Consider the following 55,046-nt stretch of genomic DNA (forward strand, 5'->3'; position numbering starts at 1 on the left):
CAGGCTGCGATGGAAGGCTACAAGGTCGTGACCATGGAGTACGCCGCCGACAAGGCCGACATCTTCGTGACCACCACCGGCAACCGCGACGTGATCACCTTCGACCATATGGCCGCCATGAAGGACCAGGCCATCGTCTGCAACATCGGCCACTTCGACAACGAGATCCAGGTCGCCCAGCTGGAAGAGAAGTGCCAGTGGGAAGAGATCAAGCCCCAGGTGGACCACGTGATCTTCCCGGACGGCAAGAAGATCATCCTGCTGGCCAAGGGCCGCCTGGTGAACCTGGGCTGCGGCACCGGCCACCCGAGCTTCGTGATGTCGTCTTCGTTTGCCAACCAGACGATTGCGCAGATCGAGCTGTTCACGCACAGCGACTTCTACGAAAACGGCAAGGTCTACGTGCTGCCCAAGCACCTGGACGAGAAGGTCGCCCGTCTGCACCTGAAGAAGGTCGGCGCGATGCTGAGCGAGCTGAGCGACGAGCAGGCGGCGTACATCGGTGTGCCGAAGCAAGGTCCGTACAAGCCGGACTCTTACCGCTATTGATCGCCGATGCGCGCTGACCAGTTGCTCGTCGAGCGAGGGTTGGCCGCTTCGCGCTCGCAGGCCCAGCGGCTGATCGCTGCCGGGGTGCGCTGGCGGGTGCCCGGTGGCGACTGGAAGGCCGTGAGCAAAAACGGTGACGAACTGCGCGAGACGGTGGAGCTGGAGCTGCTGGACACGGCGGAGTCGCGCTTCGTGTCGCGCGGCGGGCTCAAGCTGGACGGCGCGCTCCTGCACTGCGGCATCAATGCGACGGGGTTGCGTTGTCTGGACGTGGGGCAGAGCAGCGGTGGTTTCACCGACTGCCTGCTGCAGCGCGGTGCCGCCCAGGTGGTGGGCCTGGACGTGGGGCAGGGTCAGTTGCACCCGAAGCTGCGCAGCGATGCGCGGGTGGTCTGCATCGAAAAGTGCAACGCGCGCGAACTCACGGCCGAGCAGTTGGTGGCGTCTGGTGGTGCACAGGCGGCAGCGCCCTTCGACCTGATCGTGGGCGACCTGTCGTTCATCTCGCAGACGCTGGTCTGGCCGGCCATCGTGCCGCTGCTCAAACCACAAGGCAGCCTGCTGATGCTGGTCAAGCCGCAGTTCGAACTGCAACCGGGCCAGATCGGCAAGGGTGGCCTGGTGAAGGACGCGGCGAGCTATGTGCTGGTGCGCGAGCGCATCGCGCTGGCCTGCGTGGACAACGGCCTGACGCTGTTGGACTATTTTGAAAGTGCCATCACCGGCGGTGACGGCAACCGCGAATTTTTCGTCTGGGCGAAGCGGGCGGCCTGAAGCCGTCCCGTGGACCCGACGCTCGACAAGGAATCACCATGGCGTTGCCAGTGAGTTTTGAATTCTTCCCGCCCAAGACGCCCGAAGGCGCCGAGAAACTGCGCGCCGTGCGCCAGCAGCTGTATGGGCAGAAGCCCGAATTCTGCTCGGTCACCTACGGCGCCGGCGGCTCCACGCAGCAGGGCACCTTCGACACCGTGGGCGCCATCCTGGCCGAGGGGGTGGCCGCCGCCTCGCACTTCTCCTGCATCGGTGCCACCCAGGCCAGCGTGCGCGAGCAGCTGGTTACGCTCAAGGCCATGGGTGTCAAGCGCCTGGTGGCGCTGCGCGGTGATCTGCCCAGCGGTTATGGCATCGGCGGCGAGTTCCACTATGCGAGCGACCTCGTGGCGTTCATCCGCGCCGAGACCGGGCGCGACTTTCACATCGAGGTGGCTGCCTACCCCGAAGTGCACCCGCAGGCGAAGTCGCCCGAGTCCGACCTGCAGGCCTTCGTCACCAAGGTGCGCGCCGGCGCCGACTCGGCCATCACGCAATACTTCTACAACAGCGACGCCTACTTCCGCTTCGTGGACGAGGCGCACAAGCTCGGGGTCGACGTGCCGGTGGTGCCGGGCATCATGCCGATCACCAGCTCCACCCAGCTGATGCGCTTCTCCGACGCCTGCGGCGCCGAGATCCCGCGCTGGATCCGTCTGCGCCTGCAGGCTTACGGCGACGACACCGCTTCCATCAAGGCCTTTGGCCTGGACGTGGTCACCGACCTGTGTGACCAGCTGCGCAACGCCGGTGTGCCCGCACTGCACTTCTACACCATGAACCAGAGCGTGGCGACGCTGGAGATCGTGAAGCGTCTTGAGCTGGGTTAAGGTCGGGGGCTGGCCCGGAATGCAGAGAGGAAACACCATGCCCCACACCTGGAAACACCCCGCAGTTCGCCGGCATCTGGCGCCTGTCCTGCTGGCCGCGCTGCTGACCGCTTGCGCCGTGCCTGCGCCCGTGCAGCGGGATGCTCCAGTTGGTCAGCAGGCGGATACCGCATTCAGCGCCGAACCCGCGCAAGCTGTGGGTCGGGCGGGAATCCCACTGACGCCCTCGGCGGCACTTGAAATGCCCCCGCCTGGCGTCAGTGAGAGCCCTTCGTCGGACGGTCCGCTCGCGGCACCATCGGTTCCGGACAAGCTGATCGACAAAGGGATGGCGTCCTGGTACGGGAAACGTTTCCACGGCCGGCGCACGGCCAGCGGTGAACGCTACGACATGCACACTTTCACGGCGGCGCACAAGACCCTGCCGTTCGGCACCAAGGTGCGGGTGCGCAGCATGCACACCGGCAAGGAAGTGGTGGTGCGCATCAACGACCGGGGGCCCTACACACACAAGCGCATCATCGATCTCAGCCAGGCCGCGATCACCGCCCTGGGTGTGCGCCACCGCGGGGTGAGCGTGGTGGAGCTGCTGAGAGAATGAGCGCGAGCGATCGCAACAACCCATCCAGGAGACCCGCCACATGAAAATCGAAACCATCGCCGTGCACGGCGGTTACACCCCCGACCCCACCACCAAGGCGGTGGCGGTGCCGATCTACCAGACCGTGGCCTACGCGTTCGACGACACGCAGCACGGCGCCGATCTGTTCGACCTCAAGGTCGCCGGCAACATCTACAGCCGCATCATGAACCCCACCAATGGCGTGCTCGAAGCGCGCCTGGCCGCGCTCGAAGGCGGCGTGGGGGCGCTGGCCATGGCCTCGGGCATGGCGGCCATCACGGCCGCGATCCAGACCATTGCCGAAACCGGCGACAACATCGTCTCGGCCTCCACGCTCTACGGTGGCACCTACAACCTGTTCGCCCACACCTTCCCGCAGCAGGGCATCACCGTGCGTTTCGCCGACCCGCGCGACCCGGCCGCGTTCGCCGCGCTGATCGACGAGCGCACCAAGGCGATCTACTGCGAATCGGTGGGCAACCCGCTGGGCAACGTGACCGACATCGGCGCGCTGGCCGCCGTGGCCCACGCCGCCGGCGTGCCGCTGATCGTGGACAACACCGTGACCAGCCCTTACCTGTGCCGCCCGTTCGAGCACGGCGCCGACATCGTGGTGCACTCGCTGACCAAATACCTGGGCGGCCACGGCACCACCATCGGCGGCGCCATCGTCGACAGTGGCAAGTTCCCCTGGGCGGAACACAAAGCCCGCTTCAAACGCCTGAACGAGCCCGACGTGAGCTACCACGGCGTGGTCTACACCGAAGCGCTGGGCGCTGCCGCCTACATCGGGCGCGCCCGCGTGGTGCCCCTGCGCAACATGGGCGCAGCGCTCTCGCCCATGAACGCGTTCCAGATCCTGCAGGGCATCGAGACCCTGGCGTTGCGCATGGACCGCATCTGCGACAACGCGGTCAAGGTGGCGACGCACCTGCAGAACCACCCCAAGGTGGACTGGGTGAACTACGCTGGCCTGCCCGACCACAAGGACCACGCGCTGGTGCAGAAATACATGGACGGCAAGGCGTCCGGCATCATCAGCTTCGGCCTGAAGTCCAGCGATGCGATCGCAGCCGGCGCGCGTTTCCAGGACGCACTGATGCTGTTCACGCGCCTGGTGAACATCGGCGACGCCAAGTCGCTCGCCTGCCACCCGGCCACCACCACGCACCGCCAGCTCAACCCCGACGAAATGAAGAAAGCCGGCGTGAGCCCGGAGATGGTTCGCCTGTCCATCGGCATCGAACACATCGACGACCTGATCGCCGATCTGGAGCAGGCGCTAGAAAAGGTGTGAAGGTCCAGGCGTGATGAACACGCTGCGCAAGACCTTGCTCTGGCCGCTCTGGGGGCTGACCTTGTTGTACCTGGCGGGCTGCGCCGCCATGTTCACCTGGCAACGTGCGCTGCTGTACCACCCGCAGCCGGCTCGGCTGGCGGTGGCATCGCTCACGCTGCAGGTGGACGGCGCAGCGTTGCAGGTCAGCGTGCAGGCCCGGCCCGGTGCGCCGGCGGTCCTGTACTTCGGCGGCAATGCCGAAGATGTGTCCGGCACTCTGCCGCATCTCGCGCGCCTGTTCCCGGACCATGCGCTGTATTTGATGCACTACCGGGGCTACGGGCAGAGCACGGGAAATCCCAGCGAGACCGTTTTGCACGCCGATGCCCGCGCGCTCTACCAACACGTGCGGCGGGAACACGCCGAGATCAAGCTGATCGGGCGCAGCCTGGGCAGCGGCGTGGCCGTGCGCCTGGCCAGTGAACAGCCCGTGACCCGCCTGGCTCTGGTCACGCCCTACGACAGCATCGAGAACGTGGCGGTCGAACACTACCCGTGGTGGCCCGTGCGCTGGCTGATCCGGGACCGTTTTGACTCGGCGGCCGTGGCCGGGCGCATCAACGCACCCACCACGCTCATCGCCGCCGAACACGACACGTTGATACGGCCCGAGCGCACGGCGCAACTCGCCATGCATTTCAAGCCGGGTGCGGCGCGTTCGGTCGTGGTGCCGGGCGCCGACCACAACGGCATCGGCGCCCAACCGGTCTACGAGCAGGCGCTGGTGGAGGCGCTTGCTGCGGATTGATCTGAATCAATTCGTATGCATTTCCGGGGTCGCGCCGCGTCTGTGCACGGTGCCGCTTGATCTTCCGCAAGTGGGTGCCCTGCGGGGTCTTCTGTAATGCCTGCCGGGAATGTTCCCGTGTCAAGGACTGAAGGAAGACCATGAAGAAGCACATCGTTGCCGTTGCCGCACTCTGTTTGCTGGGCTCGGGCGCCGCACTGGCGCAGGATTTCAAGGCGGGTGACCTGCTGGTCCGTGCCCGCGCCGTCCACCTGGACAGCGCCAACAAGGACAGCACGGGCCTGGATCTCGCGGTCAACGACAAGTGGCTGCCCGAAGTGGATTTCACCTATTTCCTGAGCTCGAACCTGGCTGCCGAACTGATTCTCACCGTGCCCCAGAAACACACGCTGACCGCCGGCGGCGTCCCCATCGGCAGCCTGAAGCACCTGCCACCCACCTTGACGGTGCAGTACCACTTCACGGACTTCGGGGCCTTCAAGCCGTATGTGGGCGCGGGTCTGAACTACACCCGCTTCAGCTCGGTGAACCTGCCCGCTGGCGTGGACATCAAGCGCAACAGCTTCGGTCTGGCGCTGCAGGCGGGCATGGACTTTCGCCTGACGGACACGATGTACCTGAACGTCGATGTGAAGAAGGTCCAGATCGCCACCAAGGTGAGCGCGGGCGGCACCGAGATCGGCAAGCTGAAGGTGGACCCGCTGTTGCTGGGTGTCGGTGTGGGCTGGAAGTTCTGATCTCTGCCCGGTTCACCTGGGTTCGGGCCCGGCGCGTCCAGCGACCGGGCTTTTTTTTGCCCGGCGAGTTTCAGCGTTCGTCGTAGCTCACCACCAGCCGGTCTGTTGTCGGCCGCGCCTGGCAGCTCAGCACAAAGCCTTTGTCGGTTTCCCAGGGTTCGAGCGTGAAGTTCTTGTCCATGGTGACAGCGCCTTCCACCACCTTGGCGCGGCAGGTGCAGCACACCCCACCGCGGCACGACCAGGGCAGGTCCAGGCCGGCGTTGAGCGCCACGTCCAGCACGTGTTCGTCCTTGCCCATGCGCAACTGGTGCGGCTTGCCGTCGAGCACCACGGTCAGCGCCACTTCGCCATCGGTGCGGACCGCCGGGTGGCCCAGCACCGCGGCCTGGCGCTGATCGGCGGGCAGGGCTTCCAGCGTCGGTGAGGTGAAACGTTCGGTGTGCACGCGGTCGGGCCGCACGCCGGCTTCCAGCAGCGCCTGCTGCGTGGCTTCGATCATGGCGTCAGGACCGCAGATGAACACCTCGTCCATGCTGCCCACCGGCAGCAGCGCGGCGATGATGGCGCGCACCTTGTCGCCGTCGATGCGACCTTCGAGCAGCGGCACTTCCTGCGCCTGGCGCGAGAGCACGTGTATCAGCGTCAGGCGGCCGGGGTAGCGGTCCTTCAGGTCCTGCAAAGCTTCGTTGAACATCACGCTGGCCATGCGCCGGTTGCCGAAGACCAGGGTGAATTTGCTGTCGGCCGATTCCTCCAGCGTGCTGGCCATGATGGACAGGATGGGCGTGATGCCCGAACCGGCCGCGAAGCCCACGCGGTGCAAGGCGCGCGGCTTGTGGATGGTGAAGCGGCCGTCGGGTGGCATCACTCGCAGCGCGTCTCCGGCCTTCAACTCGGTGGCGGCCCAGTTGGAGAACACACCGCCTTCGACCGGGCGGATGCCCAGCGTGAGTTCGCCTTGCTGCGTGAGCAGGCTGCGCGGGCTGCTGATGGAGTAGCTGCGCCGCACGTCCTGCCCGCCGATGGTGGTGCGCAAGGTGAGGAACTGGCCCGGCTCGAAGGCAAAAGTGTCGCGCAGCTCCGGCGGAATGCGCAGTGAAACCGCCACCGATCCGGCGGCCTCGGGGTGGATGCGCGAGACGGTGAGGTCGTGGAAGCGGGGGACGGCGTGGCTCATGGTGTCAGTACGGCTTGAAGTAGTCGAAGGGTTCCAGGCAGTCCAGGCAGCGGTACAAAGCTTTGCACGCGGTGGAGCCGAACGGCGAGGTTTCTGTGGTGTTGTGCGAGCCGCACTGGGGGCAGGGCACCGCGGTGTGCCGGACCGCGTGGCGGCTGAACTTCACCACGCCGGCGGGCGTGTCGGCATGGCTGCCGCATTGCGGTGGCGCGATGCCATAGGCGCGCAGCTTCTCGCGCGCGACCTCGCTCATCCAGTCGGTGGTCCAGGCGGGCGACAACTGCGTGATGACGCGCCCGGGCAGCCCTGCAGCGCTCAGGGCCGCGTGGATGTCGTCCTCGATCTGGCCCATGGCCGGGCAGCCGCTGTAGGTGGGCGTGATGACCACTTCCGGCACGCCGTCGGCCCCCTCGCGCACGTCGCGCAGGATGCCCAGCTCGCGCAAGCTGATGACCGGAATCTCCGGGTCGGCCAGGTGCGTCAGCGCCTCGGTGATGGCCTGCAGCGAAGCGTGGGTGGCCGCATCCATGGTGTTCACCAGACTGCGGTCGGGTGCGCCCGGGCCAGGCTCTGCATCTCGGCCAGCAGGAAGCCCAGGTGCTCCGAGTGCACGCCCACATGGCCCTGGGCCACGTAGCCCGCGTGCGGCTGGTCACGGCGCGTGAGCGTGGTTTCGGCCAGGGTGTCGTTCACCAGTGCGTTCCAGTGATCGCGCAGCGTTCGCACGTCCACGCCACTGCCGTCGGCTGCGGCGGCCTGTTCGGCGGGGGAAGGCTGCCAGAAGGCTTCGCAATACGGCAGCAGGTGGTCCAGCGCGGCCTGCGCGCGGCGTTTCGATTCGTCGGTGCCGTCGCCCAAACGCACCAGCCAGTCGCCCGCGTGGCGCAGGTGGTAGCTCACCTCCTTGAGCGACTTGGCGGCGATGGCGGCGAGCTGCGGGTCTTTTGATGCCTGCAACCGGTCCCACACCAGCACCATGAGCGCGCTGACGAGGAAGTTGCGCGCGATGGTCACGGCGTAGTCGCGCTCGCTCACCGCATAGCCCACCAGCGGGCCGTGGTGCGGCAGCTCCATCAGCGTGTGATTGCGGAACTCGGCGGTGTCGCGGAAGTAGGCCAGCGTGTCTTCGGCGATCTGGCCGTTCTGGCGCGCGCCCTGCAGGTGCGCGAAGCGCTGCGCCTCGGCCGGGTCGGCGTTGATGAGGCTGGCCGCGTGCTGGTACAGCAGTCGCGCCTGGCCGATCAGGTCCAGGCTGTTGTTGGCCAAGGCCAGGTCTTCTTCCAGGACGGGGCCGTGGCCACACCATTCGGCATTGCGTTGTCCCAGCACCAGGGCGTTGTCGGCCAGGTGCAGCAGATAGTCAACTGGTGCAGCCATCACATGTGCCCCACTTTTTCGGGGATTTCGTAAAAGGTTGGGTGGCGGTAGATCTTGTCGGCCGCCGGGTCGAAGAAGCTGTCCTTGCTGTCGGGTTCGCTGGCGGTGATGGCGTTGGACGGCAGCACCCAGATGCTCACGCCTTCCTGGCGGCGGGTGTAGACGTCGCGCGCCATCTGCAGCGCGTGCTGTGCGTCGCTGGCGTGCAGGCTGCCGCAATGTTTGTGTTCCAGGCCCTGCTTGCTGCGGACGAACACTTCCCAGAGCGGCCATTCTTTCAGTGCGGGTGTCGATGCGGGCGCGTTCATGCGGCCTCCTTCAGGTTGCGGGCTTGCTGTCTGGCGGCGTGGGCCATGGCGGCTTCGCGCACCCAGGCGCCTTGCTCGTGGGCTTTCACGCGGGTGGCCAGGCGTTCCTTGTTGCAGGGGCCGTTGCCGTTGACCACGGCCCAGAATTCGTCCCAGTCGATCTGTCCATAGTCCCAGTGGCCGCGCGCTTCGTTCCACTTCAGGCCGGGGTCGGGCAGGGCGACGCCCAGCACCTCGGCCTGCGGCACGGTAGCGTCCACGAACTTCTGGCGCAGGTCGTCGTTGCTGATGCGCTTGATGCCCCAGCGCATGCCCTGCACGCTGTTCGGGCTGTCGGCGTCGGGCGGGCCGAACATGGCGAGGCACTTCCACCAGTAGCGGTTGACGGCGTCCTGCACCATGGCCTTCTGCTCGGCCGTGCCCTGCATCATCACCAGCAGGGCCTCGTAGCCCTGGCGCTGGTGGAAGCTCTCTTCCTTGCAGACGCGGATCATGGCGCGGGCGTAAGGGCCGTAGCTGCAGCGGCACAGCGGGATCTGGTTCATGATCGCCGCGCCGTCCACCAGCCAGCCGATCACGCCCACGTCGGCCCAGTTGAGCGTCGGGTAGTTGAAGATGGAGCTGTACTTGGCTTTGCCGCTGTGCAGGCCGTCGAGCATCTGTTCGCGGCTGGTGCCGAGCGTCTCGGCGGCGCTGTAGAGGTAGAGGCCGTGGCCGCCTTCGTCCTGCACCTTGGCGATCAGGATGGCCTTGCGTTTCAGGCTGGGCGCGCGGCTGATCCAGTTGCCTTCGGGCAGCATGCCCACGATCTCGCTGTGGGCGTGCTGGCTGATCTGGCGCACGAGGGTCTTGCGGTAGCCGTCGGGCATCCAGTCGCGCGGTTCGATCTTGCCGTCGGCGTCGATCACGGCATCGAAATGGGTTTGCAATGCGGCGTCTTCGGCGCTGGCCGGTGCCGCCACGGCCTTCAGGCCGGGCTTGGCCTCGCCGTCGGCGACCGAAAAAGATTGGGTGTACATGCGCGTCTCCTGACCCCGAAACCGGGTGTCGAGTGGGGGTGAGACGGCAGTATATGCAATTAACCGACCGATCGGTTGGTTAATTGCCCGGTGTGGACTCAGGGTTTATCCGGGGAGGGACTTTGCGCGAGGGGCAGGGTGCACAAGGCGTTCCTTTCCGTACAGTCGGATCCATGTCCCCCACTGACAGGCTTTTCCCTTTTTGCGCCGGCTCCTGGTCGCAACGCTGCGCCAGGTTCACGGTCGCGTTGCTGGCGGGGCTGACGGCGGGTGTGGGTCACAGCGGCCCGGCGGTGGTCAGCGGGACAGCGGCCCAGTGGGTGTTTGTCGCGGACCGTGCTTCCGAAGGGGTGCCTCTGGATGCCAGCACCGCTTGCGGGCTGCCGCGCTTTCAGACAACGCTGGTTCAGCGCCTCAACGCCGCGCGGGCCGTGGCCCGCTCCTGCGGGAACTCGGTCATGCCGGCCGCCGGTCCGCTGGTGTGGAATCAACGCCTGTTTTCAGCTGCGGACCGCCATGCCCGTGACATGGCCACCCGGAACTACTTCTCCCACACCAGCGTGGACGGGCGTTCCCTGGCCCAGCGGGTTGCGGCCGAGGGCTACGCCTGGACGTCGGTGGGCGAGAACCTGGCGGGCGGGCAAGCCACGGTGGACGGTGTCATCTCGGGCTGGCTCTCCAGCCCCGGGCACTGCAGCAACCTCATGAGCCGCCAGTTCGAGGCGGTGGGCGTGAGCTGTGTGCGGCAAGCGCGCAGCCGGTTTGGCCACTACTGGGTCATGGTGCTGGCCCGGCCCTGAATCCCGGTGCCAGGGCCTTGGCGCCGCCGTGCGTCGGCTTCAGCCGCCGGTGTCGAGGGTCTGGCCTTTGCCGCGGCCCCGACCGAGGTGGGTCAGCAACTGGGGCAAGGCCACCTGCAGCGCCGCTTTCAGCGTGTGGGGCGGGTTGATGACGAACATGCCGCTGGCCGTGAGGCCGGGCCGGTCATCCGGACCGTGGGTGGGGTCCTGCCCGATGGCCAGCGTCGCGTTCAGCCAGGGCCGTTGCGCCTGGTTGCTCAGGGTCTTCAGCCGGCGCGGCAGGTCGTGCGCCTCCGGGCGCGGAATGATCGGGTACCACACCAGGTAGGTGCCGGTCGGAAAGCGGCGGATGAGTTCCTGTATGCAGGCGCTCACTTTGCCGTAATCGCTCTTGATCTCGTAACTGGGGTCGATCAGCACCGCGGCGCGCTTGGAGCCGGTGGCCGACGGTGGCGGCGGGAGCAAAGGCTTGACGCCTTCAAAGCCGTCCTGCAGCGCCACGGCGATCTGGCGCCCCGCTTCGAGCTGGGCGATGTTGGCGTTGAGGGTGCGGCTGTCGGTCGGGTGCAGCTCGAACAATTTGAGCTTGTCGCGCGATTCGGTGCGCAGCAGCGAATGCAGCACAAAGGGCGAACCCGGGTAGACACGCAGCAGACCCGAGGGGTTGTAGCTGGCGATCAGGTCCAGGTAATCGTCGATCACCGGCGCGGCGGCCACGGGCGCGGCACCCGCCGGACGCAGGGCGGCCATCAGTTTGACCACGCCGTCCTTGGCTTCGCCCCCGGTCTCCGTGTAGTCACCGTCCAGACGGTACAGCCCGGCGCCCGCGTGTGTGTCGATCAGGGTGATGCCGGCCTCTTTCTGCATCAGATGGCGCAGCGTGGCGATCAGGGTGATGTGTTTGAGCACGTCGGCGTGGTTGCCGGCGTGGAAGGCGTGTCGGTAACTGAACATAGGGTCCGATGGTAGCGCCCCCGGGCGACCCGGTCACACGCCGTTCATCCGCAGCTTGCCAAGCGGTGCCGATATTTCGTACAATGGAAAGCTTCGCAGCGAAACGCAAGGCTCCGCGACGAAGACCGCACACCGGGCAACCGGGGTGCAAAACCCCACCTAAGAGTGTTCCGACAGAGAACAACCGACCGTGGAAAAGAGCCGCCAAACCCTCCTTCAAAGAGAAAACTCATGACCAAAACGTTCAGCGCAAAAGCAGCTGACGTGACGCACGAGTGGTTTGTGATTGACGCGACCGACAAGGTCCTCGGACGAGTTGCCAGTGAAGTGGCTCTCCGTTTGCGCGGCAAACACAAGGCCATTTACACGCCTCACGTCGATACCGGTGACTACATCGTCATCATCAACGCGTCCAAGATCCGCGTGACGGGCACCAAAGCCCTCGACAAGATTTACTACCGTCACTCGGGTTACCCGGGCGGTATCTACGCCACCAACTTCCGCGACATGCAGGCCAAGCACCCTGGCCGCGCGATCGAGAAGGCCGTCAAGGGCATGCTGCCCAAGGGTCCGCTTGGCTACGCCATGATCAAGAAGCTCAAGGTGTACGGCGGTGCTGAGCATCCCCACACCGCCCAACAGCCGCAAGTGCTGGAACTCTAAAGGAGCCTTGAGATGATTGGTGAATGGAACAATGGCACCGGCCGTCGCAAATCCAGCGTCGCCCGCGTGTTTCTGAAAAAAGGCTCCGGCCAGATCGTGGTCAACGGCAAGGACATCCAGTCCTACTTCGGCCGTGAAACCTCGATCATGATCGCCAAGCAGCCGCTGATGCTGACCAACCACGCCGACACCTTCGACGTGATGGTCAACGTGCACGGTGGCGGCGAGTCCGGCCAGGCCGGCGCTGTGCGTCACGGCATCACCCGCGCCCTGATCGACTACGACGCGACGCTCAAGCCGAGCCTGTCGCAAGCCGGCTTCGTCACGCGCGATGCGCGTGAAGTCGAGCGTAAGAAGGTCGGTCTGCGTTCCGCACGCCGCGCCAAGCAGTTCAGCAAGCGCTAAAGCGCCTGGCTTCTGCCGCAAAAACCGCCTGCAAGCTTGTCTTGGGGCGGTTTTTGCATTTTGGGGTCGTGTGATCCGGGTTCTCAATTCCCAATCGAAAGGTGTCTGAATGAGGTTGCGTCTCCTGCGACGAAGACTCACGGTCAGCGCGCCCCGGGTGTCGGTGCGCAGCGCCATGCCCTGGCCCTTCCGCTGGCTGCTGGGTGCCGTGGTGCTCGGCTTTTCGGGCGCCCTGGCGCTCTGGGCTTTTGAGGTGGGCAAAGACATCGCCGGCCTGGACCGCAATGCCAAACAGGAACTGGAGCGCCTGCGCAACGAGGCGCAGGACCTGCGTGCCGAACTGGGCCGGGCGCAGTCCATCGCCAACACCTCTGAAAGCCTGCTGACGGCGGAGAAAGCGGCCCAGGAACAACTGGTGCAGCAGATTCGCCAGCTGGAGGCGGACAACCAGGTGCTGCGCAGCGACCTGGGATTTTTTGAGCGCCTGATCCCGGGGTCGGGGAGTGGCGCACTGAACATTCGCGGCCTGCAGGTCGATCGTCTGGCGCAGAACCAGCTCAAGTGGCAGGTGCTGTTGATCCAGGCCACCAAGAACGCTCCCGAAGTCAGGGGCGTTCTGGAGGTGACTTTTGCCGGCACGCTGGAAGGCAAACCCTGGTCAGCCATTCAGGAGCCGTCGCCGCAACCGGTGCTGATCAAGGGCTATCTGCGCCAGGAGGGGCTGGTGAACGTTCCCGAACAGGCCGTGGTAAAAACCGTGACCGCAAAAATCCTGCAGGACGGCGCGGTGTTGGCCCTGCACACCATCAAGCTGTAATCAACTGTCGTTTCGGAGAACTCCATGTTTGGCAAGAAGAAGCAACCCCCCATCAAAAGCCTGATCGCCCATGGAACGCGCATCGAAGGCCATGTGTTGTTCCACGACGGACTGCGGGTGGATGGCGAAGTGGTGGGCGACATCCGTGCCAGCGATGAACAGTCCAGCATCCTGGTGATCAGCGAATCGGCCAGCGTGACCGGCCAGATCCATGCAGACCACGTCATCATCAACGGCAGCGTCAAGGGCCCCGTGTTTGCGTTTGACCTGCTGGAACTGCAGCCCAAAGCCCGGATTGAGGGCGACGTGTCCTACAAGGCTCTGGAGATGCACCAGGGCGCCACGATATCGGGTCAGCTCAAACCCATGGCCGCAGGCCTGGAAGACAAACCCACATTGAAACTGGCGGCAAACAACGGCTGAGCGCAAACCCGAGCGATTTGCTATAGCATTGCTTCAGATGTGGACGAATGGCGTCCACCAGCCGCGTTCAGGAAGCCCCCCGGAAGCGGCCCAAGACCTATGTCAGGACACCCCATGAGCGCAGTTGCAGAAAACATCCAGACCGACATGCCAGCACCGCTGGTCTTCACCGACAGCGCCGCGGCCAAAGTGGCCGAGCTGGTGGCCGAAGAGGGCAACCCGGACCTCAAGCTGCGCGTGTTTGTGCAGGGCGGTGGCTGCTCGGGTTTCCAGTACGGTTTCACCTTCGATGAGGTGGTCAACGAAGACGACACCACCATGACGAAGAACGGTGTTTCGCTGTTGATCGATGCCATGAGCTACCAGTACCTGGTCGGCGCCGAGATCGACTACAAGGAAGACCTGGAGGGTGCCCAGTTCGTCATCAAGAACCCCAATGCCTCGACCACCTGTGGTTGTGGCTCCAGCTTCAGCGTCTGATCGGGCGCAGTCGAAGCGCCCGGCGCTTCCCGGCCAACAAAAAGCCCCGCGATCTGACGGGGCTTTTTTGTGGGTGCGACCCGGACTTCAGCGCCAGTTGCGATCCCATTGTTCGTTCTCGCGATCCCGGCGATGGCCGCGGTACACCTCCGGATACTGGCGTGTTCCACCGATGTAGACCACTTCGGGTTCCGCCGGGGGCGCCGGGCGGTATTGCATCTGCTGCCGCGGTGCGGGCGCGGCAATGACGGGTTGCACGTTCACATGGACGTAACGGCCCGGTTCTTCGGGCATCTGCACGTTGTAGCGCCGGCCGGCGTACTCGTACTCCACGTCGTAGGCCACGGTCTGGTTTTCGTAGAAGGTCTGGGTGCTGCACTGCTGCACGGTCTGCGTGCGGGGCTGTCCGCGGCCTTCGATGTGGTTGCCGAGCACGGCACCACCGAACAGGCCGATGGCTGTGGCCACTGCGCGGCCGCTGCCACCGCCGATGGCGTTGCCCATGGCGCCACCGGCGATGCCGCCGATCAGCGCACCGGCGCCCGACTTGTGGCCGGGTACGGTCACGGTCTGGTTCTGGCACACCTCGCGCGGCGTCGCCACTTGCTGGATGATGGGTTTGCTGCTGAGCACACGGGCGCGTTCATCCTGGGCCTGGACGGCACCGGCGCCTGCGAGGGCGATCACACCGGTGAGGACGGGGAGGAGGATGGAACGGTCAGGGGATTTCATGGAAAGCTCCTTGGTTGAGGAGCCTCCATCGTGCGGGGCTTGTGTCAAGCCGTTGCACAGCCTGTGTAAAGCTGCCACCAGACATGTAACGTCTGGTGTCGGCTTCAAGCTTGCGCAGGAATCCCGAGCAGATCGCGGGCCAGCGCTTCGGCGACTTTGATGCCGTCCACGCCCGCGGAGAGGATGCCGCCAGCGTAGCCCGCGCCCTCGCCCGCCGGGTACAGGCCCCGGGTGTTCAGGCTCTGGCAGTCCGTCCCGCGCGTGATGCGCAGCGGCGACGAGGTGCGCGTTTCCACGCCTGTGAGCACGGCATCGGCCATGTCGTAACCCTTGATCTTGCGGCCGAAGACGGGAATGGCTTCGCGCATGGCCTCGATGGCGAAATCCGGCAGAGCGGGGGCGAGGTTGCCGAGCTTCACGCCTGGCTTGTACGACGGATCCACCGTGCCGAGCGCTGTGGACGGTGTCTGGGCCACGAAGTCGCCCACCAGCTGACCGGGGGCTTCGTAGGTGCCGCCGCCGAGCTCGTAGGCCCGGGCTTCCAGCTGGCGCTGCAGCACGATGCCGGCCAGTGGGTGCGTCTGGCCTTGTGCGGCCATGGCCTGGGCCTGCGTGGCGTAGCGCGTGCCATCGGCCTCACCGAAGGCGGCGGTCCACAGCGGCGCGTCTTGCGGAAAGGACTGCGGGAAGTCAGCCACGTCGATGCCAACCACCAGGCCGGCGTTGGCGTTGCGCTCGTTGCGCGAGTACTGGCTCATGCCGTTGGTGACCACGCGACCCGGCTCGGAGGTGGCCGCCACCACGGTGCCGCCCGGGCACATGCAGAAGCTGTAGACCGCGCGGCCGTTTTTCGCGTGGTGCACCAGCTTGTAGTCCGCGGCACCGAGCAGCGGGTGGCCGGCGTGGCGGCCCCAGCGCGCGCGGTCGATCACGCTTTGCGGGTGCTCGATGCGAAAGCCCACAGAAAACGGTTTGGCTTCGAGGAACACGCCCGCATCGTGCAGCAAGGCGAAGGTGTCGCGCGAGCTGTGGCCGAGCGCCAGAACGGCGCGCCGCGCGGGCCGTTCGGTGATCGCCCCGCTGTCCAGCTGCAGCACGCGCAGGCCAGTCAGTTGCTGCTGACCGCCATTGGAGGGTGCCAGCGTGAGGCCCACCACCTGCTGCTGGAAGCGGATTTCGCCACCCAGCGCGATGATCTTTTCGCGCATCGCCTCGACCACCTTGACCAGCTTGAAGGTGCCGATGTGCGGGTGCGCCTGGTACAGGATTTCGGGTGGCCCGCCAGCGTCCACAAACTCCTGCATCACCTTGCGGCCGAGGAAGCGCGGGTCCTTGATCTGGCTGTAGAGCTTGCCGTCCGAAAAGAGGCCGGCGCCGCCTTCGCCGTACTGCACGTTGCTCTGCGGGTTCAGCACCTTCTTGCGCCACAGGCCCCAGGTGTCCTTGGTGCGCTCGCGCACCGGCTTACCACGCTCCAGCACGATGGGGCGCAGGCCCATCTGCGCCAGCGCCAGCGCGGTGAACAGGCCGCAAGGACCGAGGCCAACCACCACCGGGCGATCCGCCTCGTCGGCGGGCCAGCCGGTGGGCGCGTGACCGGGCGCGTGCCAGTCCATGTCGGGTGTGGGCTGGATGTGCGGGTTCTTCTCGTGTTGCGCCAGCAGGCTGGGTTCCAGCGCCGGGTCGGCCAGCGTCACGTCCACGATATACACGGCCAGGAGTTCGGCCTTGCGGGCGTCGAAGCTGCGTTTGAACACGTGCAGGTGGGCGATGCCGTCGGCCTCGATGCCCAGCGCCTGGGCGGCGAGCCGGGCGAGGGCCTCGACCGGGTGCGGCGGCGGGATGCGGTCTTCGTCGGTTTCGGACGGTGCGTCGGAGGCGCGGCGGTGTTCGGCCGGCACGTCGGCCAGCGGGAGCTTGAGTTCGGAGAGTCGGATCATGATGAAGAGGGCTTGTGTTTATCAAGCAAAGGGTCCCTATTGTCGTCAAAGCCGCGACCGGTTTTGTGGTGCGCGAGGCCTCCGGGGGACTGTTGTAAATAAATCCGGGTAAAATAATAAAACCCGTATAAAATACGCGCCATGAACACCGTCACCACCGTCACCTGCACCGCTTTTCTGGGTCACCGCCGCGTCGCCAACGGCTCCTATACCGAGGTGGACCAGGCGCTGCGCGCGCTGGACCTGAGCGCTGGAGGCCTGCTGGTGTTTGACGACGCCAGCGGCGCCCTGGTGGACCACCCCTGGCCAGCCGGCTATGCCCCCGCGCAGCCCGCCGGCGGTCCCCCGGACGAGTCCGAAGTGGTGACCGTCGCGCAGGGCGTGGGCCGGCCGCGTCTCGGCGTTGTGGCGCGCGAGGTCACGCTGCTGCCGCGCCACTGGGAGTGGCTCGCACAGCAACGTGGCGGCGCCTCTGCCGCTCTGCGCCGTCTGGTGGAAGAAGCCCGGCGATGCCAGGGCAATCAGGACGTGCAGCGCCAGGCCAAGGAACGGGTGTACCGATTCATGAGCGCCATTGGCGGTGGCCTGCCCGGCTTCGAGGAGGCTTCGCGTGCGCTGTTTGCGCAGGACAGCGAGGTGTTTGCCCGCCGCACGGCCCACTGGCCCGCCGACGTGAAAGCCTATCTCGCCTGGCTGGCCCGCGATGCATTTGCCGATCGTTCCCCGCCACCAGTTTCTGGTCTTTGAAGGAGTTTTGCATGTCGACTGTTCACATTGTTTACGGCCCGCAAGGCGCTGGAAAGTCCACCTATGCCATGGCGTTGTGCGAACGCGAGCGAGCCATGCGGCTGTCCATCGACGTCTGGATGGCCGAGCTCTTCGGCCCTGACGTGCCGCAGCAAGGCACGATGGGCTGGATCATGACCCGCGTTGCACGCTGCGAATCGCGCATCTGGCAGACGGCCCGCGAGGTGGCGCAAAGAGGTGTTCCGGTGGTGCTGGACCTGGGCTTCATGAGGGCCAGTGACCGTGCGCGCTTTGCCAGCCTGGCCGCGCAGGACGGTCTGCCGGTGCAGCGCCACTTTGTCTCTGCCGACGCGGGTGTGCGCCGAGCGCGCGTGCTGGAACGCAACCAGGTTCGTGGCGCCACATTTGCATTCGAGGTCACGCCCGCCATGTTTGACGCGATGGACCCGCATTTCGAGGTGCCGTCGATGGAAGAGCTCGCCGCCTCGTTCGTGCATTCGTCCTGATGCTTTCCTGATGTCCCGCAGTTCCCACACATGCAAAACCAACCTTCGGCGGCGCAACGACCCCTTTGGCGCATCTACCTGGTGTTTCTCGCGCCCATGGTGCTGTCCAACTTCCTGCAGAGCTTCTCGGGCACCCTCAACGGCATCTTCATCGGCCAGATGCTCGGCACCCACGCACTGGCGGCGGTGTCGGGCATGTTCCCGATCTTCTTTTTCTTCATCTCGCTGGTGATCGGCCTGGGCGCAGGCGCGTCGGTGCTGATCGGTCAGGCCTGGGGCGCACGCGAGCCCGAGAAGGTCAAGGCCATTGCGGGCTCGGCGCTGGCACTGGGCGCCTTGATCGGCATCGTGGCGGCGCTGCTGGGCAGTGTGTTTGCGCGAGAGGGCATGCAACTGCTGGGCACGCCGGCCGACGTGCTCGACGATGCCACCGCCTACGCGCGGGTGATGATGTTGCTGATGCCGCTGCTGCTGGTGGTCATCCTCTACACGCAGCTGCTGCGCGGCGTGAGCGACACGGTGACGCCGCTGCAGGCCCTGCTGCTGTCCACCGGCCTGGGCCTGGTGCTGACGCCGGCCTTGATCAAAGGCTGGCTGGGGCTGCCGCCCATGGGCATCCAGAGCGCAGCGCTGGCGGGCTTTGTGTCCCAGGCGGCGTCGCTGGGTTTCCTGGTCTGGCGCCTGCGGCGCAAGGGCAGCGTGCTCGCACCCGACCGGATGTTGCTCCAGTCCCTGCGGCTGGACGGCAAGATCCTGGCCCAGGTGATGCGCATCGGTCTGCCCACCGGCCTGCAGATGGTGGTGATCTCGATCTCCGAGCTGGTGATCCTGTCGCTGGTCAACGGCCACGGCTCGCAGGCCACGGCGGCCTATGGCGCGGTCACGCAGATCGTCAACTACGTGCAGTTCCCCGCGCTGTCCATCGCCATCACCGCGTCCATCCTCGGCGCGCAGGCCATCGGCGCGGGCCGGGTGGAGCGCCTGGGGGCCATCCTGCGCACGGGGCTGTGGATGAACGTGTGCGTGACCGGCTCGCTGGTGCTGCTGGGCTACGCGCTTTCAAACTGGTTGCTGGGCCTGTTCATCACGCAGCCCGAGGTGCTGGCGCAGGCCGAGCACCTGCTGCACATCATGTTGTGGAGCATGCTGCTGTTCGGCTTCCAGTCGGTGGTGGGCGGCATCATGCGCGCCAGTGGCGTGGTGCTGGTGCCGGTGGCGATTTCCATCGCCTGCATCCTGTTGGTGCAGCTGCCGGTGGCCTACGGGCTGAACCAGCGCTTTGGGCTGGAGGGCGTGTGGATGGCCTTCCCCGTGACCTACGCGGCCATGCTGGCGCTGCAGACCGGCTACCACCAGCTGGTGTGGCGCTACAAGAAGATCGAACGCCTGGTTTGAAGGGTCGGCAGGACGATCCGCCGCCGGGCCGCCCCAAGGCGGATCAGCCCCCTCGGGGGGCAGCGACCCGCGCAGCGGTGGAGCGTGGGGGCAACGGGCCAGCCGCCGGGCCGCCCCAAGGCGGATCAGCCCCCTCGGGGGGCAGCGACCCGCGCAACGGTGGAGCGTGGGGGCAACGGGCCAGCCGCCGGGCCGCCCCCAAGGCAGGCCCAGCCCCCTCGGGGGGCAGCGACCCGCGCAGCGGTGGAGCGTGGGGGCCTTTCCATTGGATAATCGCTGGGTGAAGCGCGCCAGGCCGTCGCTGGCACAGCCCGCAAGGGAACCCGAAAGGGAGTGCTGGAGGAACGTCCGGACTGCACAGGACAGCGTAGGAGGTAACACCTCTCCACCGACAAGCCGCAAGGCCCTAAGGTGAGGATCAGAGCAACAGAGACGAGCCGCTTCAGTGCGGGTGAAACGGGCAATCTCTACGCGCAGCAATACCAAATAGGCCAGCGTTGACGTGGTTCCGCGGAGCTGGCGGGTAGGTAGCACCGAGCCGATTGGGTGACCATCGGCCCAGATGAATGGCGGTCACATGCGGGGCCTTCGCAAGAGGGTTCTGCATGCACAAAATCCGGCGTATCGGCGCGCTTCACACTATTCCAGCGTCGGCGGCTCAATGGCCGCCGTCCACCAGCCAGCGCACAAAACACCCGGCTTCTTCGGCGCTCAGGCGTTCGTGGGCCGGCACACCGCCAAACAGGTGGTGTTCGCGCAGATGCCCGATCTTTCCGGCAATCTGATCTTCCTGTCCTTTGAGTGGCACGTACCGGTCGGCCAGCTGTGCGATGGTCGGCGCCTTGCCGCGTGGCGGTGAGCCGTGGCAGGAAAGGCAACCTTTGTCGAGGGCCAGGTTCATGCTGGCCAGCGCAGGCAGGGTTGTCAGGGCCAGGGCCAGTGCGATCCCCGTCGCGAGGCGGCCTGTGGCGTTTTTCATGCGTACTCCCTGCATGGGTGATGCTCGCCAGTGGCTACAGGTTGAAGCCGCCCAGGCTCTGGATGCGCTCGACGTGCGCGAGCAGGGAGCGCTTGGCCACGGGCCACAGGCGCTCGGGCACGTCGTCGTAGGCGATCTTCACCCAGTCGTCCATCGTGCCTTCGGGCTTCGCCTGCATGGCGCGCGCCACCTTGGCTTCGCGCGCCAGGCGGTGGGCTTTCAGGTGCGCGATGGCCGCGCGGGCGCCGCCGTGTTCCGGTGCGCTCGGGTTGTCGGTCGTTCGGCGCAGGTCGCCGAGCACGTAACCGTGTGCGGGCAGGATGAAATCGACCCCATGTTGCTCGCAGAGTCGATCCAGCTTGTCCAGTGATTCGAGGTACGCGCCCATGTTGCCGTCGGGCGGGTCGATCACGGTGGTGCTGCCGTTGAGGATGTGGTCGCCGCTGAACAGCAGGCCGTCTTCTTCGAGCAACAGACAGAGGTGGTTGGCGGCGTGGCCGGGGGTGTGCACCACCTGCAGCGTGTGCGTGGCGCCATCCTGGCCCTGCAGCACGATACGTTCACCGTCGGTTAATGCGCGCTCGGGCGTGAAACGGCTGTTTTCGCGCGCCGTGGGCGCGCTGGGCCGGCCCAGGATGGCGGGCGCCTCGCGGCCTGCCGCCGTGCACAACCCTTGCAGCCGCGCCGCTCCCGGCGAATGGTCGGGGTGGGAATGGGTGCAGACGATGGCGCGGATGTCGCCGCCCGCGGCGCGCCAGAGGCGCTCGATGTGCTCCGGAATGTCCGGACCGGGATCGATGGCGATGTGGCCGCCTGCCGGGTCGCCCACCAGGTAGCTGTTGGTGCCCGGGCCGGTCATGAAGCCGGGGTTGGGTGCGGTGAGCCGTTGCACGTTCTTGAGCAGCGGCACCGGGCGCTCGGTCTGCCAGCCCAGTTCGTGCACGATCTGGCCGTCCGGGCAGACCAGGGCCAGTTCGCCAAAGGGCGGCTCATGCTCCATGTGGCGCGACTCGTGGCCGTTCATCAGGCCGGCGCGCGGGCAACTGGTGAACAGCGGTTCGTCGTTGATGGCACAGGCGTCGAGCACCGCTTGCACCGTCGGATAGGCCTGCAGCCGCTCCAGCGTGCGGATGGTCGGGAAGATGATGAAGAAGTCGCCCGTGGCATGGCGCGCCAGCGCGTCGGTCGGACGCACCCACACGGGTTCGAACTGCTCGGCCTCGTCGGCCACGGGTTGCTGGCCTGCGGGCATGCGCGCCACCAGAAAGGGCACGTCGAAGCGGCGCGGCAGGTCGCGGTCGGTGATCCAGTGGGCAAGCACGAACACTTCGCCACCCGACAGCGTGAGGCCTTGTGCCGTGCACTGGCCGGCAAACGGTGCCTGGCGGTCCAGCGCAGCAATCTCGTCGGTTCCGAGGTGAGAACCGTCGGTCCGACGGGCCAGCAGCACGCCCAGTTCCTCGAAGCTCTCGCGGATGGCGGCGATGGCCTGGGTCAGGTGCAAGTCGCTTTGCGTGGCGCGGCGGGTGGACTGGTTGTGCGCCAGCACGTCGGCGGCGTCGATGCCGCCGCCGGGGAAGACGTAGGCGCCGGGTGCGAACGAGGCCGTCATCGAGCGGCGCGTCATGAGCACTTCGACGCCCTGGGGGCCGTCGCGCAGCAGCAGCACGGTGGCGGCAGGGCGCACGGAGGCGGGCGTGCGGGCGGGGTGAAGCAGTTGGGTGGGGCGGGCCATCCGGGCATTGTGCGTCAGCGGGCGTGAACCGGCTGTCACCTCCCGGGCAGGTTCAGGCCGCCTGGGTCGGCGCGAGCGCGAGCATCTCGGGTGACAGCCCCTGCCAGGCGATGTCGAAACCCGGGGTGCTGCGCGCCGGCGGCAGTGGTGGCGTGCGCAGCGCCCAGTGGGTGCCGGCGGTGACGCTGTCGATCACCGGCACGGGCACATCGCCCTGGATGGCGGTTGCCATGCCGGCCAGACCGGCGCCGCCGAGGATGACGGCCTGCACGCCGAGCTGGTGGGCCGCGTCGCGGCAGGCCTGGGCCAGCAGGCGGTGGGCGGCGGCCGGGTCGGCGGCGAGCTGGGCGCCTGTGGGCACCACGGTGTGGATGCCGGCGAGCTGTTGCGCCTGGCCGAGTGCTTGCGCGAGGCGCTGCAGCATCGGGCCCCAGCGTTCGCCACCGGTGACGATGGCGTAGCGGCCGTGGCGCGCGGCTTCGATGAAGGCCGCTTCGGCCAGCCCGGTGACCGGCACGGGGCTGGATTCGCGCAGCGCCATCAGGCCGGGGTCGCCGAAGCAGCCGATCAGCACCGTGTCGGGTGGGGGTTCGGGGCCGGCCAGCGCGGCGGCCCAGGCGTCGAGCGCGGCGTGGGCGGCCACGGCGTAGCTCGCTTCGTCGGCGATGTAGGGCGCGCCGAAGCGTGCGGTCACGGTGCGCACCTGCACGTGCAGGCCGGCGGCCGCCTGTACATGGGTCTGCAGCAGCGCGCTCACGCGCGCCGAGGTGTTGGGGTTGATGACCAGCAGCTGCTTCATGTTCAACGGAACAACTGCATCAGGTCGGGCGTGGCTTCGCGTGCCGGTGCAAAGCTCAGTTGCGACTCCAGTCGCTCCAGGTGCTCGCGCATCAGGCGTGCCGCCTCGCGCGCATCGCGCAGCTTGAGCGCCGCGAGCAGGGCGCGGTGCTCCTGGCAGCCGCAGGCGGTGGCGTCTTCGCGGGCCTGGCTGTGCGGCGCGCTGTAGGTCATGAGGATCAGCGAGGTGCGCGAGACCAGCTCGCGCAGGATGCGGCCGAGCGTGCCATGGCCGGCGTGGTCGGCGATGTGCAGGTGGAAGTCGCCCGAGAGGCGGATCGCGCGGCGTATGTCCCCCACGGCGCGCGCGGCCTCTTCGTCGCGGATGCAGCGGGTGAGGGTCTGCATGTCGGTGGCCGTGGCCACCGCCACGAAACGCTCGACCAGCGTCGGCTCGATCAGGCGCCGCACCTCGAACACCTCGCGCGCTTCCTGCTCGGTGGGCTGGGCGATGGACGCGCCCCGGTTCGGCGTGAGCGTGACCACCTGTTCGTTGGCCAGCCGCACCAGCACCGGCCGGATGCGCGTGCGCGAGACACCGAAGGCCTCGGCCAGCCGGTCTTCGACCAGCTTGGTGCCGGGCGGGAGCTGGTGGTCGAGGATGGCCGAGACCATGCGCTCGTAGATGTCGTTGTCCGACAGCGGCGCGAGGGCCTCGTCGGCGGTCTTGCGGACGCGGGTGGCGCTCATCCGGCGCGACCCTTCTTGTGCCGGCCCAGCAGCATGGCCAGACCCACGGTGACGCCGATCACCGCGAAGGACACCACGGTGGTCACGGTGCCGAGTGCGTAGATGGCCGGCGTGGTGACGGTGGAGGTGAGGCCCTGCAGTTCCAGCGGCAAGGTGTTGACGTCGCCGATGGCCTGCGAGGTGCGGGCGATCTCGTCCCAGCTCAGCGTGAAGCCGAACATGCCGATGCCCACGACCGAGGGGCCGATCAGCGGCAGCACCACGTGGCGGAAGGTCTGCCAAGGCGTGGCGCCCAGGTCGCGCGCCGCTTCTTCATAGGCCGGGTTGAAGCGGTTGAACACCGCGAACATGATCAGCAGGCCGAAGGGCAGGGTCCAGGTGAGGTGCGCGCCCAGCGCCGAGGTGAACAGGCCGAGCGCGGTGCCGTACTCCTCCAGCGTGGTGGTGGCGCCCACCGCTTCAAGCAGCCACTTGAGGCCGCCATCGAGCAGGCGGAACTGCAGGCCGATGCCCAGCGACACGATGATGGACGGCATGATCAGGCTGGCCACGGTCACGTAAAACAACGCGTTGCCGCCGCTCAGTTTCTTGCGGAACGCCAGACCGGCCAGCACCGAGAGCAGCACGGTCAGCAGCATGACCACGCCGCCCAGCATGAGCGAGCGCAGGAACGCCGCGCCGATGTCCACCGTGCCCAGGCCCTCGGCGAGCTGGCGGAACCAGTGCAGCGACAGACCGCGCAGCGGGAAGGTGAGGCCGCCCTCCGGCCCCTGGAACGAGAGAACGAAGATGACGAACATCGGGCCGTACATGAACAGCACGAAGAGCGCGAAGACGGCGGCCAGCGGCCAGAAGCCGGGGGCACGCGATTCGGTGGTGTGGGCCATGGTCAGAGTTCCTTCCGGATGTCCACGAGCCGCGTAAGGCCCCAGATGATCATGAGCACCACTGCGAGCAGGATCACCGCGTTGGCGGCTGCGAGTGGGAACTGCAGGTAGCTGGTCTGCACCTGGATGATCTTGCCGACCGAGGCGATCTGTTGTCCGCCCATGACGCCAATGGTGACGAAGTCGCCCATGACGATGGTGATGACGAAGATCGAGCCGATGATGATGCCGGTCTTGCTCAGCGGCACGATCACGTTCCACAGCGTCTGCCAGCCGCTGGCACCGGCGTCGTTCGCCGCTTCGAGCAGGCTGCGGTCGATGCGCATCATGCTGTTGAAGATGGGCACGATCATGAACATGGTGTAGAGGTGCACGAAGGCCAGCACCACCGAGAAGTCGGAGAACAGCAGCCACTCGATCGGCGTCTCGATCAGGCCGACGCCTTGCAGCGACTGGTTGACCAGGCCATTGCGCCCGAGCAGCGGCACCCAGGAAATCATGCGGATCACGTTGGACGTCCAGAACGGCACGGTGCACAGAATGAACAGCGCCGTCTGCATGCCCGAGGAGCGAACGTGAAAGGCCAGGAAATACGCCACCGCAAAACCCAGCACCAGGGTGATGCCCCAGACCAGGAGGCTGAACTTCAGCGTGGACAAATAGGTGGAGAGCGAAACACAGAAATCGCCGTGTTCGGTGAGCACGGAGCAGCCTTCGAAGATGGCGAAGTAGTTGCGCAGCGTGAACGCCGGCAACAGCTCGTACTCGTTGAAATCCCAGAAACTGACCATCACGATCAGCCCCAGCGGAATGAGGAAGAACAGCACAAACACCAACGTGAACGGCGCCGCCTGCCACCAGGCGTGCAGCGTGCGGTTCGGGCTGTCGGCGACAGGTCCGTCGGTGGTGGTGGATGTGCTGCTCATGAAAGGTCAATCAGAAAGGAAACAGAAGCCACAAGGAGGGGTGCGCGCCCGCGGCGAGCGCAGCGAAGCCCCCTCCAGGCCACCGCGGAACCGGCTTTGCCGGGCCGCCAGTGGCGCCCCCCTCTGGGGGGCTGAGGACCGCGGCTCCAAGCCTGCCTGCGCAGGCTTGGACGGGACGAAGAGTCATCGCCTCCGGCGATGACGCGGCCTGCAAGGCACGCCGCAGGCGGCGCGGGGGGTGAATTCGTCACGCAGCGACGAATTCATTCCATTTGCGCACCATGTACTCGTTCTCATCCATCACCGCGTTCCAGCACGCGATGCCGCCCATGCGCGCTTCGTAGCTGCCGCCGTCGCGCACCGCGCCGGCCTTGGCCAGCACGTCGCCGTTCGGGCTCTTGATGTCCTGCGCGGCGGGCTTGCCTTCCATCCAGTAGGCCCACTCGTAGGCTTCCATCTTGGCCTTGGCGGTGTCGAGCACGGCGCTGTAGTAGCCTTGGCGGTTCAGGTAGGCGCCGGCCCAGCCGTCGAGGAACCAGTTGATGAACTCGTAGGCGCCGTCGAGCTTGCGACCACTCAGCGTGGCGGGCAGGCCGAAGCCGGCGGCCCAGGCGCGATACCCTTCTTTCAGCGGCTGGAAGTTGCAGGCGATGCCCTTGGTGCGCACGGCGGTCACGGCCGGGCTCCACATCGACTGGATCACCACTTCGCCCGAGGCCATCAGGTTGACCGACTCGTTGAAGTCTTTCCACAGCGCGCGGAACTGGCCGGCCTTCTTGGCTTCGATCAGGGTCTTGATCGTCAGGTCGATCTCGGCCTTGGTCATGTTGCCCTTGTCGGGGTACTTGTAGAGGCCCATGGCTTCGACCACCATGGCGGCGTCCATGATGCCGATGGACGGGATGTTCAGGATCGCGGTCTTGCCCTTGAACTCGGGGTTCAGCAGCTCGGCCCACGAATTGATGGGACGCTTGATCAGGTCGGGGCGGATGCCCAGCGTGTCGGCGTTGTAGACCGTCGGGATCAGGCTCATGAACTGGGTCGGCGACTTGGCGAACACCTTGCTCTTTTCGCCTTCGAGGAAGATCACCTTCTTGGGCGCGGTGCCCTGGTCGCCCACGGCCTTGCTCGCCACGCTGCCGGTGGTGAACAGCGGGGTGATCTTGTCGGCGTTCTTGATCTTCTTGACGTCGATGCCCTTGAGGTTGCCGGTGGGCACGATCTTCTTCAGCGAGAAGTACTCGGTGTCGATCAGGTCGAAGCTGTTGGGCGCGGTGACGGCACGCTTGGTCACGTCGTCGGTGGTCACGGCCACGTACTGGATCTTGATGCCGGTGTCTTTTTCGAACTTGTCGCCGATGGCCTTGTCCTGGTTCACCGCGGTGCCCAGGTAGCGCAGGGTGATCTTTTCCTGGCCGATGGCCGGCGAGATGCCGCTGGCCAGGATGCCGGCCATGCCGGCGGTGCCTTGCAGCAGGCGGCGGCGCGACAGGCCGGTGAGGGTGTCGGTGTTGTCTTTGATCGAATCGGACATGGGTCGAGCTCCAGTGGGTTGGGTTGCGGGGGAGGAAAACGAGAGGGAAAAAGGAGGGCCGTGCGGGTTCAGGCCGCCGTGGCGACCGGCGCGTCGAGCACCGGCGGGAAGGTGTGGGCCTGCCAGGGAGCCCAGGTCAGGTTCACGCTGTCGCCGGGGGCGTAGGGCTGTTGCACGAACGCGGCTTCGGGCAGCATCACCGAGACGCTGTCGTCGGTGCCGTTCAGCTTCAGGCCCAGCAGCACATAGGTGCCCTGGTACTCCACGTCACGGATCGTCGCCAGCCAGCCGCTGCCGCTGTGGACGGGCGCGAGCTGGATGTGGTCGTTGCGCACGGCCACCTTGCCGTCGGTGGTGTTGAGCACGTTGTGACCACCCATGAAGCGCGCCACGAACTCGCTGGCGGGCCGGTTGTAGACGGTGTGGGGCGGACCCACCTGTTCGATGCGGCCGTGGTTCATCACCACCATGGTGTCGGCCAGGGCCATCGCTTCTTCTTGCGAGTGCGTGACGTGGATGAAGGTGAGACCGAGCTCTTTCTGCCAGTGGCGCAGCTCGGCGCGCATCTGGATGCGCAGGAAGGGGTCGAGCGCGGAGAGTGGCTCGTCGAGCAGCAACACGCGCGGCTGGGTGATCAGCGCGCGGGCGAGCGCCACGCGCTGCTGCTGCCCGCCAGAAAGTTCGCCCGGTTTGCGTTGCGCCAGGTGGCCCATGGCCACGCGCTCCAGCAGGTCCTGCGCCTGTTTCAGCCGCGTGGGTTTGTCCACGCCCTTCATCTTCAGGCTGAAGGCCACGTTGTCCAGCGCCGAGAGGTGCGGGAACAACGCGAAGCTCTGGAACATCATGGCCGTGCCGCGCGCGGCGGCGGGCAGGCTGGTGATGTTGCGGTTCTCCAGCAGGATGTCGCCGCTGGTGGTGCTCTCGTGGCCGGCGATCATGCGCAGCGTGGTGCTCTTGCCGCAGCCCGAGGGCCCCAACAGACAGCAATAGCTGTTGGGCGCGATGCGCAGATCGATGCTGTCCACTGCCACGCTGCCCTGCGCGTAGCGTTTGGTCAGTGCAATGAGTTCGATGGCGGCAGGCTGGGGTGTGTGGTCATCCATGTCTGCCGTAGTGCATCAACCGTGCCAGCTGTTTTGTATGCAATGTGCACCGGATTGCATACAAAACAGCACAGACTTTGTGCGCAAAGTGGTCTGGGGGTGGGGCGGAGGGCCGTCGCGGTGCGTGTGCACCGGTGTGAAGCGCACCACGCTGCGGCGATGCGGCCTGCCGGTGCGCACCGCTCTGGACGGATAATCCGCCCATGCACATCCGGTTCACCAAAATGCAGGGCGCGGGCAACGATTTCGTCGTGCTCGACGAGACGCGCGCTCGCTTGGGTCTGACCCACGCGCAATACCGCTGGCTGGCCGACCGGCATTTCGGCGTCGGCGCCGACCAGATACTGAGCGTGCGGCCCTCGCCCGGGCCCGGGCTGGACTTTGAATACGTGATCCACAACGCCGACGGCGGCGAGGTCGAACATTGCGGCAACGGGGCGCGCTGCTTCGTGCGCTACGTGCACGACAAGGGGCTGACCACCGCCAACCCGGTGCGCGTGAAGGTGAAGCACGGCGAGATCAGCCTGGCGCTGAACGATGACGGCCGCGTCACGGTCGACATGGGCGCGCCGGTGTTTGCGCTGGAGCGCGTGCCGTTCGACGCGAGCGGCCTCGTCTCAACGACGATGGGCAATGTCGAGCGCTGGCCGCTGGCCTTGCCCGGTGGCGGCGAGGCGCTGGTGTGTGTGCTGTCCATGGGCAACCCGCACGCGGTGCAGCTGGTGGACAACGTGGACACCACGCCGGTGCTGAGCCAGGGGCCGCTGATCGAGCTGCATGCCCGCTTCCCGGCCCGCGTGAACGCCGGCTTTCTTCAGATCGTCAACCGCGGCCGGGTGCGCCTGCGCGTGTACGAACGCGGCGCGGGCGAGACCTTGGCCTGCGGCACCGGCGCCTGCGCCGCTGTCGTGGCCGGCATCCGCCTGGGCCTGCTGGATTCGACAGTCGATGTGCAGACGCACGGCGGCGTGCTCACCATTCAATGGCAGGACACCCCGGCGCACGACGCCCCGGTGTTCATGACCGGCCCCGCCACCACCGTCTTCGAAGGTGAGATCGACGTACCCGACCTCGCCTGAACCCCCACCGAACCGAACCACCATGACCCATCAGTCCATCCCCCCGATCACCGAAGACGACATCGCCAACTACCTGGCCAACACGCCGGACTTCTTCGAGCGCCACGCCGATGTGCTGGGAACGGTGCAGCTCACCAGTCCGCACGGCAAGCGCGCCGTCAGCCTGCAGGAGCGGCAGGCCGAGATGCTGCGCGAGAAGATCAAGGGGCTTGAACTCAAGGCCGCTGAAATGATCCGCCACGGGCAGGACAACACGACCATCGCCGACAAGCTGCAGCGCTGGACGCGCGAGCTCTTGCTCACCCGCCTGGCCAGCGATCTACCCGCCGTTGCGGCGCGCGGCATTGCCGACCAGTTCCTGGTGCCGCAGGTGGCCATCAAGGTCTGGGGCGTTGCGCCCGAGTTCGCGGCCGAGCCCTATGCACAGGGAGCCAGCGAGGACGTGATGGCGTTCGCCTCGTCGCTCACGCAGCCGTACTGCGGCGCCAACCCGGGGCTGGAGGCCGCGCAGTGGCTGGCCGACCCGGCTGCTGCGGCCTCGCTGGCCTTGATTCCCCTGCGCGCCGGGATCGCGCCCCAGGCTTTTGGCCTGCTGGTACTGGCATCGCCCGATGCCCAGCGTTTTTCGGCGGACATGGGCACCGACTTCCTGGAGCGCATTGGTGAACTCACCAGCGCAGCGCTCTCGCGCCTGCGACCGGTGATCCCGGCCACCTCGGTCTGAGGACATGACCCCCACGCTGGTCACTTCGTGGCGTGCGCTGCCCACCGGGGGGGCTGGCCTGCCTTGGGGCGGCCCGGCGGCAGTCCGATCCCACACATGAACGCCACCACCAGCGACGACGACGCCGCTCTGGTGCGGGCCTACCTGACCCATGTGCGGGTGGAGAAACGCCTCGCCGATCGCACGGTGGCGCTCTACACCCTCGACCTTGAAAAACTGGTGCAGCAGGCGCAGGCCACCGGTGTGGCGCTGCGCCGCGTGCAGAACGCCCACATCCGCCGCTGGGTGGCGCAGATGCACAGCGGCGGGCGCAGTGCACGCGGCATCGCACTCATTCTCTCGGGCTGGCGCGGCCTTTACGTCTGGCTCGGCCGCCAGGGGCTGATGGATCACAACCCGGTGCAGGACGTGCGTGCGCCCAAGGCCGGCAAGCCGCTGCCCAAGGCGCTGGGCGTGGACGAATCGGTGCAGTTGGCTTCACATGTCGAAGAGGCTGACGACCCGCGGCTCGAAGCGCGCGACCGCTGCATCACCGAACTGCTTTACGGTTGCGGCCTGCGCATCGGCGAACTGGTGGGGCTGGACGCGGTAGCGAGTGGCAGCGCGCGCGGCTGGATCGACGCTGAGGCCGGCGAGGCCCACGTGCTGGGCAAAGGCTCGAAACGCCGCAGCGTGCCAGTGGGCCGCGCCGCGCTCACCGCGCTGGAGCAGTGGATGGCTGTGCGCGGCGTCTGGGCGAAGGACGATCTGGCGCTGTTCATCGGCAGCCAAGGCCAGCGCCTGACGCCGCAGCACATCCGCGTGCGGCTCAAGCGCCGCTCGTTGCTGGCGGGCCTGGCCACACCGGTTCACCCGCACATGCTGCGCCATTCGTTTGCCAGCCACGTGCTGCAGTCCAGCGGCGACCTGCGCGCGGTGCAGGAACTGCTCGGCCACGCCAGCATCAGCACCACACAGGTTTACACCCGGCTCGATTTCCAGCACCTGGCGCAGGTGTACGACGCAGCCCACCCGCGGGCACAGGCGCGTGCCGGGGATGCGGGCGGCGATGGCCCTGCCAGCCCGCCCGCCGTGGGGGCACCACCGGTGCGCAAGCCCGGGCGCTGACCGGCCCGGAACGCCGGACCCGGATGGGTGAGCGGTAGGGCGGGTTATCCCTGTAGGATTTGCCGCCCCAGCCTTGATAATTGCTCCATAAGCAATTGCTTTATTTTTGATTTCAGGAGACCACCATGTTCAAGTTCCTCATTGCCTTCAAGTCGTTGCTGCTCGCGGCGGTCATGGCCACCTCGCTGTCGGCGCAGGCGGCTGATGATGTCATCAAGACCGTCTATCACATGAGTGAAGGCATTCCCCAGGCCTCGCGTGCGATCAACAACATCCGCAACCACCTGGCGGCCGATCCCAAAGCCAAGATCGTGGTCGTGACCCATGGCCTGGGCATCGACTTCCTGCTCGACGGCGCCACCAACCAGATGGGGCAGCCTTTTGCGGGTTCCATTGGCGAACTGGCGGCCAAAGGGGTGGAGTTCCGCGTCTGCAACAACACCCTGGTCTCGCGCAAGATCGACGCCGCCAAGGTGGCCATGGAAGCCAAGATCGTGCCGTCGGGTGTGGCCGAAGTCGCCAGGTTGCAGGCGCGCGAAGGTTTTGTGTACCTGCGTCCCTGAATAGGAGCACCCCCGCGCCGCCTGCGGCGTCACCCCCTCAAGGGGGCGGCACTGGCCGTCCGGCAAAGCCGGCCCGGCGGTGCCCTGGTACAGCGCCCCCTCCGGCGTGAGGTGCCTTCAGCCGTGGATGCGGTGGAACCGGCTTCGCCGGGCCACTCGCATCGCCCCCTGGGGGGTGACGCCGCAGGCGGCGCGGGGGGAGTCACCTCCCCGCGGCGCGGGGGGAGCCACAATCCCCACATGAAAACCATTCGACTCAAGCCCGGCAAAGAACGCTCGCTGCAGCGCCGTCACCCTTGGGTGTTTGACGGCGCGGTCGCCCGCGGTGGCGGCGATGCCGGGGAGACCGTGCGCGTCGAAAGCCACGAGGGCCAGTTCCTGGCCTGGGGTGCGTTCTCGCCGAGCTCGCGCATCCGCGTGCGGGCCTGGAGTTTTGACGAGGCGCAACGCATCGATGCCGCCTTTTTTCGCGACACGCTGGCGCGTGCCATCGCCCTGCGCACGCGTCTGGGCATCGAGAGCAACGGCATCCGCCTGGTTCACGGCGAGTCCGACGGCCTGCCGGGCCTGATCGTGGACCGCTACGGCGACACGCTGGTGGCGCAGTTCACGGCCTGCGGCGTGGAGCGCTGGAAGGCGGTGATTGCCGACGCGCTGATCGAACTCACCGGCTGCCCGCGCCTGTACGAACGCTCCGACACCAGCAGCCGCAAGCTCGAAGGCTTGCCCGACGCCACCGGCTGGCTGCGCGGCAGCGGCGACACCGCGCTGGAATTGCAGGAACACGGCTGGCGCCTGGGGCTGGACATCGCTCACGGCCACAAGACCGGTTATTACCTCGACCAGCGCGACAGCCGCCTGGCGCTGTACCAGTACACGAAGCGCCTGGTGTTCGCGCAGGTGCTCAACTGCTTCAGCTACACCGGCGGCTTCAGCGTGGCCGCGCTGGCGGGCGGGGCGGGGCACGTGACCAGCATCGACTCGTCGGGCCCGGCGCTGGAGCAGGCGCGCGCGAACCTGCTGCTCAACGGGCTGGACCCGGCGCAGGCCAGCTTCATGGACGCCGACGTCAACACCTCGCTGCGCCAGTTCGTGGCCGAGGGCCGATGCTTCGACGCCATCGTGCTCGATCCGCCCAAGTTCGCCCCCACGGCGGCACATGCCGAGCGCGCCGCCCGGGCCTACAAAGACCTGAACCGCCAGGCCTTCAAGCTGCTCACGCCCGGTGGCGTGCTGTTCACCTTCTCCTGCTCGGGTGGCATCGGGGTGGAACTGTTCCACAAGATCGTGGCCTCGGCCGGGCTGGACGCCGGCGTGGACGGCGCCATCCTGCAGCGCCTGGGCGGCGCCTGCGACCACCCGATGACGATCAACTTCCCCGAAGGCGAATACCTCAAGGGTCTGGTGGTGATGAAAAAGGCGTAGAACCAGCAGGTCGCATACACTCCCCCGCTGTCGCGTTCCCGTTCCCCCGTTGCAGGAGTTTTTCCCGCCATGTCCCTGATCCCCGCCACCATCCTCACCGGCTTCCTCGGCTCAGGAAAAACCACGCTGCTCAAGCGCGTGCTGACGGAAGCCCACGGCCAGAAGATCGCGGTGATCGAGAACGAGTTCGGCGAAGAGAACATCGACAACGAGATCCTGGTCGCCGACACGCAGGAAAACATCATCCAGATGAGCAACGGCTGCATCTGCTGCACCATCCGCGACGACCTGCGTGCCACGCTGCACGACCTGGCCGAAAAGAAGCGCAAGGGCGAACTGCAGTTCGACCGCGTGGTGATCGAAACCACCGGCCTGGCCGATCCCGGTCCGGTGGCGCAAACTTTCTTCATGGACGACGAGGTCGCCGAGCAGTACCTGCTGGACTCCATCCTGACCCTGGTGGACGCCAAACACGCAGCCGACCAGCTCAACGACCGCCAGGAAGCGCGCCGCCAGGTGGGCTTTGCCGACCAGATCTTCATCAGCAAGGCAGACCTGGTGGACAAAGACGAGCTGGATGCGCTGGTCCACCGCCTGAAGCACATGAACCCGCGCGCGCCGATGCGACCGGTGCATTTCGGCGAAGTGGCGCTCAGCGAGGTGTTTGACCTGCGCGGTTTCAACCTCAACGCCAAGCTCGACATCGACCCGGACTTCCTCAAGGCCGATGACGACCACGATCACCACGATCACGAGCATGGGGAAGCCTGCAACCACCCCTCGCACCAGAAGGGCCACGAGGGGCACGGTCACCACCACCATCACGACGACGACGTGAAGAGCTTCGTCTACCGCGCCACCCGACCCTTCAACCCGGCCAAGCTGGAAGACTTCCTGGGCGCCATCGTGCAGGTGTACGGTCCGCGCATGCTGCGCTACAAAGGCGTGCTGGACATGCAGGGCACCGATCGCAAGGTGATCTTCCAGGGCGTGCACCAGCTCATGGGCAGCGACCTGGGTCCGGCCTGGGCCGAGGGTGAGCCGCGTGTGAGCAAGATGGTGTTCATCGGGCTGGAGTTGCCCCAGGACATCCTGGTCCAGGGCCTGGACCAGTCGCTGGTGTGAGCCGGTGGCCGCCAGTTTCCACACACCGAACCCGACCGAACGTGTTGTTTGTCGCGCTTCTCCAACGCCTGGGCTTTCGATCGGATGCTGTGTCAGTGCCCACTCCGCCGTCATCGATACAATCGCCCCCCAAGTCGGGCGCCCAGCGCCCGGCCAGGCCTGCTTCAAGTCTGCGGGCTGCGCGCAGTCCGGCGGCGGACCGCAAACGGGGTATAACAACAAAACAGCCGGCACCGCCGGTGGATGGTGCTGCGCCACGGACACCGGTTCGCGGCAGCGCACAACCCCAAGACCAGGCATTGACAGGCACTGAGAGGAGACACCTTGTGAAAGCCCCGGCTACCAGGACAGCGAAAACCACCCCAACCGCGACCAAGGCGGCCAAGGGGCGGGTATCGCCGGTGTCGACCCAGAAAAAGCCAGCCGTGCCCTCAAAATCCGTGCCCAAAGCGCCTGCCAAGGCCGTGACAAAAACCACCACCAAACCCGCTGCGAAGCCAGGGAGTGCGCCTTCGGCGGTCAGCAAGCCGGTCGCGAAAAAGGCTGCGCTGGTCAAGAAGACTTCTGTCGCCAAAGCTGTGACCGTGGTATCCACCAGCCGCTCGGCGACCCAGACAAAATCTGGCACCAAGGCCGTGGACACCCGGGCGGGCGCAGCGAAGCCTGCAGCCAAAATACCGGCGTCGGCGAAAGCCCTGGCCAAGGTGGCGCCGGCTGTGAAAGTCCGGTCAGAAACCAAGGTGGTCGCGTCTCCCGCGGCAACCGTCCCATCCAGCAAGCCCACCCGGCCCGTCGCCACGGTGGCGTCGGCGCCTGTTGCCAAGCGGCACCCTCCCGCTCCCGCACCCGTTGTGGTCGAATCGACGCCACGCCCTCTGGGCAAGCGCGCGGCCAAGAAGGTGATGATGGAGCAGATGACGCAGGCCGCGGTGGTCCCCACCCATGCACCCGATGCCATCAAGGCGACCTTCTCCACCATGAACGAACGCGTAATGACCCCTCCCGTGCCATCCTCCATCCAGAAAGATCCCAAGCGGGTCAACAACTGGAAGAACCTGCCGGTTGAGCAGCTCACCGACCCGGACGTGCAGGCCATGCCCGACGACGAGTACATGAACGAGGTACAGCTGGCTTTCTTCCGCCGCAAGCTGTCCTTGCTCAAGGCCGACATGCTGGCCAATGCCGGTGAAACCACCGAGCACCTGCGTGAAGACACCGTGGTCGTTCCCGATCCCGCCGACCGCGCTACGATTGAAGAAGAACATGCGCTGGAACTCCGGACCCGCGATCGCGAACGCAAGCTGCTCAAGAAGATCGAACAGGCGATTGCCCGCATCGACTCGGGCGACTATGGTTACTGCGAAGAAACGGGTGAAGCCATTGGCGTGGCGCGCCTGATGGCCCGCCCGACCGCCAGTCTGTCGCTTGAAGCGCAGCAGCGGCGCGAACTCAAGCAGAAGATGTTCGGGGATTGACCCCCCGGTCTGGAACACTTTCCACCCTCAACCCCTCGGCGCTGAGCTCTCATGTCCAAGGACGACTCCAACGGCGGCTTCCTGTCCAAGGTGGTGAAGTTTGTTCGCCACCCGACCACGAGCTGGTGGGATCTGGACACCCGCAGCGTGGATCGCGAGAGCGAGTACAGCAAAGCGGCCCTGAAGGAAATGATCGAGCGCAAACGGCGCAACGACTTCGTGCGCAAGCGCGAGTTCGACATGCTGCGCAAGATCCGGAGCCGCGAAGGACCCAGTGAAGGCTGGCAGGGAGTTCGGCCCTCGTTCTTCCAGAGCAGCCTGCCGTCCAAGCCGGACGACAGGGCGATGACGCTCAAGAAGATCGACGAGATCGAGGCACAGATGTCGATGCAATGGTGGAAGACCAAGGGATCTGACTCCCATACCACCGGCTCCACCCTGAATTCGGGTGCCCACAGCACCGGGGGCACACCGCTGGATCGCAAGGGTGTTTCCACCAAGACCGATGCATTGGTCGATCCACTGGCCCGTCGTCGCGCTGTGCAGTACAACGAAACGGAGGCATCGCCTCTGATCGATCCGGCCTCGACTTTGCCGGCCCCATCACCATCCGCACCCGGTGCGGACTCCGGGATGGCCGCCACGCGCTCCGGAAGCCGAGCAGACAGCGTGCCAGCGGCGAACGCGCCAGCGCCAGCGCCTGCCCCTGCCGCCGCGCGCATCGGCCTGATGGCGCCCACACTGCGTGGCGAGCCGAGCGGATCGGGTCCGGCTTTTTCCGCGTCGCACTTCTTCGCGCTGGACGTTCATGAAATTGCCCAGGACCCGGAGGTGGAAGAAGCCGCCATCCGCTTTGCCAACGGCGACGATGCCGGGGCCGAACAAGGCTTGCTGGATACCCTGGGTGAGGCGCAGGGTGGCGAGGACCGTCTCGACAACTGGCTGGCCCTGTTCGACCTGTACCGGGCGACGGGCCAACTCGCTCCGTTTGAGAGCCAGGCGCTGGATTTTGTGAACCGTTTTGGCCGTTCGGCACCGCAGTGGGAGGACATGCTTGGGGCGGTTTCGGCCATGACCGGCAAGGCCTACAAACCATCGGTGACCAATGGTCGCGCGGTCTGGGCGTGCGAGCCCGAACTCGATGCGCACGCCGTGGGAACCTTGCAGAAAGTGCTGTTGCGGGCCAACCAGCCCTGGGTGCTGGATTGGGAACCGCTGGAGGCCGTTGATGTCAAGGCCGCCGGTGCACTGCTGGGCATCTTTACCCTTTGGGGTGATCAGGACGTGGAGCTGTGTTTCATCGGATCGAGCAAGCTGCTCGATCTGCTCAAGTCCCTGACGCCCTCCGGCCGGCGCGACGTGGAGCAGCTGTGGTGGGAGCTGCGCATGGCCGTGCTGCGGGTCATGGACCGCCCGGACGAATTCGAGTTGACCGCGCTGGACTTCTGCGTCACCTACGAGGTGTCACCGCCGGGGTGGGAGAAGTCACGTTGCCATTTCCGTGCCTTGTCGGGCGAATCTTCGGAGAGCGGCTCGTCCGTGCTGGGCGAAGTGGTCCTGGAACAGATGCCTTCGGTTTTTCCGGGAGACTCTGTGATGGAGAGTCTCAGCTCAGGGCTCAATCAGCTTGGTCTGGTGGAGCTGTCGGGTGAAATCAGGGGCGATCCCCAGGCCACACTGGAGAACCTGGAAAAGCGGTTGCAAGGCGCCGATGTGCTCATCATTTCCTGTCGCAACCTGATTCGAGTCGATTTTTCCGCAGCCGGCACCCTGCTCAACTGGGTCTCGGGCCACCATGCCGAAGGCCGCATGATCCAGTTCGTGGATGCGCACCGCCTGGTGTCCGCTTTTTTCCACGTCATCGGCATCACCGAATACGCCAAAGTGGTGGTGCGGAACGATTGACCCCCGAGGGTTGAATCACCCCCGCCGCGCTGCGCGCGACCCCCTCAAGGGGGCGGCACTGGCGGCCCGGCGGAGCCGGTTCCGCGGTGCCCTTGCAAAATCCCCTCTTTCCTCCGGGCGGGCTTGTGAACCTTCTGGGCATCCCCATCTCTTTATCCTATGGAATCATTTCACGGAACCACCATCGTCTGCGTGCGGCGCGAGACGCCTGAAGGTGTGCAGGTGGCCATTGGCGGTGACGGCCAGGTCACTCTGGGCAACATCGTCGTCAAGGGCACGGCGCGCAAGGTGCGCAAGCTCTACCACGACAAGGTCCTGGCTGGATTTGCCGGTGCCACGGCGGACGCATTCACCCTGTTTGAACGCTTTGAGGCCAAGCTCGAAAAACACCAGGGTCACCTGGTGCGCGCCGCCATTGAATTGACCCGCGACTGGCGTACCGACCGCGTGTTGCGCCGTCTGGAAGCCATGCTGGCCGTGGCCGACCACAGCGCCGCGCTGATCATCACTGGCAATGGCGACGTGCTGGAACCCGAACACGGTGTGGTTGCCATCGGTTCGGGGGGCGCCTACGCCCAGGCCGCTGCCCGTGCCCTGACGCAGCACACGGCGCTGAGTGCCGAAGAGGTGGTGCGGCAGTCGCTCGCGATCGCGGGCGAGATCTGCATCTACACCAACATGAACCACACCATTGAAACACTGGATTGAAGCCATGAGCGCAGCGCAGGGCCGCCCCAAGCAAGCTCGCGCCCCCTCGGGGGGCAGCGAAGTACACGAAGTGACGAGCGTGGGGGCCTTCTGGGTCGCAGCGCAGGGCCGCCCCAAGCAAGCTCGCGCCCCCTCGGGGGGCAGCGAAGTACACGAAGTGACAAGCGTGGGGGCACCATGTCTTCTATGACCCCCCAGGAGATCGTTTCCGAACTCGATCGCTTCATCATTGGCCAGAAAGGCGCCAAGCGCGCGGTGGCCATTGCATTGCGCAACCGCTGGCGCCGCCAGCAGGTGGACGAGAAGCTGCGTCCCGAGATCACGCCCAAGAACATCCTGATGATCGGCCCCACCGGTGTCGGCAAGACCGAAATCGCGCGTCGGCTGGCCCGACTCGCCGATGCGCCCTTCATCAAGGTCGAAGCCACCAAGTTCACCGAAGTGGGCTATGTGGGCAAGGACGTGGACGCCATCATCCGCGACCTGGCCGAGATCGCCGTCAAGCAGACGCGCGAGGTCGAGATGCGCAGCCAGCGCGTGCGTGCCGAAGACGCGGCCGAGGAGCGCATCCTTGATGCGCTGTTGCCACCACCGCGCAGCACCGGCGCCGAGCCAGTGGCCATTCCCGAAAGCACCGCACGGCAGTCCTTTCGCAAGAAGCTGCGCGAAGGTCTGCTCGATGACCGGGAGATCGAGATCGAGCTGGCGGAGCCTCGGCCCTCAATGGAAATCATGGGCCCTGCCGGCATGGAAGACATGGCCGAGCAGTTGCGCGGCATGTTCAGCCAGATGGGGCAGGACAAGCGCCGCTCGCGCAAACTCAAGATCGCCGAAGCGATGAAGCTCCTGGTTGACGAAGAAGCGGGCAAGCTGGTCAACGAGGAAGAGATCAAGGTGCGCGCTCTGCACAACGCCGAGCAGAACGGCATCGTCTTCATCGACGAGATCGACAAGGTGACCTCGCGCAGCGATACGGGTGGCGCCGAGGTGTCGCGCCAGGGCGTGCAGCGCGACCTGTTGCCGCTGGTGGAGGGCACGACCGTGTCCACCAAATACGGCATGGTCAAGACCGATCACATCCTGTTCATCGCCAGCGGCGCGTTCCACCTGTCCAAGCCGAGTGACCTGATTCCCGAGCTGCAGGGGCGTTTCCCGATCCGGGTCGAACTGCAGTCGCTGTCGGTGGACGATTTTGAAGCCATCCTGACCCAGACCCATGCCTCGCTGGTGCGCCAGTACCAGGCGTTGCTGGCCACCGAAGGTGTGACGCTGGAATTCACGCCTGAAGGCATCCGCCGCCTGGCGCAGATCGCCTGCGACGTGAACGAGCGCACCGAGAACATCGGCGCTCGCCGCCTGGCCACGGTGATGGAGCACCTGCTGGACGAAGTGAGTTTCGGTGCCACCGGGCTGCAGGGGCAGACGGTCCAGGTGGATGCGGCCTATGTGGACGGCCGCCTGGGCGAGCTCAGCCGCAATGAGGACTTGTCCCGCTACATCCTCTGAGGTCCACGGACTTCGCGAAACCGCGCTCGCCGTCCCGGCGACCGCGGTTTTTTTCTGGTTGGCGGAACGTGCCCGATGAGCGGCGCCGGGGCGTGCCACACGCCACCCGTCCCGTCCGTCGGGAATCCCCATGTGTAACAGGGCTTTCAAGCATCACATTCATAGGCCGCTGTAAGTGCTTGCTTTTGCTGCATTTTTAAGCAAGAAGTTGCTTCAAAATGTGTCCTAAGTGGTTGATTTCATTGGAAAAAATATCTGGCCACCGGCTTGCATGCGACGGATTTCCTGATAAAGTGGAAAAAAGTGCAATTAAGTGGTGAAAAGTGTTTTCCAAGGGCTGATCACGGTGTTCCAGGGTGCTTCCTCTCTCAGTCTCGATGCCAAGGGTCGGCTCTCCATGCCGACCCGGCACCGTGACGCCCTGAGCGCGGCCGCCGGTCAACTCACGATCACCAAACACCCACACGGCTGCCTGATGGTATTCCCTCGCGACGAGTGGGAAAAGTTCCGTTCCCGCATCGCCGCTCTGCCCATGGATGCGCAATGGTGGCGGCGCATTTTCCTCGGTAATGCCATGGATGTGGAGATGGATGCGTCGGGCCGTGTGCTGGTGTCGCCCGAACTGCGTGCCGCCGCCGGCATTGCCAAGGACGCCGTGTTGCTGGGCATGGGCTCTTATCTGGAGCTGTGGGATGCCCCGACCTACGCGGCCAAGGAAGCTGAAGCGATGCAGGCCGAGATGCCCGATGTTCTCAAGGATTTCTCGTTCTGAGGCCCCATGGTTCAAGACGCATGGCAACACCAGACGGTTCTGCTGCACGAGGCTGTCGACGCCTTGGGCATCCAGCCGGACGGGCATTATGTCGACGCCACCTTCGGACGCGGTGGGCACTCGCGCCTGATCCTGGAGAAGCTGTCAGCGAGCGGACGCCTCACGGCGTTCGACAAGGACCCGCAGGCCGTGGCGGCTGCGCAGGAACTGGCGGCCAGCGATGGCCGCTTTTCCATCCGGCACCAGGGTTTCTGCCATCTGGGCGAACTGGGGGCCAGCACGGCGGATGGGGTGCTGATGGATCTGGGCGTGAGTTCACCCCAGATCGACGACCCCGAAAGGGGTTTTTCTTTTCGTCACGATGGACCTCTGGACATGCGCATGGACACCACGCGCGGCCAGAGCGTGGCGCAGTGGCTGGAAACGGCCGAAGTCTCCACCCTCGCGGAGGTGGTACGTGAATATGGCGAAGAACGGTTTGCTCAACAGGTTGCAAAGGCGATTGATCGTCGCCGACAGGAACGGGGCCCTATTCGAACCACCCGCGAGCTGGCCGAAGTCGTGGCTGGCGCGGTCAAAACCCGCGAGCCGGGCAAGGACCCTGCAACGCGCACATTTCAGGCTTTTCGGATTTTCATCAACGCCGAGCTTGAAGAGCTGCAACAAGCGCTAGAGGCCAGCCTGCATGTCCTGCGTCCCGGAGGTCAACTGGTGGTGATCAGCTTCCATTCGCTGGAAGACCGCATGGTCAAGCAGTTCATGGCGCGGCATTCGCGCGCCGTGGTGGACCGCCGCGTGCCCTTCGCCGAACCGGCCGAGATGCAGCTGGTCCAGGTGCGCCGCGTGATGCCCTCGGCCGCCGAAGTGCAGGGCAACCCGCGTTCGCGCAGCGCCGTGATGCGCGTGGCCGAACGCACGGAGGCACCGGCATGATCCGCCTGAACCTGATGCTGCTGGCCGCGGTGATGGTGAGCGCCTTCTATCTCGTGCACACCCAGTATGAGTTTCGCCGGCTCTACACCGCGGTGGACCGGGCCCAGTCGCAGTCGCGCCGGCTCGAAGCCGACCACGAACAGCTGCGTGTGCAGAAGCAGGCGCAGGCCACGTCGGCGCGTGTGCAGCAGATCGCCACACGGCAGCTGAAGATGCGGCCGGTCAATCCCGGCATCACGGAGTATGTGACGGTGCACGCTGCACCAGCGGCAGCGGTCGCCGGGGAGGGCCGGCCATGAGCCCGCGCGGCAGCCGCAGCATCAACTACAGCGCCAGCCCTTTGCTGGCGAGCAAGACGCCGGTCTGGCGCAGCAAGTTCATCGTCGCTGCGCTGGCGCTGGCGTTTGCCGGCCTGGGTGCTCGCGCGGCGTATGTGCAGGTGTTTGGCAACGACTTTTTCCAGCGCCAGGGCGAGGTGCGGTTTGCTCGCACCCTGGAACTGCCGGCCAACCGCGGTCGCGTGCTGGATCGCAACGGCCTGATCCTGGCGACCAGCGTCGTGGCGCAAAGCCTCTGGGCCATTCCCGAAGACGTGGACAAGGCCGATCCGAAGCTCCGGACGCTGGCCCGGTTGCTGGGCCAGCCCCTGTCCGAGCTGAAGAAAAAGCTGGCCAACGAGGACAAGACCTTTGTCTGGGTTCAGCGCCAGGTGGACGAGCCGGTTGCCAAGGAAATCGCCGCGCTGGGCATCAAGGGCATCTACCAGACCCGCGAATACAAGCGCCAGTACCCCGAAGGCGAGGCCGCGGCGCACGTGGTGGGCTTCACCAACGTGGAAGATCGGGGGCAGGAGGGCGTGGAGCTGGCCTTCAACAAGCAGCTGTCGGGCCGCAACGGTTCGCGCCGGGTGATCAAGGACCGCCTGGGCCGCGTGGTCGAGGACGTGCGCGATGTCGTGCCGCCGGTGGACGGCCCGGACCTGCAGCTCTCCATTGACAGCAAGGTGCAGTATTTCGCTTACCAGAAGCTGCGTGACGCGGTGCTCTCGCACAAGGCCAAGGCCGGCAGCGTGGTGGTGCTGGACACCCAGACGGGCGAGGTGCTGGCGCTGGCCAACTACCCGAGCTACGACCCCAACCGACGGGGCAAGCTCAGCGGCGAACAGCTGCGAAACCGTGTGCTGACCGACAGTTTCGAGCCCGGCTCCACGATGAAGCCTTTCATCGCGGCGTTGGCGCTCGACAAGGGGCTGGTCAGGCCGGAGACGCAGATACAGACCGCACCGGGCCGCATCATGATCGGTGGCTCCAGCATTGGCGATTCCCACCCGCATGGCATCCTGACGGTCAATGAAATCATCCAGAAATCGAGCAACGTGGGCACGGTCAAGATGGCCATGCAGATGCATCCACGCGAGATGTGGGAAATCTTTGCCCAGGCAGGTTTTGGCCAGAAGCCGCAGGTGCCATTCCCTGGCGCAGTGAGTGGGCGCCTGCGCCCTTACAAGACCTGGCGTCCGATCGAGCAGGCGACCATGAGCTACGGCTACGGGCTCTCCACCTCGCTGTTCCAGCTGGCGCAGTCCTACACCATCTTCGCGCGCGACGGTGAGTTGATCCCGGTCACGCTGCTCAGGGCCGAGATGCCGGCAACCGGGGTGCGCGTCTTCAGCGAGAAGAACGCGATCGCGGTGCGCAAGATGCTGGGCATGGCCACCAGTCCCGGCGGCACGGCCACGAAGGCGCAGACCATGGGCTATTCGGTGGGAGGCAAGACCGGCACCGCCCACAAGCAGGAAGGCAAGGGCTATGCGGCCAGGAAGTACCGCAGCTTCTTTGTCGGCCTGGCGCCGGTGGAAGCCCCGCGCATCGTGGTGGCGGTGATGGTGGACGAGCCGAGCAATGGGCAGTACTTCGGCGGTCTGGTGGCTGCGCCGGTTTTCAGCGAAACCGTACAGCAGACGCTGCGGATTCTTGGTGTGCAGCCCGACATGAACGTGATGCCACAGATCGTGACCGAGATCGTGGAGGAGTCGTTCTGATGCAGACGATCCAGCATCCCCAGGCCGTGGCCGGTTGGTTGCGCGAGCGCGTGCGTGGTCATCTGCAATGCGACAGCCGCGTTGTGCAGCCGGGCGATGGTTTTGTGGCCTGGCCCGGAGCCGCCACGGACGGGCGCCGCTACGTGGCGGGTGCGCTGCAGGCGGGCGCGGCCGCGGTGCTGGTCGAGCGCGACGGCGTGGAAGTCTTCGATTTCGACGATGAACGTGTGGCTGCCGTGCCCGGGCTCAAGTCCCTGGCCGGTCCGATCGCGAGTGCGTTTTATGCCGAGCCCAGCGCAGGGCTCGACGTGGTGGCATTCACCGGCACCAACGGCAAGACCTCCAGCGCCTGGTGGATGGCCCAGTTGCTGTCGGCCGTGGGCCGGCCCTGTGCGGTGGTGGGCACCCTGGGCATTGGCCAGCCGCCGCTGGCGGGCGACGAGGGCCATGCCCTGGTGCCGACCGGTCTGACCACTCCCGACCCGGTGCTGCTGCAGGCGCGCCTGCGGGGCATGGTGGACGCGGGACTGAAAGCCTGCGCCATCGAAGCCTCGTCCATCGGCCTGATCGAGGGCCGCCTCAACGCCACCCAGATCCGCGTCGCGGTCTTCACCAATTTCACGCAGGACCACCTGGACTTCCACGGCAGCATGGCCGACTACTGGGCCGCCAAGGCCGCCCTGTTCGACTGGCCGGGCCTGGCCCATGCGGTGCTGAACATGGACGATCCACAGGGCGCCTCGCTGGCGTCCTTGCTGCGGGGCAGGGGCCTGGACCTCTGGACGGTGGGCATCGAGGCCGTGGGCGTGTCAAGCACTCCGCGGGTTTTCGCCCGTGACATCGGCTTCACCGACCACGGCATGCGCTTGACCGTGGGGGAGCGCAACGCGGCGGGTGGTGAGATCGAGTCCCACGGGTTGAGTCTGCCGCTGGTCGGCCGGTACAACGTGTCCAACCTGCTGGGTGTGCTGGCCTCGGCCCGCGCGCTCGGTGTGTCGCTGGCCGATGCGGTGCGTGCCTGCGATGCGCTCACGCCGGTGCCTGGCCGCATGGAGCAGGTGGCGGCCGCAGCGGGCCAGCCGCTGGTGCTGGTGGACTACGCCCACACGCCGGATGCGCTGGAAAAAGCCTTACAGGCGTTGCAGCCGCTGGCGCAGCAGCGCGGCGGTGCCCTCTGGGCGGTGGCGGGTTGCGGCGGCGACCGCGATGCCGGCAAGCGCCCGCTCATGGCCGCCGTGGCCGAGCGCGAGGCGCAACACGTGGTGTTGACCAGCGACAACCCCCGCACCGAAGACCCGCTGGTCATCCTGAAACAGATGGTGGCCGGACTGTCCGATCCCGCCAAAGCGCTGCTCGAAGCCGACCGGGCCGCCGCCATCACGCTGGCTGTGCGGCGCGCCGCTGCCGGCGATGTGGTGCTGATCGCGGGCAAGGGCCACGAGGACTATCAGGACGTGATGGGTGTGAAAAAGCCTTTCTCTGATCTGGTGCAGGCGCGCGAGGCGCTCGCGCAGCGCGCCGCAGCGCCGGGAGCTTCCGCATGAAAAACTTGAACCAGCTGATGCTGCAACTCGGTGGCGCCCGTGCCGTGGGAGCGTCCGATGCGGCCATCCAGCGCGTTCACACCGACACCCGCAGCCTGCAGCCGGGTGACCTGTTTGTGGCCCTCAAGGGTGAGCGCTTCGATGCGCATCACTTCCTGCCGCAGGCGAGCGCGGCCGGTGCCGTGGCCGCCATCGCGCACAGCGGTCTGGCGACTGCCGGCCTGCCCGGCGTGGAAGTGCCCGACACGCGCCTGGCGCTGGGCGAGCTGGCCCGCCTGTGGCGCGAGCAGTTCAGCCTGCCGTTGATCGCCGTGACCGGCAGCAACGGCAAGACCACCGTGACGCAGATGGTCGCGGCCATCCTGCGCGCCGCGGCCGGCGACGCTGCCCACGCCACGCAGGGCAACCTGAACAACGACATTGGCGTGCCGCTCACGCTGCTGCGCCTGCGCGAGACGCACCGGCTGGCGGTGATCGAACTGGGCATGAACCACCCGGGCGAAATTGCCTACCTGGCCGCGTTGACCCAGCCCACGGTGGCGCTGGTGAACAACGCCCAGCGCGAACACCAGGAATTCATGGGCACGGTCGAAGCCGTGGCGCGCGAAAACGGGCAGGTGATCACGGCCCTGCGCAGCGGCGGTGTGGCCGTCTTCCCCAGCGACGACGAATACACCTGGGTCTGGCGCGAACTGGCCGCGGGGCAGCGCGTGCTGACCTTCAGCGACAGCGATGCGGCCGCCGATGTGCGAGCGCTCAGCGCCGACTGGTTGGACGGTGCCTGGGCCTTGCGCTTCACCACGCCGTCGGGCGCGCAGGCTTGCCGCCTGCGCATCGCCGGCCGGCACAACGTGCGCAATGCGCTGGCGGCGGCGGCCTGTGCGCTGGCAGCGGGTGTGTCGCTCGCCGACATCGGGCGCGGGCTGGATGCGTTCGAACCCGTGGGAGGCCGCTCGCGCGCGCTCTCGCTGGCGCTGCCGGACCGCCATGTCACCCTGATCGACGACACCTACAACGCCAACCCCGATTCCGTGGTCGCGGCCATCCAGGTGCTGGCCGAACTGCCCGGCCCGCGCCTGCTGGTGCTGGGCGACATGGGCGAGGTGGGTGAGCAGGGGCTCGCCTTTCATCTGGAGGTGTTGCGCCTGGCGCAGGCCAGCGGCATCGAGGCCGTGCATTGCGCGGGCGACTGGATGCAGCAGGCTGTTGCCGCCCTGAACGCCGCCGGCGAGCCCGTTCCCATGCACTGGACCGACGTGCCGGCGCTCACTGCCCATGTGGCCGCCGTGGTGGCGTCGCCGCAGGCACCCGCGGTGCGCAGCGTGCTGGTGAAGGGCTCTCGATTCATGCGCATGGAGCGCGTGGTGCAGGGCCTGTTGGCCCTGACCGCGCCCGCGCCACAAGAACAAAAGGATTCCACCCATGCTGCTTAGCCTGACCCAATGGCTGCAGAGTCTCGGACCCGAATTCGGGTTCCTGCGGGTCTTTCAGTACCTGACCTTCCGCGCCGTGATGGCCGCGCTCACCGCGCTCATCGTCGGTCTGGTGGCGGGTCCGTTTTTCATCCGCCGTCTCGCTGCACTCAAGATCGGTCAGCCAATCCGCGAATACGCGATGCAGAGCCACATCAGCAAGGGCGGCACGCCCACCATGGGTGGTGTGCTGATCCTGTTTGCGATCGCCCTGTCCACGCTGCTGTGGTTCGACTGGTCCAACCGCTTCACCTGGATCGTGCTGCTGGTGACGCTGGGTTTCGGCGCCATCGGCTGGGTGGACGACTGGCGCAAGGTGGTCAACAAGGACCCCGAGGGCATGCGCTCGCGCGAGAAGTATTTCTGGCAGTCGGTGATCGGTCTGGTGGCCGCGTTCTACCTGGCCTTCAGCGTGGCCGAGACCAGCAACCTGCGCGTGCTGCAGCTGTTCTTCAACTGGGTCGCCTCGGGCTTCACACTCGAACTGCCGCCGCGTGCCGGCCTGATGGTGCCCTTCTTCAAGGAAGTGGCTTACCCGCTGGGTGTGTTCGGCTTTGTGGTCATGACCTACCTGGTGATCGTGGGGTCGAGCAATGCGGTGAACCTCACCGACGGGCTCGACGGCCTGGCGATCATGCCGGTGGTGATGGTGGGATCGGCGCTCGGCGTGTTCGCCTACGTGACCGGCAGCGCCGTGTTCTCGCGCTACCTGCTGTTGCCGCACATTCCCGGGGCTGGCGAACTGCTGATTTTCTGCGCCGCCATGGCCGGTGCCGGTCTGGCCTTCCTGTGGTTCAACACCCACCCCGCGCAGGTCTTCATGGGCGACGTGGGCGCGCTCGCGCTGGGTGGCGCGCTGGGCACCATCGCCGTCATCGTGCGCCAGGAAATCGTGCTCGCGATCATGGGAGGCATCTTCGTGGTGGAGGCGCTGTCGGTGATGCTGCAGGTGAGCTACTTCAAATACACCAAGCGCCGCTTCGGCCAGGGCCGCCGCCTGTTCCAGATGGCACCGCTGCACCACCACTTCGAGAAAAAGGGCTGGAAGGAGACGCAGGTGGTCGTGCGTTTCTGGATCATCACCATGCTGCTGTGCCTGGTCGGTTTGTCGACTTTGAAACTCCGATGAACGCGCTCAAAGACCAACACGTTCTCATCCTGGGCCTGGGCATCTCCGGCCTGGCGATGGCGCGCTGGTGCGTGCGCCACGGGGCGGTGGTGACGGTGGCCGACACGCGCGAGAACCCGCCTTCGCTGGCCGCGCTGCGCGCCGAGTGCCCGCAGGCGGCTTTTGTCGCCGGCCCTTTTGATGACAGCCTGCTGGCCAGCCAGCCCTGGAACGTGATCGCGCGCAGCCCCGGCCTGCCGCCCGAACAGCTGGCGCCGGCACGCGCCTGGGCGCAGCAGCACGGTGCCGCATTCGTCGGCGAGCTCGACCTGTTTGCGCAGGCGCTGCAGGACCTGTCGGCGCGCAAGGACCAGCCCTACAAGCCCCAGGTGCTGGCCATCACCGGTACCAATGGAAAAACGACGGTGACTTCGCTCACCGGTCTGTTGCTGCAGCGATGCGGATGGAATGTCGCCGTGGCCGGCAACATCGGCCCGGCGCTGCTGGACGTGCTGGCAGCGGCGCTGGACGCCGAAGCGCAGGCCGAGGCCGCCGAACAGGCGGAAGCCGAAGCGGCACAACAGGCCGAGCAGGACAAGCTGAACGCACAGCCCGCCGCCGAACCATTGGCACTGTCGCCTGCCGGGGATGTTTCTGAGCCTGCGTCCGTCGACGATGGCGTCCGGCCCGTCCTGGAAACCCAGGACGAATTGTTGCCCGCTGACGCAGAAGAACCCTTGCTCGCTTCGGTCGAAGACGATGACGCGCCGTTGATGCTGGTGCCGCCACCCATTGAGCTCCCGCCGCCCCCACACCTGCCCGTGGTCTGGGTGCTGGAACTCTCCAGCTTCCAGCTCGACGGCACCGCCGGGGGTGCCTGGGAGCAGGTGCCCACCGCAGCCACCGTGCTCAACATCACCGAAGACCACCTGGACTGGCACGGGTCGTTGGCCGCCTACGCGCAGGCCAAGGCCGCGGTGTACGGCGCGCAGGCGCTGATGCTGCTGAACCGCGATGACGCCCAGGTCATGGCCATGAAGCCGGGCAACGTGACGGTCAAGATCGGTGGCCGCAACCGGCAGCAGCCGGCCCGGCCTTATGCCACCTTTGGTCTGGAGACGCCCACGCGCGCGGGCGACTGGGGCATCGAATCGGTCAACGGCATGACCTGGCTCGTGCGCGCGCTCGCACTGGACGAAACCCGCAAACGGGGCCGTGCGGCGGACGAAGACGATGAGATCTACTTCCAGCGCCTGATGCCGGTGGACGCCCTGCGCATCCGCGGCCGCCACAACGCGGCCAACGCGCTGGCCGCGCTCGCGCTGGCCACCTCCAGCGGCGCGCCGCTGGGCCCGATGCTGCACGGTCTGCGCGAGTACCGCGGCGAGCCGCACCGTGTGGAGCCGGTGGCCATCATCAACGGGGTCGAGTACTTCGACGACAGCAAGGGCACCAACGTGGGCGCCACGCTGGCCGCCATCAACGGCCTGGGCGCTGACCGGCGCCTGGTCGTGATCCTGGGGGGTGACGGCAAGGGCCAGGATTTCACGCCCCTGGACCAGCCCCTGGCCCGCCACGCACGCGCCGTGCTGCTGATCGGCCGCGACGCGGCCGCCATCCGCGCCCAGGTGGCGCACGCCGCCGAGGAAGCCGGCATCCCTCTGCTGGACGCCAGCAGCCTGCCCGAGGCCGTCGCACTGGCGGCGCAGCAGGCGCAGTCGGGCGATGCCGTGCTGCTGTCACCCGCCTGCGCCAGCCTGGACATGTTCAAGGACTACAAGCACCGCGCCGCGGTGTTCGTCGAGGCGGTCGCGGCGTTGGCGCATGAACAGGGCGTGGAACTGGAGGGTGGGCTGTGAGCAACCGCCTGAGCGCCCCCCTGAACAGCCTGCGCGCCGCGCTGGGCGGGCTGCTGCCGCGCCTGGTGGGCCTCGGCCCGGCCGGCGGTGACGGCTTGCCGGTGCGACTGTCCAACCGCACCTACGCGGGCATGCGCCAGGGCCAGGTTCGTGAACTCGGGTTCGATCAGCCGCTGCTCTGGGTCGTCGTGGCGCTGATGGCCTGGGGTCTGGTGATGGTGTACTCGGCCTCGATCGCCTTGCCCGACAACCCGCGCTTCGCCAACTACGCGCACACGCATTTTGTGGTGCGCCACGGCATCTCCATCATCATCGGCCTCGTGGCCGCGCTGATGGCGTTCCAGTTTCCGTTGCGCACCTGGGAAAAGCTCGCGCCCTGGCTGTTTGCGGGGGCGTTGCTGTTGCTGGTGCTGGTGTTGATTCCCGGCATTGGCAAAGGTGTGAACGGCGCCCGGCGCTGGATCTCGCTGGGCATCATGAACTTCCAGCCCTCGGAGCTGGGCAAGCTCGCTGTGCTGCTCTACGCGGCCGACTACATGGTGCGCAAGATGGAAGTGAAGGAGCGCTTCTTCCGCGCCGTGGCGCCGATGGCCGTGGCCCTCGCTGTGGTGGGCATGTTGTTGCTGGCTGAACCCGACATGGGCGCCTTCATGGTGATCGTGGTCATCGCCATGGGCATCCTGTTCCTGGGTGGTGTCAACGCCCGCATGTTTTTCCTGATCGCCCTGGTGGTGGTGGGTGCCTTTGCGCTCATGGTCATGGCCAGCGAATGGCGGCGGGCGCGCATTTTTGCCTACCTCGATCCCTGGAGCGCCGAACACGCGCTGGGCAAGGGTTACCAGCTCTCGCACTCGCTGATCGCCTTTGGACGCGGCGAGATCTTTGGCGTCGGCCTGGGAGGCAGTGTCGAAAAACTGCACTGGCTGCCCGAGGCCCATACCGACTTCCTGCTCGCGGTGATCGGCGAGGAATTCGGGCTGGTGGGGGTGTTGATCGTGATCACCCTGTTCCTCTGGCTCACGCGCCGCATCATGCACATCGGCCGCCAGGCCATTGCGCTCGACCAGGTGTTTGCCGGTCTGGTGGCGCAGGGTGTGGGTGTGTGGATGGGCTTTCAGACCTTCATCAACATTGGCGTGAACCTGGGTGCCTTGCCCACCAAGGGCCTGACCTTGCCCCTGATGAGCTACGGGGGTTCGGCCATCCTGCTGGAGCTGGTCGCACTCGCGATCGTGCTGCGGGTGGATTATGAAAACCGCCAGCTCATGAAAGGTGGGCGGTCATGAGCAGCAAGCGGTTTCATCAAAATCGCCAGGCCGGCGCGCAGCGCCTGCAGATGCGGAACGCATCGCTCATGAAAGGTGGGCGGTCATGAGCAAGACGCCTTGCGCCCTGATCATGGCCGGCGGCACCGGTGGCCACATCTTCCCGGGTCTGGCGGTGGCCGAGGCCCTGCGAGAGCGCGGCTGGCGTGTGCACTGGCTGGGCGCGCCCGGCAGCATGGAGAGCCGCCTGGTGCCGCCGCGCGGTTTCCCGCTGGAGCTGATCGACTTCGGCGGTGTGCGCGGCAAGGGCCTGAAAACGCTGTTCCTGCTGCCGCTGCGCCTGTTGCGCGCCTTCTGGCAGGCGTTGCAGGTGGTGCGCCGCGTCAAGCCCGACGTGCTGGTTGGCCTGGGCGGCTACATCACCTTCCCCGGCGGCATGATGGGCACCTTGCTCGGCAAGCCGCTGGTGCTGCACGAGCAGAACTCGGTGGCCGGCATGGCCAACAAGGTGCTGGCCGGCATCGCCGACCGTGTGTTCACCGCCTTCCCCGGCGTGTTCAAGAAGGCCGAGTGGGTGGGCAACCCGCTGCGCGCCGGGTTCCTGCGCCAGCCGGCGCCCGAAGTGCGCTTCGCCGGTCGCAGCGGCCCCTTGCGCCTGCTGGTGGTGGGCGGCAGCCTGGGTGCCAAGGCGCTCAACGACACCGTGCCGCTCGCGCTGGCATTGATCCCCTCGGCGCAGCGCCCGCAGGTGACTCACCAGAGCGGCGAGAAACAGATCGAAGCCTTGCGCGCCAACTACACGGCCGCCGGTGTGCTGGCCGAACTCACGCCCTTCATCGACGACACGGCGCAGGCCTTTGCCGATGCCGACCTGATCGTCTGCCGGGCCGGTGCGAGCACCGTCACCGAGATCGCTGCCGTGGGCGCGGCGGCACTGTTCGTGCCCTTCCCCCATGCGGTGGACGACCACCAGACCAGCAACGCACGCTTCCTGTGCGACAGCGGCGGCGCCTGGCTGGTGCCACAGACCGAACTCACGCCCGCCTCGCTGGCGCAGAAGCTGCAGACCCTGCAGCGCGAACAATTGATGGAGATGGCCGGCAAGGCCAAGCAGATGGAAAAGACAAACGCCGTGGCGGCCGTGGTGTCCGCCTGCGAGCAACTCGCGAAGGTGAAACCGGCATGAAACACGCGATTCGCCACATCCACTTTGTCGGTATCGGCGGCAGCGGCATGAGCGGCATCGCCGAAGTGCTGCTCAACCAGGGCTACCGCATCTCCGGCAGCGACCTGAGCGAGAACGCCGCCACGCGGCGCCTCGTGTCCATGGGGGCCGAGGTGTTTGCCGGTCACGATGCGAAGTACATCGAAGGCGCCGACGCCATCGTCACCTCCACTGCGGTGAAGGAGGACAACCCCGAGGTGGTCGCCGCGCACGCCAAGCTGGTGCCGGTGGTGCCGCGCGCCGTGATGCTGGCCGAGCTGATGCGCATGAAAAAAGGCGTGGCGATTGCCGGCACACACGGCAAGACCACCACGACCAGCCTGGTCGCCAGCGTGCTGGCCGCGGCGAACCTGGACCCGACCTTCGTGATCGGAGGCCGCCTCAACAGCGCGGGTGCCAACGCCCAGCTCGGCTCCGGCGAGTACATCGTGGTCGAAGCCGACGAGTCGGATGCTTCGTTCCTGAACCTGCTGCCGGTGTTGTCGGTCGTCACCAACATCGACGCCGACCACATGGACACCTACGGCCACGACTTCGGGCGCCTCAAGGCTGCCTTCGTGGAGTTCCTGCACAAGATGCCGTTCTACGGTACCGCCGTGGTGTGCGTGGACGATCCGTCGATCCGCGAGATCCTGCCGCAGATCGCACGCCCCATCACGGGGTACGGTTTCTCGGAAGACGCCCAGCTGCGTGCGGTGAACGTGCGGGCCGCTGGCGGCCAGATGCACTTCACGGTACAGCGCAAGAACGGCACCCAGATGCCCGACCTGGACGTGGTGCTCAACCTGCCAGGGGAGCACAACGTGCTCAACGCGCTGGCCGCCATCGGTATCGCGTTGGAGCTGGGCGTGCCCGATGCTGCCGTGCAGCAGGCGCTGGCCGAATTCAAGGGCGTGGGCCGGCGTTTCCAGCGCTACGGCGAAGCGGCCCTGCCATCGGGTGGCCAGGCAACCATCGTCGACGACTACGGCCACCACCCGGTGGAAATGGCGGCCACGTTGTCGGCTGCGCGCGGCGCTTTTCCGGACCGCCGTCTGGTGCTGGCCTTCCAGCCGCACCGTTTCAGCCGCACACGCGACTGTTTTGAAGATTTCGTGAAGGTGATCGGCAACGCCGACGCCGTGTTGCTGGCGGAGGTGTACGCCGCCGGCGAGGCCCCCATTGTCGCGGCCGATGGCCGTTCGCTGGCGCGCGCGCTGCGCGTGGCAGGCAAGCTGGAGCCGGTGTTTGTGGACGACATCGGCGCCATGCCGCAGGCCATCCTGGACAACGCGCGCGATGGCGACGTGGTGCTCTGCATGGGCGCGGGTTCCATTGGAGCGGTGGCCGGGCAGGTGGTTGAGCTGGCGCAGAAGGACAGGACATGAACGCAGGGGTGAAGACCGTGAACATCGACGTCAAGGCACTGGGCCAGGTGGCCGTGCTCATGGGGGGGCGATCGGCCGAGCGCGAGGTGTCGCTCATGTCGGGCACGGGCGTGCTGGCCGCGTTGCGCTCCAAAGGGGTGGACGCCCATGCTTTTGATCCGGCCGAGCGCGATCTGGGTGACTTGAAGCGTGAAGGTTTCGCGCGCTGCTTCATCGCGCTGCATGGCCGCTTCGGCGAAGACGGCACCGTGCAGGGCGCGCTGGAGCTGCTGGGCATTCCCTACACCGGCCCCGGCGTGATGGCGTCGGCGGTGGCCATGGACAAGCTCATGACCAAGCGCATCTGGCTGGCCGAAGGCCTGTCCACCCCGGCCTGGCGCCAGGTGCACAGCGCCGAAGAAACCCGCGCCGCCTTTGCGGCCCTGGGCTCGCCGATGATCGTGAAGCCGGTGCGTGAGGGGTCCACCATCGGCCTGAGCAAGGTCCTGACGCTCGAAGCATGCGAGACCGCCTACGCGCTGGCTTCGAGCCAGGACCCGATGGTGATGTGCGAACAGTTCATCGCCGGCGACGAGGTCACCTGCCCGGTGCTGGGCACGGGCTCGACAGCCCGCGCGCTGCCGGTGATCCGCATCGTGGCGCCCGACGGCAACTACGACTACCAGCACAAGTACTTCACCGACGACACGAAATACCTCGTGCCCGCCGGTCTGCCCGAAGGCGAAGAGGCTGCCATCCAGGCGCTGGTGCTCAAGGCTTATCTCACGCTGGACTGCCGTGGCTGGGCACGCGCCGACGTGATGATCGACGCCGCCACCCGCAAGCCGTACCTGCTGGAGATCAACACCTCGCCGGGCATGACCGGGCATTCGCTGGTGCCGATGTCGGCGCGCGCCACCGGGCTGTCCTACGAAGACCTTTGCCTGAGCGTGCTGGCCGGTGCCTCGCTGGACAACCCGGCACAAGGACCAGGCTGAAAGAACCGCCATGAACCAGCCCGACCTGCCCCTGGACGTCAAGCTCATGACCATGGTGACCCACGCCCTGGTGATGGTGTTTGTCGTGCTGTGCCTGGGCGCGTTGGCCAACTGGGTGCTGCGCCACCCGGTCTGGGCGGTGCGGGCGATCGCGGTGCACGGCGAGGTGGACCACCAGAATGCGGTGAGCCTGCGCGCCCAGCTCGCGTCCCAGATGAGGAGCCGGCTGTCCGGTGGCCTGCTGGCGATGGACCTGCAACCGGTGCGGCAGATGTTCGAGGCCGTGCCCTGGGTGCGCCATGCGCTGGTGCAGCGCGAGTTTCCGAACCGGTTGCGCGTCACGCTGGAAGAGCACCGGGCGGTGGCCTGGTGGGGGCAGGCCGGTGCGGGGCAACTGGTCAACCACCTGGGCGAGATCTTTGATGCCAGCCCGGACGACGGCGACGGCCTGCCCGAGCTGGCCGGCCCCTCTGAGCGGGTGGCCGAAGTCTGGGCCCTGTACCAGTTGCTCAGTGCCGAGCTCAATCGACTGGACCTCGGCATCGAGCGGCTGGAGCTCAGCGAACGCGGCAGCTGGCGCGCGACGCTGGACAACGGCGCCCGCATGGAGCTGGGGCGTGGCACAACCGAAGAACTGCTGGCGCGTGCGCGACGCTTCACCGCCACCGTGAGCCAGCTCGCCGAACGCTACCCCGGCGCGGTGCAGTCCGTCGATCTGCGCTACCCCAACGGTTACGCCCTGCGCATGCGCGGCGTCACCACCGTGAACGAAGCAGACGCGAAACCTGCGA

General features: G+C 66.5%; 55 protein-coding genes and 1 other RNA gene (2 of these 56 running past the window's edge). 40 read left to right on the top strand and 16 right to left on the bottom strand.

Going from position 1 to position 55,046, the window contains the following annotated elements:
• The 7 genes from ahcY to AC0GNO_RS06950 all read left to right on the top strand — a co-directional run.
• On the top strand, window positions 1-549 hold the final stretch of the coding sequence (gene ahcY, locus AC0GNO_RS06920) for an adenosylhomocysteinase (RefSeq protein WP_472903474.1). It extends 888 nt beyond the left edge of the window; 549 of the gene's 1,437 nt are visible here — the last part of the coding sequence; its start codon lies beyond the left edge, outside the window; it ends in the stop codon at window positions 547-549.
• 6 nt (window positions 550-555) lie between these two features.
• Window positions 556-1,323 (top strand): TlyA family RNA methyltransferase, encoded by a 768-nt coding sequence (locus tag AC0GNO_RS06925; RefSeq protein WP_472903475.1) that lies wholly within the window; start codon window positions 556-558, stop codon window positions 1,321-1,323.
• A 38-nt stretch (window positions 1,324-1,361) separates the two neighbouring features.
• Window positions 1,362-2,192, top strand: coding sequence for a methylenetetrahydrofolate reductase [NAD(P)H] (gene metF, locus AC0GNO_RS06930; RefSeq protein ID WP_472903476.1), 831 nt, complete (start codon window positions 1,362-1,364; stop codon window positions 2,190-2,192).
• 37 nt (window positions 2,193-2,229) lie between these two features.
• Window positions 2,230-2,793, top strand: a complete 564-nt coding sequence (locus AC0GNO_RS06935) for a septal ring lytic transglycosylase RlpA family protein (RefSeq protein WP_472903477.1) — start codon at window positions 2,230-2,232, stop codon at window positions 2,791-2,793.
• 40 nt (window positions 2,794-2,833) lie between these two features.
• The gene (locus AC0GNO_RS06940) at window positions 2,834-4,111 is read left to right on the top strand and encodes an O-acetylhomoserine aminocarboxypropyltransferase/cysteine synthase family protein (RefSeq protein ID WP_472903478.1); all 1,278 of its coding nucleotides are present in this window, start codon (window positions 2,834-2,836) and stop codon (window positions 4,109-4,111) included.
• A gap of 13 nt (window positions 4,112-4,124) precedes the next feature.
• Entirely contained in the window at window positions 4,125-4,901 is a 777-nt protein-coding gene (locus AC0GNO_RS06945) for an alpha/beta hydrolase (protein ID WP_472903479.1), read from the top strand.
• Between the two features lie 140 nt (window positions 4,902-5,041).
• The gene (locus AC0GNO_RS06950) at window positions 5,042-5,638 is read left to right on the top strand and encodes an OmpW/AlkL family protein (protein WP_472903480.1); all 597 of its coding nucleotides are present in this window, start codon (window positions 5,042-5,044) and stop codon (window positions 5,636-5,638) included.
• Between the two features lie 70 nt (window positions 5,639-5,708).
• Here AC0GNO_RS06950 and AC0GNO_RS06955 read toward each other — a convergent pair whose 3' ends face one another.
• The 5 genes from AC0GNO_RS06955 to paaA are packed head-to-tail and all read right to left on the bottom strand — an operon-like array spanning window position 5,709 to window position 9,522.
• Window positions 5,709-6,818, bottom strand: coding sequence for a 2Fe-2S iron-sulfur cluster-binding protein (locus AC0GNO_RS06955; RefSeq protein ID WP_472903481.1), 1,110 nt, complete (start codon window positions 6,816-6,818; stop codon window positions 5,709-5,711).
• A 4-nt stretch (window positions 6,819-6,822) separates the two neighbouring features.
• Window positions 6,823-7,347 carry a 1,2-phenylacetyl-CoA epoxidase subunit PaaD gene (gene paaD / locus AC0GNO_RS06960; RefSeq protein ID WP_472903482.1) on the bottom strand — a complete coding sequence of 175 codons (525 nt, stop codon included), beginning with the start codon at window positions 7,345-7,347 and terminating at the stop codon, window positions 6,823-6,825.
• Window positions 7,348-7,352: 5 nt separating this feature from the next.
• Complete coding sequence (gene paaC / locus AC0GNO_RS06965; RefSeq protein WP_472903483.1) at window positions 7,353-8,195, bottom strand: 1,2-phenylacetyl-CoA epoxidase subunit PaaC; 843 nt, start codon at window positions 8,193-8,195, stop codon at window positions 7,353-7,355.
• Complete coding sequence (gene paaB, locus AC0GNO_RS06970) at window positions 8,195-8,503, bottom strand: 1,2-phenylacetyl-CoA epoxidase subunit PaaB (RefSeq protein WP_177132272.1); 309 nt, start codon at window positions 8,501-8,503, stop codon at window positions 8,195-8,197. Before paaB ends, paaC begins: the two co-directional genes overlap by 1 nt.
• Window positions 8,500-9,522: a 1,2-phenylacetyl-CoA epoxidase subunit PaaA gene (gene paaA / locus AC0GNO_RS06975; RefSeq protein WP_472903484.1), complete on the bottom strand. Its 1,023-nt coding sequence runs from the start codon at window positions 9,520-9,522 to the stop codon at window positions 8,500-8,502. Before paaA ends, paaB begins: the two co-directional genes overlap by 4 nt.
• Before the next feature lie 173 nt (window positions 9,523-9,695).
• On the opposite strand from paaA, the gene AC0GNO_RS06980 reads away from it, so the two are divergent.
• Window positions 9,696-10,322, top strand: a complete 627-nt coding sequence (locus AC0GNO_RS06980) for a CAP domain-containing protein (RefSeq protein WP_472903485.1) — start codon at window positions 9,696-9,698, stop codon at window positions 10,320-10,322.
• A gap of 39 nt (window positions 10,323-10,361) precedes the next feature.
• Here the strand turns inward: AC0GNO_RS06980 and AC0GNO_RS06985 are convergent, their stop codons facing one another.
• Window positions 10,362-11,276 (bottom strand): 23S rRNA (adenine(2030)-N(6))-methyltransferase RlmJ, encoded by a 915-nt coding sequence (locus AC0GNO_RS06985; protein ID WP_472888719.1) that lies wholly within the window; start codon window positions 11,274-11,276, stop codon window positions 10,362-10,364.
• 231 nt (window positions 11,277-11,507) lie between these two features.
• Here AC0GNO_RS06985 and rplM point away from each other — a divergent pair, with 231 nt between their 5' ends.
• From rplM to erpA, 5 genes are all read left to right on the top strand, one after another.
• Window positions 11,508-11,939 (top strand): 50S ribosomal protein L13, encoded by a 432-nt coding sequence (gene rplM, locus AC0GNO_RS06990; RefSeq protein WP_472888718.1) that lies wholly within the window; start codon window positions 11,508-11,510, stop codon window positions 11,937-11,939.
• A gap of 12 nt (window positions 11,940-11,951) precedes the next feature.
• Window positions 11,952-12,344: a 30S ribosomal protein S9 gene (gene rpsI, locus AC0GNO_RS06995; RefSeq protein ID WP_472888717.1), complete on the top strand. Its 393-nt coding sequence runs from the start codon at window positions 11,952-11,954 to the stop codon at window positions 12,342-12,344.
• A gap of 109 nt (window positions 12,345-12,453) precedes the next feature.
• On the top strand, window positions 12,454-13,161 hold the full coding sequence (locus tag AC0GNO_RS07000) for a DUF6776 family protein (RefSeq protein WP_472903486.1): 708 nt from the start codon (window positions 12,454-12,456) through the stop codon (window positions 13,159-13,161).
• A gap of 24 nt (window positions 13,162-13,185) precedes the next feature.
• Window positions 13,186-13,584 carry a bactofilin family protein gene (locus AC0GNO_RS07005; protein WP_305280265.1) on the top strand — a complete coding sequence of 133 codons (399 nt, stop codon included), beginning with the start codon at window positions 13,186-13,188 and terminating at the stop codon, window positions 13,582-13,584.
• Window positions 13,585-13,698: 114 nt separating this feature from the next.
• Entirely contained in the window at window positions 13,699-14,064 is a 366-nt protein-coding gene (erpA, locus tag AC0GNO_RS07010; RefSeq protein ID WP_086121452.1) for an iron-sulfur cluster insertion protein ErpA, read from the top strand.
• Between the two features lie 87 nt (window positions 14,065-14,151).
• Here the strand turns inward: erpA and AC0GNO_RS07015 are convergent, their stop codons facing one another.
• Both AC0GNO_RS07015 and AC0GNO_RS07020 read right to left on the bottom strand, forming a co-directional pair.
• Window positions 14,152-14,796 (bottom strand): glycine zipper 2TM domain-containing protein, encoded by a 645-nt coding sequence (locus tag AC0GNO_RS07015; protein ID WP_472888715.1) that lies wholly within the window; start codon window positions 14,794-14,796, stop codon window positions 14,152-14,154.
• 104 nt (window positions 14,797-14,900) lie between these two features.
• Window positions 14,901-16,736: an NAD(P)/FAD-dependent oxidoreductase gene (locus AC0GNO_RS07020; protein WP_472903487.1), complete on the bottom strand. Its 1,836-nt coding sequence runs from the start codon at window positions 16,734-16,736 to the stop codon at window positions 14,901-14,903.
• A gap of 141 nt (window positions 16,737-16,877) precedes the next feature.
• On the opposite strand from AC0GNO_RS07020, the gene AC0GNO_RS07025 reads away from it, so the two are divergent.
• The 4 genes from AC0GNO_RS07025 (at window position 16,878) to rnpB (ending at window position 20,024) form a co-directional block, all read left to right on the top strand.
• On the top strand, window positions 16,878-17,483 hold the full coding sequence (locus AC0GNO_RS07025) for a DUF2239 family protein (protein ID WP_472903488.1): 606 nt from the start codon (window positions 16,878-16,880) through the stop codon (window positions 17,481-17,483).
• 11 nt (window positions 17,484-17,494) lie between these two features.
• Window positions 17,495-17,989, top strand: a complete 495-nt coding sequence (locus tag AC0GNO_RS07030) for a P-loop nucleotide/nucleoside kinase family protein (RefSeq protein WP_472903489.1) — start codon at window positions 17,495-17,497, stop codon at window positions 17,987-17,989.
• A 30-nt stretch (window positions 17,990-18,019) separates the two neighbouring features.
• On the top strand, window positions 18,020-19,384 hold the full coding sequence (locus AC0GNO_RS07035; protein WP_472903490.1) for an MATE family efflux transporter: 1,365 nt from the start codon (window positions 18,020-18,022) through the stop codon (window positions 19,382-19,384).
• 282 nt (window positions 19,385-19,666) lie between these two features.
• An RNA gene (gene rnpB / locus AC0GNO_RS07040) (RNase P RNA component class A) lies at window positions 19,667-20,024 on the top strand.
• 18 nt (window positions 20,025-20,042) lie between these two features.
• Here rnpB and AC0GNO_RS07045 read toward each other — a convergent pair.
• The 8 genes from AC0GNO_RS07045 to AC0GNO_RS07080 form a co-directional block, all read right to left on the bottom strand.
• Entirely contained in the window at window positions 20,043-20,363 is a 321-nt protein-coding gene (locus AC0GNO_RS07045) for a c-type cytochrome (protein ID WP_472903491.1), read from the bottom strand.
• Window positions 20,364-20,397: 34 nt separating this feature from the next.
• A complete protein-coding gene (locus tag AC0GNO_RS07050; RefSeq protein WP_472903492.1) occupies window positions 20,398-22,098 on the bottom strand; it encodes an MBL fold metallo-hydrolase in 1,701 nt (566 codons plus the stop codon).
• A 52-nt stretch (window positions 22,099-22,150) separates the two neighbouring features.
• A complete protein-coding gene (locus AC0GNO_RS07055; protein WP_472903493.1) occupies window positions 22,151-22,897 on the bottom strand; it encodes an aspartate/glutamate racemase family protein in 747 nt (248 codons plus the stop codon).
• A 2-nt stretch (window positions 22,898-22,899) separates the two neighbouring features.
• The gene (locus tag AC0GNO_RS07060; RefSeq protein WP_472903494.1) at window positions 22,900-23,625 is read right to left on the bottom strand and encodes a GntR family transcriptional regulator; all 726 of its coding nucleotides are present in this window, start codon (window positions 23,623-23,625) and stop codon (window positions 22,900-22,902) included.
• Window positions 23,622-24,512: an ABC transporter permease gene (locus tag AC0GNO_RS07065; protein ID WP_472903495.1), complete on the bottom strand. Its 891-nt coding sequence runs from the start codon at window positions 24,510-24,512 to the stop codon at window positions 23,622-23,624. The genes AC0GNO_RS07060 and AC0GNO_RS07065 overlap by 4 nt, the downstream gene beginning before the upstream one ends.
• 2 nt (window positions 24,513-24,514) lie before the next feature.
• Window positions 24,515-25,438: an ABC transporter permease gene (locus tag AC0GNO_RS07070; protein WP_472903496.1), complete on the bottom strand. Its 924-nt coding sequence runs from the start codon at window positions 25,436-25,438 to the stop codon at window positions 24,515-24,517.
• 247 nt (window positions 25,439-25,685) lie between these two features.
• Complete coding sequence (locus tag AC0GNO_RS07075) at window positions 25,686-26,972, bottom strand: ABC transporter substrate-binding protein (protein ID WP_472903497.1); 1,287 nt, start codon at window positions 26,970-26,972, stop codon at window positions 25,686-25,688.
• A 68-nt stretch (window positions 26,973-27,040) separates the two neighbouring features.
• The gene (locus AC0GNO_RS07080) at window positions 27,041-28,075 is read right to left on the bottom strand and encodes an ABC transporter ATP-binding protein (RefSeq protein WP_472903498.1); all 1,035 of its coding nucleotides are present in this window, start codon (window positions 28,073-28,075) and stop codon (window positions 27,041-27,043) included.
• A gap of 203 nt (window positions 28,076-28,278) precedes the next feature.
• On the opposite strand from AC0GNO_RS07080, the gene dapF reads away from it, so the two are divergent.
• The 23 genes from dapF to AC0GNO_RS07195 form a co-directional block, all read left to right on the top strand.
• On the top strand, window positions 28,279-29,154 hold the full coding sequence (gene dapF / locus AC0GNO_RS07085) for a diaminopimelate epimerase (RefSeq protein ID WP_472903499.1): 876 nt from the start codon (window positions 28,279-28,281) through the stop codon (window positions 29,152-29,154).
• A gap of 22 nt (window positions 29,155-29,176) precedes the next feature.
• A complete protein-coding gene (locus AC0GNO_RS07090) occupies window positions 29,177-29,878 on the top strand; it encodes a DUF484 family protein (RefSeq protein WP_472903500.1) in 702 nt (233 codons plus the stop codon).
• Between the two features lie 96 nt (window positions 29,879-29,974).
• Complete coding sequence (locus AC0GNO_RS07095) at window positions 29,975-30,985, top strand: tyrosine recombinase XerC (protein ID WP_472903501.1); 1,011 nt, start codon at window positions 29,975-29,977, stop codon at window positions 30,983-30,985.
• A 125-nt stretch (window positions 30,986-31,110) separates the two neighbouring features.
• The gene (locus tag AC0GNO_RS07100) at window positions 31,111-31,548 is read left to right on the top strand and encodes a DsrE family protein (RefSeq protein WP_472903502.1); all 438 of its coding nucleotides are present in this window, start codon (window positions 31,111-31,113) and stop codon (window positions 31,546-31,548) included.
• A gap of 240 nt (window positions 31,549-31,788) precedes the next feature.
• Complete coding sequence (locus AC0GNO_RS07105) at window positions 31,789-32,973, top strand: class I SAM-dependent rRNA methyltransferase (protein ID WP_472903503.1); 1,185 nt, start codon at window positions 31,789-31,791, stop codon at window positions 32,971-32,973.
• A 69-nt stretch (window positions 32,974-33,042) separates the two neighbouring features.
• A complete protein-coding gene (locus AC0GNO_RS07110; RefSeq protein WP_472903504.1) occupies window positions 33,043-34,098 on the top strand; it encodes a CobW family GTP-binding protein in 1,056 nt (351 codons plus the stop codon).
• A gap of 425 nt (window positions 34,099-34,523) precedes the next feature.
• On the top strand, window positions 34,524-35,573 hold the full coding sequence (gene dksA / locus AC0GNO_RS07115; RefSeq protein ID WP_472903505.1) for an RNA polymerase-binding protein DksA: 1,050 nt from the start codon (window positions 34,524-34,526) through the stop codon (window positions 35,571-35,573).
• A 51-nt stretch (window positions 35,574-35,624) separates the two neighbouring features.
• Window positions 35,625-37,478: an STAS domain-containing protein gene (locus tag AC0GNO_RS07120; RefSeq protein ID WP_472903506.1), complete on the top strand. Its 1,854-nt coding sequence runs from the start codon at window positions 35,625-35,627 to the stop codon at window positions 37,476-37,478.
• Between the two features lie 159 nt (window positions 37,479-37,637).
• On the top strand, window positions 37,638-38,186 hold the full coding sequence (hslV, locus tag AC0GNO_RS07125; RefSeq protein WP_472888695.1) for an ATP-dependent protease subunit HslV: 549 nt from the start codon (window positions 37,638-37,640) through the stop codon (window positions 38,184-38,186).
• Between the two features lie 177 nt (window positions 38,187-38,363).
• On the top strand, window positions 38,364-39,692 hold the full coding sequence (hslU, locus tag AC0GNO_RS07130; RefSeq protein WP_472903507.1) for an ATP-dependent protease ATPase subunit HslU: 1,329 nt from the start codon (window positions 38,364-38,366) through the stop codon (window positions 39,690-39,692).
• A 346-nt stretch (window positions 39,693-40,038) separates the two neighbouring features.
• Complete coding sequence (gene mraZ, locus AC0GNO_RS07135) at window positions 40,039-40,464, top strand: division/cell wall cluster transcriptional repressor MraZ (RefSeq protein ID WP_472903714.1); 426 nt, start codon at window positions 40,039-40,041, stop codon at window positions 40,462-40,464.
• 6 nt (window positions 40,465-40,470) lie between these two features.
• A complete protein-coding gene (gene rsmH / locus AC0GNO_RS07140; RefSeq protein WP_472903508.1) occupies window positions 40,471-41,397 on the top strand; it encodes a 16S rRNA (cytosine(1402)-N(4))-methyltransferase RsmH in 927 nt (308 codons plus the stop codon).
• Window positions 41,394-41,696 (top strand): cell division protein FtsL, encoded by a 303-nt coding sequence (gene ftsL / locus AC0GNO_RS07145; protein WP_472903509.1) that lies wholly within the window; start codon window positions 41,394-41,396, stop codon window positions 41,694-41,696. Before rsmH ends, ftsL begins: the two co-directional genes overlap by 4 nt.
• Window positions 41,693-43,438 carry a peptidoglycan D,D-transpeptidase FtsI family protein gene (locus AC0GNO_RS07150; protein ID WP_472903510.1) on the top strand — a complete coding sequence of 582 codons (1,746 nt, stop codon included), beginning with the start codon at window positions 41,693-41,695 and terminating at the stop codon, window positions 43,436-43,438. Before ftsL ends, AC0GNO_RS07150 begins: the two co-directional genes overlap by 4 nt.
• On the top strand, window positions 43,438-44,982 hold the full coding sequence (locus tag AC0GNO_RS07155) for a UDP-N-acetylmuramoyl-L-alanyl-D-glutamate--2,6-diaminopimelate ligase (RefSeq protein WP_472903511.1): 1,545 nt from the start codon (window positions 43,438-43,440) through the stop codon (window positions 44,980-44,982). The genes AC0GNO_RS07150 and AC0GNO_RS07155 overlap by 1 nt, the downstream gene beginning before the upstream one ends.
• Window positions 44,979-46,415, top strand: a complete 1,437-nt coding sequence (locus AC0GNO_RS07160; protein WP_472903512.1) for a UDP-N-acetylmuramoyl-tripeptide--D-alanyl-D-alanine ligase — start codon at window positions 44,979-44,981, stop codon at window positions 46,413-46,415. Before AC0GNO_RS07155 ends, AC0GNO_RS07160 begins: the two co-directional genes overlap by 4 nt.
• Complete coding sequence (gene mraY / locus AC0GNO_RS07165) at window positions 46,405-47,583, top strand: phospho-N-acetylmuramoyl-pentapeptide-transferase (RefSeq protein ID WP_472888689.1); 1,179 nt, start codon at window positions 46,405-46,407, stop codon at window positions 47,581-47,583. The genes AC0GNO_RS07160 and mraY overlap by 11 nt, the downstream gene beginning before the upstream one ends.
• A complete protein-coding gene (gene murD / locus AC0GNO_RS07170) occupies window positions 47,580-49,421 on the top strand; it encodes a UDP-N-acetylmuramoyl-L-alanine--D-glutamate ligase (RefSeq protein ID WP_472903513.1) in 1,842 nt (613 codons plus the stop codon). The genes mraY and murD overlap by 4 nt, the downstream gene beginning before the upstream one ends.
• Before the next feature lie 29 nt (window positions 49,422-49,450).
• Entirely contained in the window at window positions 49,451-50,707 is a 1,257-nt protein-coding gene (ftsW, locus tag AC0GNO_RS07175) for a putative lipid II flippase FtsW (protein ID WP_472903715.1), read from the top strand.
• 85 nt (window positions 50,708-50,792) lie between these two features.
• Window positions 50,793-51,872 (top strand): undecaprenyldiphospho-muramoylpentapeptide beta-N-acetylglucosaminyltransferase, encoded by a 1,080-nt coding sequence (murG, locus tag AC0GNO_RS07180; protein ID WP_472888687.1) that lies wholly within the window; start codon window positions 50,793-50,795, stop codon window positions 51,870-51,872.
• Complete coding sequence (gene murC, locus AC0GNO_RS07185; protein ID WP_472888686.1) at window positions 51,869-53,278, top strand: UDP-N-acetylmuramate--L-alanine ligase; 1,410 nt, start codon at window positions 51,869-51,871, stop codon at window positions 53,276-53,278. Before murG ends, murC begins: the two co-directional genes overlap by 4 nt.
• Window positions 53,275-54,255 carry a D-alanine--D-alanine ligase gene (locus tag AC0GNO_RS07190; protein ID WP_472903514.1) on the top strand — a complete coding sequence of 327 codons (981 nt, stop codon included), beginning with the start codon at window positions 53,275-53,277 and terminating at the stop codon, window positions 54,253-54,255. Before murC ends, AC0GNO_RS07190 begins: the two co-directional genes overlap by 4 nt.
• Window positions 54,256-54,265: 10 nt before the next feature.
• Window positions 54,266-55,046, top strand: the 5' portion of a protein-coding gene (locus AC0GNO_RS07195) for a cell division protein FtsQ/DivIB (protein WP_472903515.1). It continues 14 nt past the right edge of the window; only the first 781 of its 795 coding nucleotides appear in the window; the start codon lies at window positions 54,266-54,268; the stop codon falls past the right edge of the window.

It is taken from the genome of Hydrogenophaga sp. L310, assembly GCF_055703065.1.

Bases quoted from the DNA above. Each gene is read 5' to 3' on its own strand.
- AC0GNO_RS06925 (WP_472903475.1), top strand. From the start codon at position 556: ATGCGCGCTGACCAGTTGCTCGTCGAGCGAGGGTTGGCCGCTTCGCGC.
- metF (WP_472903476.1), top strand. From the start codon at position 1,362: ATGGCGTTGCCAGTGAGTTTTGAATTCTTCCCGCCCAAGACGCCCGAA.
- AC0GNO_RS06935 (WP_472903477.1), top strand. From the start codon at position 2,230: ATGCCCCACACCTGGAAACACCCCGCAGTTCGCCGGCATCTGGCGCCT.
- AC0GNO_RS06940 (WP_472903478.1), top strand. From the start codon at position 2,834: ATGAAAATCGAAACCATCGCCGTGCACGGCGGTTACACCCCCGACCCC.
- AC0GNO_RS06945 (WP_472903479.1), top strand. From the start codon at position 4,125: ATGAACACGCTGCGCAAGACCTTGCTCTGGCCGCTCTGGGGGCTGACC.
- AC0GNO_RS06950 (WP_472903480.1), top strand. From the start codon at position 5,042: ATGAAGAAGCACATCGTTGCCGTTGCCGCACTCTGTTTGCTGGGCTCG.
- AC0GNO_RS06955 (WP_472903481.1), bottom strand. From the start codon at position 6,818: ATGAGCCACGCCGTCCCCCGCTTCCACGACCTCACCGTCTCGCGCATC.
- paaD (WP_472903482.1), bottom strand. From the start codon at position 7,347: ATGGATGCGGCCACCCACGCTTCGCTGCAGGCCATCACCGAGGCGCTG.
- paaC (WP_472903483.1), bottom strand. From the start codon at position 8,195: ATGGCTGCACCAGTTGACTATCTGCTGCACCTGGCCGACAACGCCCTG.
- paaB (WP_177132272.1), bottom strand. From the start codon at position 8,503: ATGAACGCGCCCGCATCGACACCCGCACTGAAAGAATGGCCGCTCTGG.
- paaA (WP_472903484.1), bottom strand. From the start codon at position 9,522: ATGTACACCCAATCTTTTTCGGTCGCCGACGGCGAGGCCAAGCCCGGC.
- AC0GNO_RS06980 (WP_472903485.1), top strand. From the start codon at position 9,696: ATGTCCCCCACTGACAGGCTTTTCCCTTTTTGCGCCGGCTCCTGGTCG.
- AC0GNO_RS06985 (WP_472888719.1), bottom strand. From the start codon at position 11,276: ATGTTCAGTTACCGACACGCCTTCCACGCCGGCAACCACGCCGACGTG.
- rplM (WP_472888718.1), top strand. From the start codon at position 11,508: ATGACCAAAACGTTCAGCGCAAAAGCAGCTGACGTGACGCACGAGTGG.
- rpsI (WP_472888717.1), top strand. From the start codon at position 11,952: ATGATTGGTGAATGGAACAATGGCACCGGCCGTCGCAAATCCAGCGTC.
- AC0GNO_RS07000 (WP_472903486.1), top strand. From the start codon at position 12,454: ATGAGGTTGCGTCTCCTGCGACGAAGACTCACGGTCAGCGCGCCCCGG.
- AC0GNO_RS07005 (WP_305280265.1), top strand. From the start codon at position 13,186: ATGTTTGGCAAGAAGAAGCAACCCCCCATCAAAAGCCTGATCGCCCAT.
- erpA (WP_086121452.1), top strand. From the start codon at position 13,699: ATGAGCGCAGTTGCAGAAAACATCCAGACCGACATGCCAGCACCGCTG.
- AC0GNO_RS07015 (WP_472888715.1), bottom strand. From the start codon at position 14,796: ATGAAATCCCCTGACCGTTCCATCCTCCTCCCCGTCCTCACCGGTGTG.
- AC0GNO_RS07020 (WP_472903487.1), bottom strand. From the start codon at position 16,736: ATGATCCGACTCTCCGAACTCAAGCTCCCGCTGGCCGACGTGCCGGCC.
- AC0GNO_RS07025 (WP_472903488.1), top strand. From the start codon at position 16,878: ATGAACACCGTCACCACCGTCACCTGCACCGCTTTTCTGGGTCACCGC.
- AC0GNO_RS07030 (WP_472903489.1), top strand. From the start codon at position 17,495: ATGTCGACTGTTCACATTGTTTACGGCCCGCAAGGCGCTGGAAAGTCC.
- AC0GNO_RS07035 (WP_472903490.1), top strand. From the start codon at position 18,020: ATGCAAAACCAACCTTCGGCGGCGCAACGACCCCTTTGGCGCATCTAC.
- AC0GNO_RS07045 (WP_472903491.1), bottom strand. From the start codon at position 20,363: ATGAAAAACGCCACAGGCCGCCTCGCGACGGGGATCGCACTGGCCCTG.
- AC0GNO_RS07050 (WP_472903492.1), bottom strand. From the start codon at position 22,098: ATGGCCCGCCCCACCCAACTGCTTCACCCCGCCCGCACGCCCGCCTCC.
- AC0GNO_RS07055 (WP_472903493.1), bottom strand. From the start codon at position 22,897: ATGAAGCAGCTGCTGGTCATCAACCCCAACACCTCGGCGCGCGTGAGC.
- AC0GNO_RS07060 (WP_472903494.1), bottom strand. From the start codon at position 23,625: ATGAGCGCCACCCGCGTCCGCAAGACCGCCGACGAGGCCCTCGCGCCG.
- AC0GNO_RS07065 (WP_472903495.1), bottom strand. From the start codon at position 24,512: ATGGCCCACACCACCGAATCGCGTGCCCCCGGCTTCTGGCCGCTGGCC.
- AC0GNO_RS07070 (WP_472903496.1), bottom strand. From the start codon at position 25,438: ATGAGCAGCACATCCACCACCACCGACGGACCTGTCGCCGACAGCCCG.
- AC0GNO_RS07075 (WP_472903497.1), bottom strand. From the start codon at position 26,972: ATGTCCGATTCGATCAAAGACAACACCGACACCCTCACCGGCCTGTCG.
- AC0GNO_RS07080 (WP_472903498.1), bottom strand. From the start codon at position 28,075: ATGGATGACCACACACCCCAGCCTGCCGCCATCGAACTCATTGCACTG.
- dapF (WP_472903499.1), top strand. From the start codon at position 28,279: ATGCACATCCGGTTCACCAAAATGCAGGGCGCGGGCAACGATTTCGTC.
- AC0GNO_RS07090 (WP_472903500.1), top strand. From the start codon at position 29,177: ATGACCCATCAGTCCATCCCCCCGATCACCGAAGACGACATCGCCAAC.
- AC0GNO_RS07095 (WP_472903501.1), top strand. From the start codon at position 29,975: ATGAACGCCACCACCAGCGACGACGACGCCGCTCTGGTGCGGGCCTAC.
- AC0GNO_RS07100 (WP_472903502.1), top strand. From the start codon at position 31,111: ATGTTCAAGTTCCTCATTGCCTTCAAGTCGTTGCTGCTCGCGGCGGTC.
- AC0GNO_RS07105 (WP_472903503.1), top strand. From the start codon at position 31,789: ATGAAAACCATTCGACTCAAGCCCGGCAAAGAACGCTCGCTGCAGCGC.
- AC0GNO_RS07110 (WP_472903504.1), top strand. From the start codon at position 33,043: ATGTCCCTGATCCCCGCCACCATCCTCACCGGCTTCCTCGGCTCAGGA.
- AC0GNO_RS07120 (WP_472903506.1), top strand. From the start codon at position 35,625: ATGTCCAAGGACGACTCCAACGGCGGCTTCCTGTCCAAGGTGGTGAAG.
- hslV (WP_472888695.1), top strand. From the start codon at position 37,638: ATGGAATCATTTCACGGAACCACCATCGTCTGCGTGCGGCGCGAGACG.
- hslU (WP_472903507.1), top strand. From the start codon at position 38,364: ATGTCTTCTATGACCCCCCAGGAGATCGTTTCCGAACTCGATCGCTTC.
- rsmH (WP_472903508.1), top strand. From the start codon at position 40,471: ATGGTTCAAGACGCATGGCAACACCAGACGGTTCTGCTGCACGAGGCT.
- ftsL (WP_472903509.1), top strand. From the start codon at position 41,394: ATGATCCGCCTGAACCTGATGCTGCTGGCCGCGGTGATGGTGAGCGCC.
- AC0GNO_RS07150 (WP_472903510.1), top strand. From the start codon at position 41,693: ATGAGCCCGCGCGGCAGCCGCAGCATCAACTACAGCGCCAGCCCTTTG.
- AC0GNO_RS07155 (WP_472903511.1), top strand. From the start codon at position 43,438: ATGCAGACGATCCAGCATCCCCAGGCCGTGGCCGGTTGGTTGCGCGAG.
- AC0GNO_RS07160 (WP_472903512.1), top strand. From the start codon at position 44,979: ATGAAAAACTTGAACCAGCTGATGCTGCAACTCGGTGGCGCCCGTGCC.
- mraY (WP_472888689.1), top strand. From the start codon at position 46,405: ATGCTGCTTAGCCTGACCCAATGGCTGCAGAGTCTCGGACCCGAATTC.
- murD (WP_472903513.1), top strand. From the start codon at position 47,580: ATGAACGCGCTCAAAGACCAACACGTTCTCATCCTGGGCCTGGGCATC.
- murG (WP_472888687.1), top strand. From the start codon at position 50,793: ATGAGCAAGACGCCTTGCGCCCTGATCATGGCCGGCGGCACCGGTGGC.
- murC (WP_472888686.1), top strand. From the start codon at position 51,869: ATGAAACACGCGATTCGCCACATCCACTTTGTCGGTATCGGCGGCAGC.
- AC0GNO_RS07190 (WP_472903514.1), top strand. From the start codon at position 53,275: ATGAACGCAGGGGTGAAGACCGTGAACATCGACGTCAAGGCACTGGGC.